This window comes from uncultured Amphritea sp., from assembly GCF_937127095.1.
Taxonomy (GTDB): domain Bacteria; phylum Pseudomonadota; class Gammaproteobacteria; order Pseudomonadales; family Balneatricaceae; genus Amphritea.
Window position 1 is genome coordinate 112,309 of sequence record NZ_CAKZLP010000077.1, and the last position, 57,671, is coordinate 169,979.

The 57,671-nt window shown below is 50.1% G+C and carries 58 protein-coding genes (2 of these 58 only partly in view); 16 read left to right on the forward strand and 42 right to left on the reverse strand.

From position 1 onward, the window contains the following. The 14 genes from Q0499_RS19990 to Q0499_RS20055 form a co-directional block, all read right to left on the reverse strand. On the reverse strand, positions 1 to 648 hold the 5' portion of the coding sequence (locus Q0499_RS19990) for a radical SAM protein (protein ID WP_299203415.1). It extends 261 nt beyond the left edge of the window; 648 of the gene's 909 nt are visible here — the first part of the coding sequence; its start codon is at positions 646 to 648; the stop codon falls past the left edge of the window. A 2-nt stretch (positions 649 to 650) separates the two neighbouring features. Further along, a complete protein-coding gene (locus Q0499_RS19995) occupies positions 651 to 1,433 on the reverse strand; it encodes a TatD family hydrolase (protein WP_299203416.1) in 783 nt (260 codons plus the stop codon). Positions 1,434 to 1,448: 15 nt separating this feature from the next. After that, positions 1,449 to 1,799, reverse strand: a complete 351-nt coding sequence (locus tag Q0499_RS20000; RefSeq protein ID WP_299203419.1) for a PilZ domain-containing protein — start codon at positions 1,797 to 1,799, stop codon at positions 1,449 to 1,451. Positions 1,800 to 1,893: 94 nt separating this feature from the next. Beyond that, a complete protein-coding gene (locus Q0499_RS20005; protein WP_299203422.1) occupies positions 1,894 to 2,913 on the reverse strand; it encodes a DNA polymerase III subunit delta' in 1,020 nt (339 codons plus the stop codon). Further along, positions 2,910 to 3,545: a dTMP kinase gene (gene tmk / locus Q0499_RS20010; protein WP_299203424.1), complete on the reverse strand. Its 636-nt coding sequence runs from the start codon at positions 3,543 to 3,545 to the stop codon at positions 2,910 to 2,912. Before tmk ends, Q0499_RS20005 begins: the two co-directional genes overlap by 4 nt. Positions 3,546 to 3,629: 84 nt before the next feature. Continuing rightward, positions 3,630 to 4,661, reverse strand: coding sequence for an endolytic transglycosylase MltG (gene mltG / locus Q0499_RS20015; RefSeq protein WP_299203427.1), 1,032 nt, complete (start codon positions 4,659 to 4,661; stop codon positions 3,630 to 3,632). Then, positions 4,661 to 5,566 carry an aminodeoxychorismate lyase gene (pabC, locus tag Q0499_RS20020; RefSeq protein ID WP_299203430.1) on the reverse strand — a complete coding sequence of 302 codons (906 nt, stop codon included), beginning with the start codon at positions 5,564 to 5,566 and terminating at the stop codon, positions 4,661 to 4,663. Before pabC ends, mltG begins: the two co-directional genes overlap by 1 nt. A 36-nt stretch (positions 5,567 to 5,602) precedes the next feature. After that, positions 5,603 to 6,841: a beta-ketoacyl-ACP synthase II gene (gene fabF, locus Q0499_RS20025; RefSeq protein ID WP_299203433.1), complete on the reverse strand. Its 1,239-nt coding sequence runs from the start codon at positions 6,839 to 6,841 to the stop codon at positions 5,603 to 5,605. 87 nt (positions 6,842 to 6,928) lie between these two features. Continuing rightward, a complete protein-coding gene (acpP, locus tag Q0499_RS20030) occupies positions 6,929 to 7,162 on the reverse strand; it encodes an acyl carrier protein (protein ID WP_126160046.1) in 234 nt (77 codons plus the stop codon). A gap of 160 nt (positions 7,163 to 7,322) precedes the next feature. After that, positions 7,323 to 8,066 carry a 3-oxoacyl-ACP reductase FabG gene (gene fabG / locus Q0499_RS20035; RefSeq protein WP_299203438.1) on the reverse strand — a complete coding sequence of 248 codons (744 nt, stop codon included), beginning with the start codon at positions 8,064 to 8,066 and terminating at the stop codon, positions 7,323 to 7,325. 24 nt (positions 8,067 to 8,090) lie between these two features. Next, on the reverse strand, positions 8,091 to 9,023 hold the full coding sequence (fabD, locus tag Q0499_RS20040; protein WP_299203441.1) for an ACP S-malonyltransferase: 933 nt from the start codon (positions 9,021 to 9,023) through the stop codon (positions 8,091 to 8,093). A gap of 108 nt (positions 9,024 to 9,131) precedes the next feature. Beyond that, entirely contained in the window at positions 9,132 to 10,163 is a 1,032-nt protein-coding gene (gene plsX, locus Q0499_RS20045; protein ID WP_299203444.1) for a phosphate acyltransferase PlsX, read from the reverse strand. Positions 10,164 to 10,165: 2 nt separating this feature from the next. Beyond that, on the reverse strand, positions 10,166 to 10,348 hold the full coding sequence (gene rpmF / locus Q0499_RS20050) for a 50S ribosomal protein L32 (RefSeq protein ID WP_299203447.1): 183 nt from the start codon (positions 10,346 to 10,348) through the stop codon (positions 10,166 to 10,168). 18 nt (positions 10,349 to 10,366) lie between these two features. Next, a complete protein-coding gene (locus tag Q0499_RS20055) occupies positions 10,367 to 10,882 on the reverse strand; it encodes a YceD family protein (RefSeq protein WP_299203450.1) in 516 nt (171 codons plus the stop codon). Positions 10,883 to 11,003: 121 nt separating this feature from the next. On the opposite strand from Q0499_RS20055, the gene Q0499_RS20060 reads away from it, so the two are divergent. Next, positions 11,004 to 11,582 (forward strand): nucleoside triphosphate pyrophosphatase, encoded by a 579-nt coding sequence (locus Q0499_RS20060; protein ID WP_299203453.1) that lies wholly within the window; start codon positions 11,004 to 11,006, stop codon positions 11,580 to 11,582. A gap of 103 nt (positions 11,583 to 11,685) precedes the next feature. Beyond that, positions 11,686 to 12,285, forward strand: a complete 600-nt coding sequence (locus Q0499_RS20065; RefSeq protein ID WP_299203455.1) for a YiiX/YebB-like N1pC/P60 family cysteine hydrolase — start codon at positions 11,686 to 11,688, stop codon at positions 12,283 to 12,285. Positions 12,286 to 12,300: 15 nt separating this feature from the next. Here the strand turns inward: Q0499_RS20065 and Q0499_RS20070 are convergent, their stop codons facing one another. Beyond that, positions 12,301 to 13,230 carry a cation diffusion facilitator family transporter gene (locus Q0499_RS20070; protein ID WP_299203458.1) on the reverse strand — a complete coding sequence of 310 codons (930 nt, stop codon included), beginning with the start codon at positions 13,228 to 13,230 and terminating at the stop codon, positions 12,301 to 12,303. A gap of 304 nt (positions 13,231 to 13,534) precedes the next feature. On the opposite strand from Q0499_RS20070, the gene Q0499_RS20075 reads away from it, so the two are divergent. Beyond that, positions 13,535 to 15,949 (forward strand): fatty acid cis/trans isomerase, encoded by a 2,415-nt coding sequence (locus Q0499_RS20075; RefSeq protein ID WP_299203461.1) that lies wholly within the window; start codon positions 13,535 to 13,537, stop codon positions 15,947 to 15,949. 189 nt (positions 15,950 to 16,138) lie between these two features. Here the strand turns inward: Q0499_RS20075 and Q0499_RS20080 are convergent, their stop codons facing one another. The 12 genes from Q0499_RS20080 to paaN all read right to left on the reverse strand — a co-directional run bounded on the left by Q0499_RS20080 (position 16,139) and on the right by paaN (position 28,817). Next, positions 16,139 to 16,546, reverse strand: coding sequence for a GFA family protein (locus Q0499_RS20080; RefSeq protein WP_299203463.1), 408 nt, complete (start codon positions 16,544 to 16,546; stop codon positions 16,139 to 16,141). A gap of 41 nt (positions 16,547 to 16,587) precedes the next feature. After that, entirely contained in the window at positions 16,588 to 17,133 is a 546-nt protein-coding gene (locus Q0499_RS20085; protein WP_299203465.1) for a GNAT family N-acetyltransferase, read from the reverse strand. Between the two features lie 66 nt (positions 17,134 to 17,199). Continuing rightward, positions 17,200 to 17,484, reverse strand: a complete 285-nt coding sequence (locus tag Q0499_RS20090) for a hypothetical protein (RefSeq protein WP_299203467.1) — start codon at positions 17,482 to 17,484, stop codon at positions 17,200 to 17,202. 127 nt (positions 17,485 to 17,611) lie between these two features. Continuing rightward, positions 17,612 to 19,534 carry a bifunctional glutathionylspermidine amidase/synthase gene (gene gss / locus Q0499_RS20095; protein ID WP_299203469.1) on the reverse strand — a complete coding sequence of 641 codons (1,923 nt, stop codon included), beginning with the start codon at positions 19,532 to 19,534 and terminating at the stop codon, positions 17,612 to 17,614. A 125-nt stretch (positions 19,535 to 19,659) separates the two neighbouring features. Continuing rightward, positions 19,660 to 20,499, reverse strand: coding sequence for a DUF817 domain-containing protein (locus Q0499_RS20100; RefSeq protein ID WP_299203471.1), 840 nt, complete (start codon positions 20,497 to 20,499; stop codon positions 19,660 to 19,662). Between the two features lie 479 nt (positions 20,500 to 20,978). After that, entirely contained in the window at positions 20,979 to 22,118 is a 1,140-nt protein-coding gene (locus tag Q0499_RS20105; RefSeq protein WP_299203473.1) for an AI-2E family transporter, read from the reverse strand. A 682-nt stretch (positions 22,119 to 22,800) separates the two neighbouring features. Beyond that, positions 22,801 to 23,187 carry a cupin domain-containing protein gene (locus tag Q0499_RS20110; RefSeq protein ID WP_299203476.1) on the reverse strand — a complete coding sequence of 129 codons (387 nt, stop codon included), beginning with the start codon at positions 23,185 to 23,187 and terminating at the stop codon, positions 22,801 to 22,803. Between the two features lie 434 nt (positions 23,188 to 23,621). Next, a complete protein-coding gene (gene sppA, locus Q0499_RS20115; RefSeq protein ID WP_299203479.1) occupies positions 23,622 to 24,629 on the reverse strand; it encodes a signal peptide peptidase SppA in 1,008 nt (335 codons plus the stop codon). Between the two features lie 43 nt (positions 24,630 to 24,672). Next, entirely contained in the window at positions 24,673 to 25,332 is a 660-nt protein-coding gene (locus Q0499_RS20120; protein WP_299203481.1) for an HAD-IIIA family hydrolase, read from the reverse strand. A gap of 116 nt (positions 25,333 to 25,448) precedes the next feature. Beyond that, the gene (locus Q0499_RS20125; protein WP_299203483.1) at positions 25,449 to 26,195 is read right to left on the reverse strand and encodes an SDR family oxidoreductase; all 747 of its coding nucleotides are present in this window, start codon (positions 26,193 to 26,195) and stop codon (positions 25,449 to 25,451) included. Between the two features lie 117 nt (positions 26,196 to 26,312). Then, on the reverse strand, positions 26,313 to 27,098 hold the full coding sequence (locus Q0499_RS20130; protein WP_299203486.1) for an enoyl-CoA hydratase-related protein: 786 nt from the start codon (positions 27,096 to 27,098) through the stop codon (positions 26,313 to 26,315). A 39-nt stretch (positions 27,099 to 27,137) separates the two neighbouring features. After that, a complete protein-coding gene (gene paaN / locus Q0499_RS20135; protein ID WP_299203489.1) occupies positions 27,138 to 28,817 on the reverse strand; it encodes a phenylacetic acid degradation protein PaaN in 1,680 nt (559 codons plus the stop codon). A 472-nt stretch (positions 28,818 to 29,289) separates the two neighbouring features. Between paaN and paaF the strand changes: the two genes are divergently transcribed. The 6 genes from paaF to Q0499_RS20165 all read left to right on the forward strand — a co-directional run bounded on the left by paaF (position 29,290) and on the right by Q0499_RS20165 (position 34,837). Beyond that, complete coding sequence (gene paaF / locus Q0499_RS20140) at positions 29,290 to 30,069, forward strand: 2,3-dehydroadipyl-CoA hydratase PaaF (RefSeq protein ID WP_299203492.1); 780 nt, start codon at positions 29,290 to 29,292, stop codon at positions 30,067 to 30,069. Between the two features lie 4 nt (positions 30,070 to 30,073). Continuing rightward, entirely contained in the window at positions 30,074 to 30,865 is a 792-nt protein-coding gene (paaG, locus tag Q0499_RS20145) for a 2-(1,2-epoxy-1,2-dihydrophenyl)acetyl-CoA isomerase PaaG (protein WP_299203495.1), read from the forward strand. 14 nt (positions 30,866 to 30,879) lie between these two features. After that, positions 30,880 to 32,394 carry a 3-hydroxyacyl-CoA dehydrogenase PaaH gene (gene paaH / locus Q0499_RS20150; protein ID WP_299203498.1) on the forward strand — a complete coding sequence of 505 codons (1,515 nt, stop codon included), beginning with the start codon at positions 30,880 to 30,882 and terminating at the stop codon, positions 32,392 to 32,394. Between the two features lies 1 nt (position 32,395). After that, a complete protein-coding gene (gene paaI, locus Q0499_RS20155) occupies positions 32,396 to 32,839 on the forward strand; it encodes a hydroxyphenylacetyl-CoA thioesterase PaaI (protein ID WP_299203501.1) in 444 nt (147 codons plus the stop codon). 305 nt (positions 32,840 to 33,144) lie between these two features. Further along, positions 33,145 to 33,480 (forward strand): hypothetical protein, encoded by a 336-nt coding sequence (locus Q0499_RS20160; protein ID WP_299203504.1) that lies wholly within the window; start codon positions 33,145 to 33,147, stop codon positions 33,478 to 33,480. A gap of 64 nt (positions 33,481 to 33,544) precedes the next feature. Beyond that, complete coding sequence (locus Q0499_RS20165) at positions 33,545 to 34,837, forward strand: FAD/NAD(P)-binding oxidoreductase (protein WP_299203507.1); 1,293 nt, start codon at positions 33,545 to 33,547, stop codon at positions 34,835 to 34,837. 122 nt (positions 34,838 to 34,959) lie between these two features. On the opposite strand, the gene rraA is transcribed toward Q0499_RS20165, so the two are convergent. Beyond that, complete coding sequence (rraA, locus tag Q0499_RS20170) at positions 34,960 to 35,457, reverse strand: ribonuclease E activity regulator RraA (protein WP_299203510.1); 498 nt, start codon at positions 35,455 to 35,457, stop codon at positions 34,960 to 34,962. Between the two features lie 89 nt (positions 35,458 to 35,546). Continuing rightward, entirely contained in the window at positions 35,547 to 36,131 is a 585-nt protein-coding gene (locus Q0499_RS20175; RefSeq protein WP_299203513.1) for a methyltransferase domain-containing protein, read from the reverse strand. Between the two features lie 89 nt (positions 36,132 to 36,220). Between Q0499_RS20175 and Q0499_RS20180 the strand changes: the two genes are divergently transcribed. After that, positions 36,221 to 36,454: a hypothetical protein gene (locus Q0499_RS20180; RefSeq protein WP_299203515.1), complete on the forward strand. Its 234-nt coding sequence runs from the start codon at positions 36,221 to 36,223 to the stop codon at positions 36,452 to 36,454. Between the two features lie 74 nt (positions 36,455 to 36,528). Here Q0499_RS20180 and Q0499_RS20185 read toward each other — a convergent pair whose 3' ends face one another. Further along, positions 36,529 to 39,588, reverse strand: coding sequence for an FAD-binding and (Fe-S)-binding domain-containing protein (locus Q0499_RS20185; protein WP_299203518.1), 3,060 nt, complete (start codon positions 39,586 to 39,588; stop codon positions 36,529 to 36,531). A gap of 116 nt (positions 39,589 to 39,704) precedes the next feature. Here Q0499_RS20185 and Q0499_RS20190 point away from each other — a divergent pair, with 116 nt between their 5' ends. After that, positions 39,705 to 40,661, forward strand: a complete 957-nt coding sequence (locus Q0499_RS20190) for a LysR family transcriptional regulator (RefSeq protein ID WP_299203521.1) — start codon at positions 39,705 to 39,707, stop codon at positions 40,659 to 40,661. On the opposite strand, the gene Q0499_RS20195 is transcribed toward Q0499_RS20190, so the two are convergent. The 5 genes from Q0499_RS20195 to Q0499_RS20215 all read right to left on the reverse strand — a co-directional run bounded on the left by Q0499_RS20195 (position 40,649) and on the right by Q0499_RS20215 (position 45,528). Further along, a complete protein-coding gene (locus Q0499_RS20195; protein ID WP_299203524.1) occupies positions 40,649 to 41,209 on the reverse strand; it encodes an acyl-CoA thioesterase in 561 nt (186 codons plus the stop codon). The genes Q0499_RS20190 and Q0499_RS20195 overlap by 13 nt on opposite strands. A 68-nt stretch (positions 41,210 to 41,277) precedes the next feature. After that, entirely contained in the window at positions 41,278 to 43,092 is a 1,815-nt protein-coding gene (locus tag Q0499_RS20200) for an SLC13 family permease (protein WP_299203527.1), read from the reverse strand. Positions 43,093 to 43,213: 121 nt separating this feature from the next. Continuing rightward, positions 43,214 to 44,107, reverse strand: a complete 894-nt coding sequence (locus Q0499_RS20205; RefSeq protein ID WP_299203530.1) for an EamA family transporter — start codon at positions 44,105 to 44,107, stop codon at positions 43,214 to 43,216. A gap of 117 nt (positions 44,108 to 44,224) precedes the next feature. Continuing rightward, the gene (locus Q0499_RS20210; protein WP_299203533.1) at positions 44,225 to 44,632 is read right to left on the reverse strand and encodes a GNAT family N-acetyltransferase; all 408 of its coding nucleotides are present in this window, start codon (positions 44,630 to 44,632) and stop codon (positions 44,225 to 44,227) included. Positions 44,633 to 44,658: 26 nt separating this feature from the next. Then, positions 44,659 to 45,528 carry a helix-turn-helix domain-containing protein gene (locus tag Q0499_RS20215; protein ID WP_299203536.1) on the reverse strand — a complete coding sequence of 290 codons (870 nt, stop codon included), beginning with the start codon at positions 45,526 to 45,528 and terminating at the stop codon, positions 44,659 to 44,661. Between the two features lie 186 nt (positions 45,529 to 45,714). Here Q0499_RS20215 and Q0499_RS20220 point away from each other — a divergent pair, with 186 nt between their 5' ends. Continuing rightward, a complete protein-coding gene (locus Q0499_RS20220; RefSeq protein ID WP_299203539.1) occupies positions 45,715 to 46,854 on the forward strand; it encodes a PLP-dependent aminotransferase family protein in 1,140 nt (379 codons plus the stop codon). A 129-nt stretch (positions 46,855 to 46,983) separates the two neighbouring features. On the opposite strand, the gene Q0499_RS20225 is transcribed toward Q0499_RS20220, so the two are convergent. The 5 genes from Q0499_RS20225 to Q0499_RS20245 form a co-directional block, all read right to left on the reverse strand. Then, positions 46,984 to 49,542, reverse strand: a complete 2,559-nt coding sequence (locus Q0499_RS20225) for an MFS transporter (RefSeq protein WP_299203542.1) — start codon at positions 49,540 to 49,542, stop codon at positions 46,984 to 46,986. Positions 49,543 to 49,714: 172 nt separating this feature from the next. Beyond that, on the reverse strand, positions 49,715 to 50,152 hold the full coding sequence (locus Q0499_RS20230) for a hotdog fold thioesterase (protein WP_299203545.1): 438 nt from the start codon (positions 50,150 to 50,152) through the stop codon (positions 49,715 to 49,717). A gap of 112 nt (positions 50,153 to 50,264) precedes the next feature. Continuing rightward, entirely contained in the window at positions 50,265 to 51,047 is a 783-nt protein-coding gene (locus Q0499_RS20235; protein WP_299203548.1) for a TSUP family transporter, read from the reverse strand. A gap of 75 nt (positions 51,048 to 51,122) precedes the next feature. Beyond that, complete coding sequence (locus tag Q0499_RS20240) at positions 51,123 to 51,635, reverse strand: YgjP-like metallopeptidase domain-containing protein (protein WP_299203550.1); 513 nt, start codon at positions 51,633 to 51,635, stop codon at positions 51,123 to 51,125. Next, complete coding sequence (locus Q0499_RS20245) at positions 51,632 to 52,084, reverse strand: DUF1499 domain-containing protein (protein ID WP_299203553.1); 453 nt, start codon at positions 52,082 to 52,084, stop codon at positions 51,632 to 51,634. Before Q0499_RS20245 ends, Q0499_RS20240 begins: the two co-directional genes overlap by 4 nt. A 228-nt stretch (positions 52,085 to 52,312) precedes the next feature. On the opposite strand from Q0499_RS20245, the gene Q0499_RS20250 reads away from it, so the two are divergent. Next, entirely contained in the window at positions 52,313 to 53,200 is an 888-nt protein-coding gene (locus tag Q0499_RS20250; protein WP_299203556.1) for a DMT family transporter, read from the forward strand. Here the strand turns inward: Q0499_RS20250 and Q0499_RS20255 are convergent. Next, positions 53,132 to 53,704: a GNAT family N-acetyltransferase gene (locus Q0499_RS20255; protein WP_299203559.1), complete on the reverse strand. Its 573-nt coding sequence runs from the start codon at positions 53,702 to 53,704 to the stop codon at positions 53,132 to 53,134. The genes Q0499_RS20250 and Q0499_RS20255 overlap by 69 nt on opposite strands. 222 nt (positions 53,705 to 53,926) lie before the next feature. On the opposite strand from Q0499_RS20255, the gene Q0499_RS20260 reads away from it, so the two are divergent. The 3 genes from Q0499_RS20260 to rrtA all read left to right on the forward strand — a co-directional run bounded on the left by Q0499_RS20260 (position 53,927) and on the right by rrtA (position 57,565). Continuing rightward, a complete protein-coding gene (locus tag Q0499_RS20260) occupies positions 53,927 to 54,661 on the forward strand; it encodes an XRE family transcriptional regulator (RefSeq protein ID WP_299203562.1) in 735 nt (244 codons plus the stop codon). A 134-nt stretch (positions 54,662 to 54,795) separates the two neighbouring features. Continuing rightward, on the forward strand, positions 54,796 to 56,919 hold the full coding sequence (locus tag Q0499_RS20265; protein ID WP_299203565.1) for a VIT and VWA domain-containing protein: 2,124 nt from the start codon (positions 54,796 to 54,798) through the stop codon (positions 56,917 to 56,919). A gap of 1 nt (position 56,920) precedes the next feature. Next, entirely contained in the window at positions 56,921 to 57,565 is a 645-nt protein-coding gene (gene rrtA / locus Q0499_RS20270; RefSeq protein ID WP_299203568.1) for a rhombosortase, read from the forward strand. 40 nt (positions 57,566 to 57,605) lie between these two features. Here the strand turns inward: rrtA and Q0499_RS20275 are convergent, their stop codons facing one another. Continuing rightward, positions 57,606 to 57,671, reverse strand: partial view of a glycosyltransferase 87 family protein gene (locus Q0499_RS20275; RefSeq protein ID WP_299203571.1) — the 3' portion only. 1,071 nt of this gene lie beyond the right edge of the window; 66 of the gene's 1,137 nt are visible here — the last part of the coding sequence; its start codon lies off the right edge, out of view; its stop codon occupies positions 57,606 to 57,608.

A 57,671-nucleotide genomic window follows, 5' to 3' on the forward strand; every position in this document is an offset into this window, starting at 1 on the left:
ACGGGAAAACAACACCAGCGTTGCGAGGTAATCCGGCTGGACGGCATTTACCAGTCGCGCAGAGGCCAGCGCATGCTGTTCACTCATACGGGTACCTCCCAAACCATTGATCAGCATCACTGAGGTTTTAATCCCTGCCTGTTTTGCTTTCAGCAAGCCATCACGGGTGGTTTCAAAGGTCTCGCCTTTATCGATACAGCGCAGCACCTCATCATCGCCACTTTCGGCCCCGACATAGATCAGCTTCAGGCCAAGCTCACGTAACGCCCGAAGCTCTTCGACAGTTTTATGCTTAAGATTGGCAGGTAGTGCATAAGTTGACACCCGGGTCACGCCTGGGAGATACGTTTGTATCGCTTCGAGAATGGTTTTCAAACGCCGGAATGACAACACCATCGGATCGCCATCACCCAGAAACACCCGCCTGATACCGGGCATCTGCTGTCCGCAACGCTTAATTTCTTCAAGTAACAGGGCTTCGTCTTTCGGTTTGAATTTTTTCTGCGGATCAATATACATTTCGCAGAAGGTACAGCGGTTCCAGCTGCAACCATTGGTGACCTGGAGAATAAGAGAGTTTGCTTCACTCGGTGGGCGAAATACCGGCTCGATATAACTGACTGGAGGGGCAACCGGAGGCCGACTCATTGTCAGCCGCTAACCGCTTTAGGAAACATGCGGTCAAAATTGGCACTGGTTATCTCGGCAACCTCTTCAATGCGAAGCCCTTTGATATCCGCAACACACTGGGCGACTTCAACAACATATTGAGGTTCATTTGACTTGCCACGATAGGGTATCGGAGCCAGATAGGGTGAGTCGGTTTCAATCAACAGATTTTCAATCGGCACCTGACGAACCACCTCTCTCAGTTCGGCTGCATTTCGGAAGGTTATAATCCCGGAAAAAGAGATCATGTAGTTGAGTTCCAATGCTTCACTGGCCATCTGCCAGTTCTCGGTAAAGCAGTGTAATACCCCGCCCACCACAGGATCGGCATGCTGGCGCAGCAAACTGATAGTATCTTCACGGGCGTCGCGGGTATGCACAATAACCGGTAACCGGGACTGCGCCGATGCTTGCAGATGGCGAATAAAGCTTTCTTGCTGCCGCTCAATGGTATCTTTCTGATAATAGTAATCCAGCCCCGACTCACCCAGCGCGATTATTTTCGGGTCTGCTGCATACTCAAGCAGGGTGGATATTTCAGGGATACCTTCGGTAACATGAAGCGGATGCACGCCCGCCGAGGCATAAACGTTATCGAAGCGGTTAACCGTTGCCAGCATGCCGGGAAGCTTTTCCATGTCGATGGCAACACACAGCATACGGGAAACATTGCGGGCCGCTGCATCATCCATGACAGCCTGTAGGTCATTATTTCGGCCAGAAAGGTCCAGCCTATCGAGATGACAGTGTGAATCTACAAACATGAGGGTAACTCGGAATTACATCGTATTAGTGCGTCTGCCAGAATTTCGCAATGTCGCAATATAGGTTTCAATCTTGGAGATCAGTGTTGCATCATCCTGAGACAGTTGAATACCGATACCGGGGATGCGTCCACCCTGAGCCGCTCTTGGGGTTACCCAGACAACTTTACCTGTGACCGGAATTTTATCATCCTCATCAATCAGGCTCAGCAGCATAAAAACCTCTTCGCCAAGCTGATAGGTTCGGGTAGTCGGAATGAACAACCCGCCATTTTTGATAAATGGCATAAAGGATTTATAGAGATCTTCCTTGGTCTCAATTGCCAGGGATAGAATCCCATGACTCATTCGGGGTACAACTGACATAGGCCGTATAGCCTCCCTAGTGCAAATTTCATCCTGATTCAGACTGTCTATATATTACTATTGCTTTGGGCCGCTGTATATCCTGTTAAGTCAGTTAGTTAGGCCTTGGCAGCGAATACCAGTTGCTTAGCAATGTCTCCATCAGCAACTGCTTATTCGGATTACGGCGAAACATCAGATCCTTGCGTGCGGCCTGCACCTCATCAGCGAACTGATACAGCTTTTGACTGCTGACTTTGCGCGCCAGAGCTAACAGCATATTCTTCGCATCAGTGTGACGTAATAGCTCAGGATCTGCCTGGTTTTCCGATGATCTGGCGATATCAACTGTCCAGCTGTAAATCCAGCCTAGCACTAGTTCAAGATCCTCTTTATACAGCGACTGCGCGACCTCAACTGAACTGCTTCGATTCTTGAGAATATCCGCCAGCCCTTTCAACACTTTAGCCCGCAACCCCAAGAGGTCATCCTGCTTATAGGACAATGCCTGCAACGGTGAGTTATGCGCAATCACGAGCAGCTGCGCGGCTTCAGCGGCATCTACTTGCAGCTGCGTGGCAACCCACTGGGTGGCCAGCGAAAGATCCGCAGGCGGCATATCAACCCGCTGACAACGACTTTTGATGGTCGGCAACATCTGTCCCAGACGGTGAGTCAACAGCATCAGCAAGGTATTTGAGCCGGGCTCCTCCAACATTTTCAGCAAGGCATTGGCCGCATTGATGTTCATACTGTCGGCGGGATCGAGTATTACCACCCGATACCCCCCCTGCTGTGCGGTTGAGTAGATGAAGTTGGTCAGTTCGCGGACCTGATCAATCTTGATCGGCTTGCCCTGCTCTTCAGGTTTTAGCAGATAAAGATCCGGATGGTTTCCACTGCTGGTCAGCTCACAACTGCGACAGTGACCACAGGCGGCTCCAGCCTTAGGCTCACGGCAGAGAACATAGTTCGCCAGCGCCAGCGCAAAGCAGGCCTTACCAATCCCCTCAGGGCCGTTAATCAGCAACGCATGGGGGAAGCGATTCTGGGCTTTGAGTTCAAGAAGATACTCCCAGCGCCCTTTTAGCCAGGGTAATACCACTGCACGGTCCTGCCAGAGAGTGTCACTCACCGATTTTGCTCCTGAAGGTAACGTTCAAGTACTACGGCAATTTGCTGCTGCACCTGTTCCAGTGTGCCTGAAGCATCGATTACTGCAAAGCGTTTCGGGTCGGCGGCTGCACGCTCAAGATAGGCGCTACGTACCTGTTCGAAAAAAGTGATCCGTTCATTTTCAAACCGGTCCAGCGTGCCTCGCTGGCTGGCCCGGGCCAGACCGATCTCGACTGGCAGATCCAGCAGAATTGTCAGGTCCGGCTGCAGACCACGCTGCACCATTGTTTCCAACTGACCAATCAGCTCTTTGCTGAGCCCACGACCGCCACCCTGATAGGCAAAAGTGGCATCGGTAAAGCGATCACACAGCACCCAGCAGCCTTCAGCAAGGGTCGGCCGGATGACCCGCTCAAGATGTTGTGCCCGGGCAGCGAACACCAGCAATAACTCAGCATCGTCAGCAACCACCTCATCGCGATTAGCCAGCAACAATTCACGCACCTGTTCAGCCAGCGGCGTACCACCTGGCTCACGGGTCAACTGATAACGGACCTGATGCTGCTGCAGGACCGATTCTATAAACCGCAGGTTAGTTGATTTACCAACTCCTTCAGTTCCTTCCAGTGTGATAAAACGGCCTGAACTCATGCTTCCCAACTCATATGATCCACGATTTGTCTGTGTTTTTCCGACGCCCTTTTAAGCGCCTCTTACAAATACTGATTACCGGTATTATTGGCCCGGACTGGAGCGATAATCACTGCGCCGGCGTAACTGGTACTCCCTGACCGCTTTATTGTGCTCTGCCAGGGTTGCCGAGAACTGGTGACTGCCATTACCTTTGGCGACAAAATAGAGCCACTTGTTATTTTCAGGGTGTAACGCCGCCTGAATCGCTTCGCGCCCCACCATCGCTATCGGCGTCGGAGGCAGCCCACTGATAGTGTAAGTATTGTACGGACTGGGTCGACGAAGATCAGCACGGGTAATATTACCCTTGTAACGATCTCCCATGCCATAAATGACCGTCGGATCGGTCTGCATTTTCATGCCTTGTTTTAGCCGCTTTACAAAAACACCGGCGATAGCGGGACGCTCCGAGCTCAGCGCTGTCTCTTTCTCAACGATGGACGCCATAATCAAGGCATCATAAGCGGACTGGTATGGCAGATCATCGGCTTTAGTCTGCCAGGCTTTATCGAGCTCAGATTGCAGTAAAGCATTAGCACGTTTAAGCAGATCAAAATCGGTCATGCCCCGGTGGAACTGATAAGTGTCCGCCAGAAACATCCCCTCAGGATGAGTATCTTTAAGTCCGAGCAAAGTCATCAGCTCGATATCTGTTTTGCTGTCCAGCGTCTGCTTTATCTGCTTATTTGCTTTAAGAGACTCTCTTAACTGTTTGAAAGTAGAGCCCTCTATAATTGTAAAGTTATAGGCAATAATCTTGCCTTCAACCAACTGAACCAGTAACGTCCGGGGAGTTGTGCCGGGAACAATCTCATACTCTCCCGCTTTCAGCAGGTGACCGACTTTCTTTAACCGGATGAAGAACGCAAACCAGTCCGGCTTTTCCATCACCCCTTCAGCGGCGAGCTGACTGGCGAGCCGACCAAAACTGCTCCCCTGCTCGACCATAATCGTGTGTGACTGAGACAGATTCAGGGGGGTGTCCAGATAGGACTGTAACGAGCGCCAGCCGCCGTAGGCCGCTGCAATAACAACAACCAGAGTAATGACAAAAGAGACAACAACTTTACGCACTAATAGATTCCTTCAGCGGACAACTGAGACTGCAGCATCCTGGTGATCGGACCAACCAGCCATTCAGGACGTTGATTCTGAGGCAAAACAGTCCCGGTGACTGGCCATATGCCGATGATGCTGTTACAAACAAACACTTCATCAGCAACAAGCAGCACCTCAGGGGTAAACAAGCCCTGATGCAGGGCTATACCATGCTGCGAGGCAATACTGATAATACGTTGCCGAATGATGCCATTCACACCACAGCGGTCTAATTGTGGGGTATACAGAACTCCGCCCTGTGACCAGAACAGGTTACTCATGGTGCCTTCCACCAAAAAGCCCTCAGTGTCCAGCACCAGTCCTTCGCGGATACTGACATCATGCCACTCAGCACGGGCTAAAACCTGCTCAAGACGGTTGAGGTGCTTAATACCGGCCAGCTGGGGTGCTAACGCTAAAGAAGTCCGACATAACCTGACCACAATGCCATTCTCAGCGGGATTATCCGGGTATTGAGGAAAAGCACTGAGTTGAACAACGCGGTTAATCGAAACCGTGTCATCGACCGCATATCCACGTCCACCACAGCCACGGGTAATCGTAATTTTCAGCACCTGACGTTGAACACTGTGGTCTTGCTCAGAACTTATGTCAGAACTTTTATCAGAACTTCTGTCTGAGCTCTGTTGAGCAAGCAGGCAAGACAGATCCTCTTCAAGCAGTTGATCGATATTATCCGGCAATGGAATAGCAATACGGGCAGCGCCTTCTTTGAGGCGCGCGAGATGAGCCTGCCAGGCGACGGGTTGAGAACCATTCAGCGCTATCGTTTCAAACAGGCCGTGACCGTACGCCAGCCCCCGATCGTTCGCCGGAAGAGACTGCTCAGATAGGCCGTTTATAAGGATATTTTGCGTCATAAAGAGAACGGGCGCACGCTAAGTACGCCCGTATACTCAGATCTTACGGAATACTAGGGTACCGTTAGTACCACCGAAGCCGAAAGAGTTGGATACCGCCGCTTCAATTGGCGCTTCCTGAGCTGTATGAGGCACATAGTTCAGGTCACACCCGTCTGACGGGTTATCCAGGTTGATGGTTGGCGGAGCCACCTGATCGCGGATCGCCAATACCGAAAAGATCGCCTCAACCGCACCGGCAGCCCCTAACAGATGGCCGATCATCGATTTAGTCGAGCTCATACGGACATCTCCGGCAGCATTACCCAGCACCAGCTTAGCAGCGTTGGACTCGGCAATATCACCCGCAGGTGTAGATGTGCCGTGCGCGTTAATGTAATTAACCTGATCCGGATTAAGACCCGCATCTTTAATTGCATTGGCCATCGACATCGCAGCACCAGCACCGTCATCCGGAGGTGAGGTCATATGGTACGCGTCATCACTCATGCCGAAACCTACCAGCTCAGCATAGATCTTAGCGCCACGGGCTTTAGCAGCTTCGTACTCTTCAAGCACGATAACACCGGCACCATCACCCAGAACAAAGCCATCACGGTCTCTGTCCCATGGCCGACTGGCTGCCTGTGGGTCATCATTGCGGGTTGATAGCGCCCGCGCAGCAGAAAAGCCGCCCACACCTAAAGGTGTCGTTGCCATCTCAGCACCGCCGGCAACCATAATGTCGGCATCACTGTTCTGAATCATTCGGGCTGCAAAACCAATATTATGAGTACCGGTTGTACAAGCCGTAGTGATCGCAATATTAGGCCCTTTGAAGCCATATTTGATCGCCAGGTTGCCAGCAATCATATTGATGATGCTGCCAGGCACAAAAAACGGTGAAATTCGCCGCGGACCACTCTTGTTAAGAGTATCGTGGGTCGCCTCAATCATGGGCAAACCACCAATACCTGAACCGATGGCTACACCGATACGCGGAGCATTCTCTTCTGTCACCTCAAGCGCGGCATCTTCAACTGCCTGGATCGCAGCGACCATACCGTACTGAATAAACAGATCCATTTTGCGCGCATCCTTAGGGCTCATATAAGCACTAAGGTCAAACTCTTTAACAGGCGCGGAAAAACGGGTACCAAACGGCGTAGCATCAAAGTGAGTGATTTCAGCTGCACCACTTTTACCGTTAAGAATGTTGGTCCATGTCTCCTGGACAGTGTTACCTACCGGGGTCAGCATCCCCATACCAGTAACAACGACTCTTCTGCGAGACATCAAATCCTCCTGGTTTACCGGTCTAACAAAAGAAAAGCCGCACTATATCACTATAGTTGCGGCTTCTCGGCAATCTGGGTGAGTCGATTACTGATGTGCGTTAATGTAATCGATTGCCAGTCTAACAGTCGTGATCTTCTCTGCCTCTTCATCAGGAATTTCAGTTTCGAATTCCTCTTCCAGAGCCATAACCAGCTCTACAGTGTCCAGAGAGTCTGCACCCAGGTCTTCAACAAAAGAAGCGTCAATAGTCACTTCTTCTTCTTTCACACCAAGCTGTTCAGCAATGATTTTCTTTACGCGATCTTCGATGTTGCTCATAACTCTTCCTATTATTTATCGACATCCACACCCGAAGATGTGAACAGGGATTTTATTAGAATCCGCCGCTATGGATCAAGCCTGACGGCGATATTTCTCCAGTGAGCTGCGGCTCATTATCAACACTTTTGCAAAAAAAACAATTCCCTAGGGAAAATCTTTACGACATATACATGCCGCCGTTGACATGGATCGTGTCTCCGGTGACGTATCCGCCTGCATCGCTGGCTAAAAAACCAACAACCGCAGCGATCTCTTCAGGCCGTCCTAAACGTCCCATAGGGATCTGTTTTTGCAGCGTTTCCTTGTGCTCTTCCGGCAACCCGCTGGTCATGTCCGTATCGATAAAACCGGGGGCAACGCAGTTGACAGTGATGTTGCGGGAGGCCACTTCACGAGCCAGTGCCCGGCTGAAGCCTTCCATACCTGATTTCGCGGCGGCATAGTTTGCCTGTCCTGCATTACCCATTGAAGCAACCACGGATGAAACATTGATGATACGACCCCAGCGCGCTTTAGTCATGCCGCGCAAACAGCCTTTTACCACCCGATAGACAGACTTGAGATTGGTATTCAGAACCGAATCCCACTCATCCTCTTTCATCCGCAACATGATATTATCGCGGGTGATACCTGCATTATTGACGATGATCGTCACCACACCAAACTGATCCTGAATCGCTTTGAGCGCTTCATCAACGGATTCATTTGAACCTACATCCAGGCATAATCCTGTACCGCTGACGCCCGCTTGCTGCAGATATTCTGTAATAGACGCTGCACCGTTTTCACTGGTCGCAGTACCCACAACCACAACACCCTGACGACCCAGCTCCAGCGCGATCGCTTTACCGATACCCCGAGTAGCACCGGTAACCAGTGCAACCTTGCCTTCGATACTCATAATCTTTTTCCTTTGTTTCAGAGATTAAGCGCTGAGCGCTTTCTCAAGACCCGCAGGGTCATTAATCGCAGCAACCGCCAGGGTGCGCTGAACCTTTTTATTCAAACCAGAAAGCACCTTACCGGGGCCACACTCAATAGTGCTCTCAATGCCTTGTTCAATCATATTCTGTACAGAGTCTGTCCATAAAACCGGACTGTAAAGCTGCGCCAGCAAATTATCGATCAATTCATCGACGCTGGCAGGTGATTTTGCAGTGAAATTCTGAATCACTGTAATTGAAGGCATCTGGATGTCGATATTTTTTAATTCAGCCGCCATCTGCTCAGCCGCTGGCTTCATCAACACACAGTGTGAAGGCACGCTGACCGGCAAAGGTATAGCCCGTTTAGCACCGGCCTCTTTACACCCTTCGATGGCACGCTCTACAGCCGCCTTATTGCCCGCAATAACAACCTGCCCAGGGCAGTTGAAGTTAACCGGGGACACCACTTCATCTCCGGCAGCCGCATCACAGGCTGCCTGAATTGCATCATCTGCCAGCCCAAGAATAGCGGCCATCGCACCGGTACCTGCCGGAACCGCCTGCTGCATAAACTCACCACGCAAGCGAACCAGATTAACTGCATCTTTAAAGCCAATAGCGCCAGAGCAAACCATTGCAGTATATTCACCCAGACTATGTCCTGCCATCATGGCAGGCTGTGCACCGCCCTGCTGCAGCCACAGACGCCACAAAGCCACACCTGCAGTAAGCAGTGCTGGCTGAGTGCGGTCAGTTTGATTCAGGTCGGTTTCAGGACCGTTCTGGGTCAGTTCCCATAGATCATAGCCCAGCACTTCTGATGCTTCAGCAAAGGTTTCCTGAATAATAGTGTGTTCAGCGGCCAGTTCAGCCAGCATAGCCAGGTGCTGAGAGCCCTGACCAGGAAAAACAAACGCGAGGGGTTGTGGCATTGTTACCTCAATTTACAGATAAACGCATAACAATTTAAAGATCGTAGTTTACAGGATTCGCTATGAATTAAAACGTTTGTCTTATAGATCAAACATTTCCCACAAAACTCAACTAACGTGTAATTCAAGCTGGCGATTAATACTGCCCGGAACATCCATACTTACCTCTGCCACGGCCTGATCAATCGCATAACCAAAGCATTGACGGTTTGCAGAACCATGACTTTTAACCACAATCCCCTGCAACCCGAGAAGACTTGCGCCGTTGCGGCGCGCCGGGTCGATATGCTCACGAATCTCTTCCAGCACCGGGCTCACGAGCATCGCCATGATTTTGCGCAACAGGGAGCGACTAAAACTTGTCCGCAACTGCCGACCGATCAGGCGCGCCACCCCTTCACTGCTTTTCAAAGCAATATTGCCGACAAAACCATCACATACCACGACATCCACCCTGCCGGTAAAAATTTCGTCGCCTTCGATAAAGCCGACATAGTTCAGACCGCCATGCTCACGTATCAGGCGCGATGCCAGCTTCACCTGCTCGTTGCCCTTAATCTCTTCTGCGCCGACATTCAACAACCCTATGCGTGGCTCTGAGATACCTTCAACCGCACGCGTCATCACCGATCCCATGATAGCAAACTGCAACAGATGCTCAGCACTGCAGTCAACATTCGCCCCGAGATCAAGCATATAACTGATCCCGTTAACCGAAGGTATTGCGGTAATAATAGCGGGACGATCAATTCCAGGCAGCATTTTAAGTGTAAAACGCCCCAGCGCCATCAACGCACCAGTATTACCCGCACTGACACAGGCCTGCGCACTACCGTCAGCCACCTGACTAATAGCACGAAACATCGAAGTATCCGCACGCTTACGCAACGCATGAGAGGGCCGTTCATCGTTCGCAATAACATTTTCAGCATTAACAATACTGATACGGGACGCCAGGGATTTATCAGAAACGTTTTTCAGGGATTTAGCGAGCAGAGGAGCAAGAATATCTTGCTGACCAACAACTTGAAGGGTCAGTCGGGGATGGCGCTTTAAAGCGTCAACAGATGCGGGAATAACAACGCGGGGACCAAAGTCCCCGCCCATCGCGTCAACCGCGATGCAAATGCTATCAGACAAGCTTACTCGTCGTCTTGCTGTGCAACAACCTGCTTACCACGGTAGAAACCGTCAGCAGTTACGTGGTGACGACGGTGAGTTTCACCAGTAGTTGCGTCTACGGAAAGAGTTGGGTTGCCCAGTGCATCGTGTGAACGACGCTGTCCGCGACGTGAACGAGTTACTTTGCTCTTTTGTACTGCCATGGGTATATAGCTCCTATTTCACTTATCAGCCTTCAGTGAGGCTAATACACTGAAAGGGTTCGGTTTATCAGTTTCATTGTCAGTCGTAGCCACGTCACCGAAGGAAGTCTGCACACTGCAGTCGTCATGATATGGCACAATCGGAAGCGATAGAATCAACTCCTCTTCCACCATTGGAAACAACTCCAGATCATCTCCCGCTACGATTAAAGCATCGTAGTACTTGGGTAGATTCTTCGCATGCTCCTCAGTCGGAGCAACAGCCAAATTGAACTTCGCTTCGATGTCGATCTCAACTGGCTCAAGGCAGCGCTGACAGGCCATATAAACCTTAGCGTCGGCAGTGCCTTTAATTGTACGGATACGCAGTTCATCAATATCAAACTGCAGATCAACAGAGACTTTGCCCTGCGAATCAGTCAGCATTGTGACCAGATTCGGCAGCAGCGCCAGCTCGGCGTCACCTTCAATCCGTACTCCCCGATCAGCAAGCTTACGCGGGTCAATTTTCTTTGGTAATGGGGCGTTCGACATAAGCGCGCAATTCTAGGGATCAAAAACCAGTCTGTCAAAGGAAATAAGGCTTTTAAAGCGAAAAAAACAGGCTAATATCTGCAACTTATCACAACCTGTACCATTTTGGAGAAAATCAGCTATGACCCGGCTAATTCTGGCATCCAGCTCACCTTTCAGAAAAGCAATTCTGGACAAGCTAAACCTCCCTTATGAAGCCGTCTCTCCTGATATTGATGAATCCCGCCTTGAAGCCGAAACGCCCCGACAATACGTTGCCCGACTGGCAGAACAGAAAGCCAGGGCACTACAGTCAGACTATCCTGATGCTCTGATTATCGGATCTGACCAGACGGCGATCATTAATGGTGCAACCATCGGCAAACCAGGCAGCTATGAAACTGCTTTTCGTCAACTGGCGGATGCCTCAGGCCAAAAGATCACGTTTCTGACCGGCCTGTCTCTACTAAACAGTAATACCGGCGACTGTGAAACCGACGTAATCCCCTTCCACGTTCACTTCAGAACACTGACCCCCACCATGATAGAGAACTACCTTAAGGCTGAGCAGCCCTATAACTGTGCCGGTAGCTTTAAATCGGAGGGACTGGGGATCGCCTTGTTTGAGAAACTCGAAGGTGATGACCCTAATACCCTGATCGGCCTGCCGTTGATCCGCCTGATCAGAATGCTGGAAAACCAGGGAGTCAACGTTATCTAAACCGCTAAGTATCAAAATACGATACTTTTCATCACTCAGTTTATAAAACATCTCTCATCTTACAGAATCAACTCCATCGAAACAGGTAATCACGGAGTTGAACATGAAAAACACTAACCTTAACACACTGGAACAACAGGTCGCTTCTACCCTACAGGAAGGTGACATTCTGTTTATCTCCATCGATGCCTTGCTGTATAAACAAGTCGCTAAAGGCACTGGTAGCTGGTGCTCTCATGTTGGATTCGCGGTAAAAGAAAATAACCAATGGATGGTCATCGAAAGTAAGGTGCCTGTTGTCAGTAAAACCCCTTTAGGTAAATTTCTCAGCCGCACCTGCAACGGTGAAGTGATGGTACGCCGACTGAAACAGCCACTCTCAGTAACGCAGATAGAGCAGCTGAAACAATCGGCCGACAAACTCTCCGCTACACTGCCGACCAGCTTGTACCATCTGGGGTTCGACTTTGAATCAGATCGCCAGTTTTGCTCTAAGTTTGTCCATCTGGTGTATAAAGATGCCTTAGGCGTTGAACTGGGTCAGGCGCAAACACTGGAGCAACTGCTGCAGGAAAACCCCCAGGCTTCAGTGAGATTCTGGCGCTGCTGGTTTATGGGATTTATTCCCTGGAAACGTCAGACACTCACACCCGCCAGCCAGATCAATGATCCGCAATTGAGTACAGTATTTTGTACTGTTTAAGAAGATAACAAAAACTTAGCAGTGTTCATGACTATGACGATTATCCAGCATGCAACGTTGTTCTTCTTTGGCGGATTCAATCTGAATCGTAGAATGGTCTATACCAAAATGGTCATGAAGGTGTTGCTGCTGGTTACGCAGAAAATGGTTATCGGGCTTACTATCACTGACAACCAGATGAACGGTGAGCGCTATCTCTGTTGTACTCAGAGGCCAGACATGCAGATCATGAATACGTTCGACTGAATCCAGACCGTTGAGGTATTGCTTTAATGCAGGAATATCAACGCTGTCAGGCACAGCGTCCAGCGCATAGTTCATCGAGTCTTTCAGCAATCCCCAGGTTCCCACCAGAATAACAGCAACGATGATAAGACTGATTACCGGGTCGATCCACAGCCAGCCGTTAAACAGAATAAACAGGCCAGCGATCACCACCCCGAGGGAGACCACTGCATCGGCTGCCATATGCAGAAAAGCGCCTTTAATGTTCAGATCATCTTTCTGCCCGCTGAAAAACAGCAGTGCCGTCAGCGTGTTGATGACGACACCGATAGCAGCCACCACAATCACTGTCATGCCCTCAACCGGAGTCGGATTGCTAAAGCGACCAAACGCCTCCCAGGCAATACCGCCAAGGGCAATAAGCAATAGAATTGCGCTCCCCAGTGACGCCATGACGGTTGCCTTACGCAAACCGTAGGTGCGTTTTTCGGTAGCCGCTTTGCGGGCCAGATAACTTGCCCCCCATGCCAGTAACAGACTGAACACATCACTCAGGTTATGCCCCGCATCGGCAATCAGTGCCAGGGATTCAGAAAGTGAGCCATAGATCACCTCAATCACAACAAAAATGATATTCAGCGCAATACCGATCGCAAAGGCGCGATTATAATTGGCAACCTGATGGCTGTGCCCATGGGGATGGCTGTGATTGTGACTCATATGACTCCTGAAACGGCTGAGCCCTGAATACTGTCATCGTGAAGGTAGATCCAGAAAATGGATCTATCCATAAGCAGCTCAGTACAACTCATATCTTTTTAACATCAAATACAGATCATACCTATTTTGAAGACCTTATTGGCTTTATTCATCAGCAGATAATCTAATTGTCATGGAAACTAAGCTTCATGAAAGTAAACTTGATGAAAATAAGCTTGGTGAAATTAAACGCCATGATAACCTGTTGAAGTAATACCGGTATTTGTTAACCTGTCTGCTCAATCAGAATGGCATAAAATAACGCATGAAAAAACCAGTACAGGGAAGAATCTACGCCAGCGTTATTATTGCCGCCAGCATTGTCTTCTTATTTCCCGGTTATCAGCATCAGGAGGAGCAGGTTAAACCTCGGCTTATTGCAGAGACCCAAACCTACAGTTTTTCAAACAACGTCAAACCCATCCTGGACACTAAATGCCTTGCATGCCACTCATGTTACGATGCGCCCTGCCAGCTAAAGATGGAATCATGGCACGGTGTTGAACGTGGTGCCTCAAAACTTAAGGTGTATGACGGCGGCAGGCTCAAGGATGCTACACCGACCCGTCTTTATATTGATGCCCAGACAACGCAGGAATGGCGTCAAAAAGAGTTCTATTCAGTACTGTCCGAATACAGTCACAAAGGGGATAAAACCACACGCCCCCTGATGCAACAGATGCTGGATCTGGGACACAACAACCCGCTGCCTGCTAACGTCCGGGTGCCGGATAATATTCAACTCGGCTTTGACCGGGTTAACTCTTGCCCTGCCCCGGGCGAATTTAATGATTATGCCGAAAAGTTCCCCCATGGAGGGATGCCACTGGCCGTCTCCGGTCTTGATCAGAAAGAGTATCAAACACTAGCGACCTGGCTAAAACAGGGTGCCAAAATCGACGTTCCAGCGCCCGTTATCAGTGATGCAGAACAGTTGATGATCGACCGCTGGGAGGCCTGGCTAAACCAGCCTGACAAACGTACCAGACTGTTATCCCGCTACCTTTATGAACACCTGTTTCTCGGGCACCTGTATCTGAGCAGCGCGACTCAGCCTGACAGTGCCGACACCGTCACCCCAGCGTTTTACCAACTGATACGCTCATTTACCCCCCCGGGAGAAAAGCCTGCGATTGTGCCCACGGTGCGGCCTAACGAAAATTCTGAGCAGCCATTTTATTATCGGCTGATAGCGCTGCCCGGCACCATCGTCCACAAAACACATATCACCTACCGTTTTGATGCCGACAGACTTGAGCACTACCAGCAGCTATTTTTCGGCGCGGACTGGGATGTCGAAAAACTGCCGGGTTATGGCTATGAGGAAAGGTCTAATCCGTTTATAACCTTTGCGGCGATTCCCGCAAAACTGCGATACCGCTTTCTGCTGGATGATGCCCGATTTTTTGTCAGAAACTTTATCCGTGGCCCGGTGTGTCGCGGACAGATCGCCACCAACGTTATCCGCGATCAGTTCTGGGTGATGTTTGAAGACCCTGAGTTCGAACTCTACAGCAACAATACCCAATATCAGTCAACAGTGAATGACTACCTCGGCCTGCCGGGGGAAAAAAGTTCGCTGCTGGATTTTGGCAGCCAGTGGTTTAATTATAATAATGACCGCAACACCTATCTGGACTTGCGCCAAAAAGCCTATCAGCAGGCATACCCAACCGGCGCAGCGTTGCAACAGATCTGGGATGGTGATCAATCCAACGACAACGCCTTCTTAACCGTATTCCGCCATCACAACAGCGCATCGGTAACCAGTGGCTGGCAGGGAGAGATACCCCTTACCGCCTGGGTAATGGGCTACCCACTGCTGGAAAGAACCTATTATGAGCTGGTCGTTAACTTCGATGTGTTTGGCAGCGTGTCCCATCAGGCACAGACCCGACTCTATTTTGATCTGATCCGTAACGGGTCTGAGACTAATTTTCTGCGCTTCATGCCCGCTGCCTCACGCCAGGCAATCTATTCAGACTGGTATCAGTCCACTGCAAAAATTAAGGCGAAAATCACCTATCACGATCTGGATAGCCAGACACCCAGTGACATCATCTATACCAGTATCAAGCCTAAAGAGGAGTTTCTGCAGGCGCTGATGCACAAGTACCCGGCGCTGACCGAAGCAGAGGATAGCATCAACCGCTGTAACAGTTGTGATGACCCGCTAACGCTGTCACCGGACGCTCAGGCAAACGTCGCTTTACGCAGGATCGCGGCCAAACCCGCCTCGGAACTGGCGGGCATCAAATGGTTACCTGAGGTCACTTTTGTGCGTATCAACCCTGATCTGGGCGATAGCATCCTGTCGGATGCAAAACCTTTTCTCGCCTACACCCTGCTGCGCAACCGCCGTCACAGCAGTGTTGCTTATCTGCTGGGGGAATCTTTACGGTATCAGGAAGACCTCGATACTCTGACCATTCTGCCAGAGCCGGTGGGCAGTTATCCCAACCTGATTTTGCAGTTTAACCAGTCACAACTGGATGACTTTGTCACAGCATTCAGCAACATTGATTCAGAGCGATCATTTGACCAGTTTGTACAGCGCTGGGGAGTCGGACGGATGAACCCGCAATTCTGGCAGGTATTTCATAGTTTCAGAGACTATATGCAGGCAACCAATCCGCTGGAAGCCGGAGTATATGATATGAACCGCTACGGTCACTGGTAAGTAATTGACAGGAGTAGATACTGACAGAAATAAGTTACGACGTGAGTATCTTTGCAGCCCGACCGGCTATCTGTTCTCTGTTATCAGAGAGATTCAATCTTTCCTAAAAACGTGGAGCCGGGATGATCAGCAGCCCGCTAATGAGCGACAACTCTTTAGCGGGCTGTTTAAGCGGTATTTACCACCGCTTTATGCCTGCTTATCAAAGACTTTCACACCTTCCGGGATAGTAAACCAATCCTGTTTTTCACTCACCCAGACATGGGCGGTAGGCTTGATAATACTGGTATCGTCCAGATTAGCGGGTTTGAGTTTAATCTTATCCGGCTGCTCAGGATTGAAATGATAGATCCGGTTACCGCAGGTCGGGCAGAATTTAGCGCCGTTGGTATTGCCACTGTCCGCTAAGCGACTCCATTCGGCCATCTCACCTTCAAACTCAATATCTGCAGCGTTCACCATCGCTGTGATACTGAAGGCGCTGGTTGAAAGCTTCTGACACGCCTTACAATGACAGGCGATAATCGCCGTTGGCGCGTTTAAAAGACGATATTTTACGCCTCCGCACTGACAAGAACCCTGGATTGGATAGGTCATACTGTTCACCCTGAATTATGTGAATTGATCATTTATACTTTTTACGCACCGCACGCTTTTTGATATGCAGGCTGTGTGAGTTTGTAATACAGCTGCACAAACGGCTTATCTTCAACTGCTTTATTCTCTTTATGAGAGTAGCTTGCCCCAAGCTTTTCAGCGGCTTTGACCGAGCGGATATTCTCCTCCGCAATATGAAACCAGACGGTATCTGCATACTCAAAAATATGATTCAGCATCAGCGCTTTCATCTCGGTGTTGACACCTTTGCCCCAATACGACTGTTCGATAAAGGTAAAACCGATGGCAATTTCGCGCAGTTCCGGGTTCCAGTCATAATAGCGGGATGAGCCGATCATTCGGGCAGAGCTGTTATCAATGATAGCCAGCGCACCGCCACTGCTGATAGCACTGTTAAAAAAACGTTGCTCAAAAATATCACGCTCATAACGGTATGAATCAGGATGCATCTCCCAGATGATCGGGTCGGATGCAGCGTCATACAGGGCATCAAAATCCTCTGCCAATAGCGGGCGCAGAGTTATCATTTTTCCTGTCAGCGTAGGCTGAAGATAGATTCCTGTCATGTTCATACATCCTGTTTGATTTGTTGTGAGGCAGTTCACGTTTGATTATTTGAGGCCTGCCACGGTTTACGATATAAGAGAAACACCTTCTATTTCAGTGACCGTATTTGCCTCAGCCCGTTCAATGATTTTTAGCAGCGTAGTCTGAATGACCTCATCTTTGCGGACATCGGTTTTAGCAACAAACGACTGTTCCTGAGGTTCAGCGCCCTCTTCGGCAATAAACTGAATCGCAACCCGGGTGGCACAGTCGATAGTCTCCCCGGAATACGCGAGTGATATCAGTGGATACCCCTTAAACCCCTTCTTCACATGTTTTTCGATCCGTTTTCGTGCTTTATCCACATTCATAACAAGCCCTTATGTTAAACACAGCCGTAAAAATGATATTTCTGACCGGGTTAGAATCATCTGATTCTGTCATATTTTGCCACTAAAGCCTGATCTCTGAAGCAGTTATTTCGCTGAAGGCTTTAAGTTAAGCCTGGCTGTCCGATAAAAACTGCTTGTCAGAAACAAATTGCAACGGCAGGCAGTCACTGTCTTTGTTGATCACCCTTGATAGATCTACTCGCATACCACTGCCAGAGTACACACCAGCAGACATAAACGTAGAGATCTGAGTGTAAAAGCCCTCGATCCCGGGCAGCGGAAAAAACTGTTGGTAGACTTTATCCTGCTCAGCAAAATTACCTGCGGTCGACTCAAGCAGCTCAGCGTCTTTATCAAACAGTGAGATGTTGGCACCACAGCGGCCGACGATAGGTTTGGTTACGTAGCCACCAGACCTCAGCTCTTCGGTCAGTTCAAACGAAGCATTCAATAGCAGTGGATGGTTAGGAAACAACGACCATAACACAGGCAGAATCGCCTTGTTACTGGGAATCAGAGACCAGAGCGGTTCAAACACCATCACCTTGTTGTGAAACAGCACATCCGATAAACCCAATGGCTTGCCGCGTTTTTGACCGGGCTCATAGACCTCGGGCTGATCATCCGCATCACTGGTTTCAAACTCCTCGCGGATCTGATCGAGCGCGGTTTCCCAGGCCCAGGTTTTCCAGACCCACAGAACCGGTTCGCCATCGGCATCAATGATGTTGTCATCTGCATCCCAGCTCAGCCCCTCAAGCCTGGAGATCACCTTGCTTTTCAGTCCTGCGGCACGAATGGCATCCTGCATAAACAGTGCATGGTAAATCTCTTCCGGATCATCATCCCGTAAGATATGTACCAGCCCTTTTGCATGGCTTTTTTTCCACGCCCGTACCAGGTCAGCGAACAGATCTTTACCGGCATCCTCACCCTCCCGAGCGCCAAAATGATTCAACCATTTGCCCTGCACTTTACCCGCTTCCATATAACATGACGCGGAGTCGCAGTTATACTCGTAAACCTTCAAGCCCTCTTGCGTCAGGGCAAAGTCAAAACGGCTGGTAATCACCTCATTCAGGCGGTTATCCCACGACTGGCGAATTTTCGGCAACACCGCAGCGGGCAGATTGAATTTTGCCAGAAGCTGGTCATCCGAGAGCACATATTCAGTGGCGTGCATAAACAGCCCGTGCAGTTCGTTACTCGCATGTTCAAGGCGCTGCTGTGTACTGCGGGACAGCACCAGATAACGATCCTGTTCAGATGGCTGGCTTGTGAGAAAATGCCCCCCCATCACTTTGACAAAGGCCGCTTCGTCACTGTTGGCTATATTCAGCCACGACTTTTTCTTTGTAGCGGCGCTATCAACCCGACGAGTTTTGATACAGTTTAATTGAGGGTCAGGTTTCAGGGTTGGTTCGGCATAGGCGTCATCCTCACTCTGTATCATCCAGCCGAGTATTTCAGCATCACCGTAGGAACAGGTAATCCAGTATTCGCCATCATCGGTAACGACAGCATTCAGTTCACGGGCATAATAACAGCCCTCCTGCCAGCGTCCATGACCGACATTCTGCTCAGCAATGCGCACATAATTGGCAGTCACATCGGTCACGATTGCCACATGACCGGTATCTTCAAACTCGCCCCCCTCCTTCCAGATCAGCAGGCAGCCCGCAACCGGGTGTCGCTGGCTGCCATTGGTGAAGGCGTTTAAAGGCAACAGCGCGTTTGCCTTGACATCCCGCACCGTGCGCAGTTCGAAAATATCATAGGCCATTGCGACATCATCGAAGATATAGCCCTTATTGATGTACATCCAGCGGCGGGCAAACTCGACACACTGCCACTTATAGCCCATATAAACGCCATCATAATAACTGCGATAGGCGGTGCGCTTCGGGTACTCAATATCTGACGCGGTATCGTAATCTGAAGAATAAGCAGGCACGCCACCGGGGGCATATCCCAGCAGCGTTCCAAAAGGCTCCAGCGTCTTGCCGGCGTTGTCATTCGTATAGCTCATAATACTAACCAGCACCTGCGAAAAGTGATTTTCATTTTAGACCAGTGAAACTAACTCGCTACAGCCAACCCCTGCGAATCTACGCCGAAACAACCGGTGCTGCCACAAAAACCGGCGCTGACCGATTAATCAGGTTTATGCGTCACGGCAGCACCAGAGTCGGCTAAAGATACAACTCGGGCCTCGGGGGTGCGTATTCGCACTGTATTGATGATCGAGACAAGAACGAAACTGAGCAACATCAGCAAAAACCACGAGCTAAGCTTCGCGATGGACACCATCTGCCACGCGTTAACCTGATTGGGATAGATCCAGATATTGGCATAGGTGGCAATATTCTCAGCAAACCAGATAAACAGTGCCACCAGAAACCAACCGAGCAGAATCGGCATCTTCCGGTGGGTTACCCGGACTTTGAAATAGATCTCTGTCTTATAAAACAGCACAACGGTTGCCCCTAGCAACAGCCAGCGCATATCCCAGATATAGTGATGGCTGAAGAAGTTAGCATAGACAAGGATAACCAGGAGTACCGTCATCAATTTTGACGGATAACAGGAGTACTCAAACTCGAAGATTCGCCAGACCCGGGCGATATAACTGCCCACCGCGCTGTACATAAACCCGGTAAACAACGGCACATTACCAATGCCAAACAGATACTCTTCGGGATACACCCAGGACCCGATAGCATCCGATGTCTTAAATAGCTCCATCAGCGTCGCCACCAGGTGAAACACAATGATAACCACCGATTCCCGCAATGTTTCCAGCTTAAAGGCTAACAGAAACAGCTGAAACGCAATGGCGGCCAGAAAGATAAAATCATAGCGGTGCAGGCTTTCTAACGGATACCAGAGACGGGTAACAATCATCACCCCCAACAGGAAACCACCAAAAATTGAGGCATATGCCTGTTTAAGCCCAAACAACCAGAACTCATGGATAAAGTGTTTAACGTTCATATTTTCCGGCTGCTCATATTGCTATCACCACAGATAACACCGAGAGAGATCATGTGTGGCTATCAGGTGTCTACGAGCTGACAACTATCTGTCTTTAAAGGTTTACCAAACCTGAACAAACCGAACTCTTCGGCAGACCGTTTAACGGACGACTGGTTATAATTTCACCACAGAGGACACCGAGGGCACAGAGAGAGATCATATGCTTGCATTTTTGCCCTTCCTCGGTGTTCTCTGTGTCCTCGGTGGTAAAGAAGCTTCTATCTCTAAAACCAGAGCAACTAGAACGTATCAACACACGGCTTAACGTTCAAACTTTCCAACGGCTGATTTTGTTCGCACCACAGAGCACACCAAGGACAGAGAGATCATATTTGGGGAAAAGGGCTTGCCCCTTTAACTGAGACTATGGGTTGTGTCGTAAGAGCAGGATTTTTACACTATGGATAGACCGCATTGATTGATTCGCAACCGATACGTCAGAAGCGAGTTTCCATTACTCTTACCCAGGGGCCTAAGGGGTGAACATGCCTGGCAATCAATTTCGCACTTACCAGAAATGGCACCGCCAGGAGTACGCCAACAGCCCCCCAAAGCCAGGCTAAAAAGATCACCCAGAGTATTATAATCAACGGATTTAAATGAAATCTGTATCCTAAGGCCATCGGCGTTACAAACTGTGATTCTAATAAATTTATGCAGAAATAAATCAGTACTGGAAGCATTGCCATTCCGGTGAAATCATACTGGATCAGTCCTGCTATACAGAGAATAGCCATGCCGGCCAACGGCCCTATATAGGGTGCGAAATTTAATAGCCCAACCATCACCCCCCAAAGCACAGCATCCTCTACACCAATACCCCAGAGTGCAGTTCCAACACAAAAACCTAGCAAAGTATTTATCATCCCCACAGTGAAAATGTAACGGGATAGCTCGCGCTGTGTGTCCGTAATTAACAGCATCGCTGCAGGCTTATCTTTAATCATGGGTAGCTCTGTCACTACCGCTATATATAATGCTGGTCCAAAAATTAACAACATCAAAGTTACAACAATAACGGTCAGAAACTGAACCATCAATTGAGGTGCAACACCTAACAGGGACATGCCCGCTTGCACTCCGCCCATCATCACTGTTTTAGAGAGCGAAGTACTCTGACCACTCTCCGCAGGCACTTCCTGACCTTTAAATAAGCCGAAAAAACCTGAGGGTTCTGCCAGCGCTTTATTGCCCTTTTCTGGCATTAAACTCTGTTCAATAGCGTTCAGTTCTTCGGAGACATAAACCGATATTTCAGGGATTCGCTCAGCCCACTTGGCTACGGGCTCAACCAAACTCATACCAAGCAAGGTGACTGGAACCAATAGCAGTGTAATGAGCACAATGGAAGAGATAGCCCGGGGGATACGAACACGCTGTAGACTGGTAACCAAAGGACTCATAAAAAGAGAGAAAAACAGCGCAACCATCAATGGCATAAACAGGGCTTTCGCCAAATAGAGGGTATATAGAACCACTATAACGACCATGAACCTGACCAGGGCACTAGCCGGTTTGATGCCCGGGTCGGGCTGATTTCCGTTTTTCTCGACAACCTGAGCAGGAAGATTATTCATCAGAAGAGCATAGATCTCATAGGAAAACGGTTAACAAATATCTCTGTTGACCAAAGTGGTCAGTCAACCTAAGTGCTTTCACGGAATGTGATGGGATTATACCTGATAACAAACCACCCTCCGAAACTGATGCTAAGTGGTTTGGATCTCAGGTTGGCCTACCTTTCCCTGTTTGCTGACCGATCTGATTCAAGACTGTGTATGCTATTCATAGCCTGAGCAGTATAGCTCCGTTTGTTTCTATTTGCCGAAGATCCAACGGGGTCAGGTCAGGCCTTTTGCAGCTAATACTCTTTGTCGAATATCAGGCATCGATACTTTCGTTTATCGGCCGCCTAACAGTCTGCTAAGCATCCCGCTGATAGGGAATCTACGTATGCAGCTGAAGATTACGATTCTGTTTCAGCCCGAACAAACCATCGACACATTATTGAATGTTCAAGCTTCCCAACGGCTGGTTTTAATTTCACCACAGAGAACACCGAAGGCACAGAGAGATCTTATATCGGTGTTTTATGGCTTTTCTCTGTGTCCTCTGTGGTAAGTGGATTTATCTTAAGGTTTTGCTACCAGTATCTGCGTAGCGCCCTTCTGAAACACGTATGCGACTCTATGAAGGCGTTATTTAAGTATGCAGAACTTAATCAACAATTGTTAAAACACCTTACAGGAACCTGTGAATTCAGCCACTCACCTTCTCAATCATATGACTGATCACATGGCTGTGCTTATCCTGGGGACTGAACATCACAATCTCTGCATCGGCGGTGACCTTTACATTGTGGCCCGGAGGCCAGTAGAACAGATCATTGGCACTGACGGTCTCTTGCTGTCCATTGCCATCGGTGGTGGTCAGTTCGCCCTGAATCACATAGCCCCAGTGGGGACACTGGCACATATTTCCATCCAGGCCCAAAAATAGAGGTGTGGTATCCACCCCGGCCGATAGACTGAAAAATTCTCCACTGATTTCCCCCAGGCCGGTGGCGTCACCGAACCCGGTTTGCTGACGAATCACAGCACCGGGAATTTCCATTTTTACGTCGATATCATTTTTAGCAATTCTCATGCGGTTTACCCCTTTGTCTGAAACTAAGTATGGGTGTAAATAATTATGAATATGCATGACCACCGGGATCACGAAACAGGTATGGGTCGCCATAAGTAAAACCGGTGTTCTGTTGATGTCAGCGAATATAGCTAAGAAACGTTAGCGCAACGGTATTGCGCCAAGGATTCAATACACTCTTCTGTGATATACGCTGACATCCAGTGCAGACTGTGACAGGCCGGTTCCAGGTCAGTCAGATATCCTGTCCGCCGAACAATTAAGCTGTTCCTGTGATAGGTTTGAAAAGAATAGATGGGCAGTTAACAAATCCAGCTTAGGCCATGATGAACACATTCGCATAATAATAGGGTTATACAGACAACAAAAAGGCCGGCAGATTGCTCTGCCAGCCTTGAGTTTCAGATTCGCGCTTTAGTCGAGCGCTGTACTGTTCAGCGCAATTGCACTGAACCGTTCAGACCCAGCTGAGTGGCGATGGTTTTACCAAAGCTAACCCCCAGCCGGTCGATCAGTTGCTCCAGCGGCGTACCTTTGGGGGTGTAATCAACCAGCGTTTCAACACCGACAATATCCCGGGCCACAGAACTACTGCTGCCTAGGCCGTCAATCAGGCCCAGGTCCAGCGCTTGCTCGCCGGTCCATACCAGACCACTGAACAGCTGATCGTTCTCTTTAAGACGATCACCCCTACCCTTACGCACCTGATCAATAAACTGCTCATGGGTGGTATCCAGCACGGTCTGCCAGAAAGCGCGGTCTTTATCCTTCAACGGTGAGAATGGATCCAGGAAGGTTTTATTCTCGCCGGAGATCAGGTTACGCCGTTCAACCCCGACTTTCTCCATCAGATCGACAAACCCAAAACCGGACGATACCACACCGATAGAGCCCACTAAGCTGGCTTTATCCGCATAGATCTCATCAGCAGAGGCAGCGATGTAGTATGCCCCTGATGCACCGATATCGAGGATAACCGCATAGACTTTCTTCTCCGGGTGCAGTGCCCGCAGACGTTTTACTTCATCGTAAACATAACCCGACTGCACCGGGCTGCCACCAGGACTATTTATCCGCATAATGACCGCTTTGGTGCCTTCATCATCGAAGGCTCTACGCAGCGCACCGATAATATTGTCAGCACTGGCGTCTTCACCGTCGGCAATCACACCTTTCACCTGCACGACCGCCGTATGCTCACCACCTTCGTCCATATCCGGGGTGAAGGTATCTGCAAACAGATAGATGCCGAGGATGACAAACAGATAACCAAAGGTCAGTAGCTTAAAAAAGATGCCCCAGCGACGGGCCGCACGCTGCTCTTTCTGCAGCCCCATCATGGTTTTCTCAATCAGCCGCCACTCTTTTGTTTTGCTCTCGTGCGGTTTTGCTGCTGCTTCCGTTTCCTTGCTGTCTTCAGCTTCCCAGGGATTTGAGCCCACGCAGTTCTCCTTAATAGATTTAGCAATAATGTATGTTGTTTAACTAATGATTCGATGACGTTTTGGCTAACCAGTCTTCCAGGTCTGGGAATTGGTGCATGATCAGCACTGGATTATATTGTGTTAACCGGTCGATATGATGTGCGCCATAACTGACTGCAATCGTATCCATCCCTGCTCTGACACCCATTTCCAGATCAAATTCCGTATCACCGATCATAACGGCATCAGAGGGGTTGAGTCCGGTCTCTTGAAGAATCTCTTCGAGCATATGAGGATGGGGTTTTGAAGTGGTTTCATCAGCACAGCGGGAGGTTTCAAACAGGTATTCAAGACCGGTATCGGCGAACACCCGGTCAAGCCCCCGACGACTTTTACCGGTGGCAACGGCCAGTCGATAACCCTTCTGCTTGAGATTACTGAGGGTCTGTTCAACCCCCTGAAACAACGCAGTCGGGGTGTCGTCAGCGTCCAGATAATAATAACCGTAGCGCTCGCGCATCAACGGGATAATGGCATTATCGACACCGGGAATCAGTGCCTGAATCGCTTCCGGCAACCCCAGGCCGATGATATTGCGGACAGCGGCATCGCTGAGCTCGGGTTGTTGCAGATCACGCGCTGCTTTTTGCATGCTGGAAACGATCCGTGCCGCTGAATCGATAACGGTGCCATCCCAGTCAAAAATAAGAAGCTTATACACAATAATTACCCAACGCTGTTAATCGTAAATCCGGACACTGATCTTACGTTAACAGCACGCTAAAGATAACCTTGTGCTTATAATTAACGGTTAAAAATTGAGTTTAAAACCAAACTCTAATTCTCCTGCACCAGCGGGCGGATCAGCAGTTCACTGACATCCACATGCGCAGGCTGAGTGAGTGCGTATAGAATGGCGTTGGCAATATCCTCCGGTTTGAGATTGGGCATATCCTCGCCATACATATTCTCTTTAACTGCAGCACGGATCTTCTCATGAACAATACTATCCGGCAGTTCGGTATCGACCGCTCCGGGCTGAATATCGGTGACACGAACGCCATAACGGATCGCCTCTTTACGCAGGGTGTCAGAGATCGCCCGCACCGCATGTTTGGTGCCGGCGTAAACACCGGCACTGGGATAGGTCAGCCGCGCAGCAACCGAGCTGATATTGACGATATGACCCTGCTTACGTTCCGCCATGCCGGGATAAACTGCGTTAATGGCATACAGCACGCCCTTGATATTGGTGTCGATCATCTGCTCCCATTCATCCACCCGGCCGTTGATAATCGGACTGATCGGCATGGTCCCGGCATTATTGATGAGGATGTCGACACCGCCCAGTGAGGCGATCAGTTCACCCACCCTCTGCATCCCCTGACGGTCAGATACATCAGCGGTTGCCACGGTAACCGTGCGCCCCAATGTGCGGATCTCATCGGCCAGCTGTTGCAGGCGATCATCTCGCCGGGCACTGATCACCAGATCGGCACCTTCTTCGGCTAACAACCGGGCAGTGGCCTGTCCGATGCCGGAGCTTGCACCGGTAATCCAGGCCGTTTTACCTAATAATTTCATAGTATTAACTCTGACTATTTATCTTAATTATTGAAATAAACCGCGCGTTTCCAGAAACACAAAAGCCGCCAGTGTAATTAACTGGCGGCTTTATAAGAACGGTCTACTTAGGCGTAATCAGCGGTTTTTGAATACCGGTTTACGCTTTTCAGCAAAGGCATTCATCCCTTCAGAACAGTCCTCAAAAGCAAAGGTTGCTTCAAATGCGCGGCGCTCAAAGCGCATGCCATCGTCGAGTGAACAGCTGACGGCCATGTTAACACTCTCTTTGATCAACATAACCGCAGGCTGTGACATCGAAGCGATTTTAGACGCTGTTTTGAGTGCCTGCTCAGCCAGGGTTTCAACCGCAACGATGCGCGCAATCAGCCCGGCTCGTTCGGCTTCTTCAGCATCCATCATTCTGCCGGTCAGACACATCTCCATCGCTTTAGCTTTACCAATGGCCTTCGTCAGACGCTGGGTACCACCGGCACCCGGCATTGTCCCGATGGCGATCTCAGGCTGACCAAACTTAGCGGTATCTGCAGCGATGATGAAATCGCAGGCCATGGTCAACTCGCATCCACCACCCAGCGCAAATCCGGCTACGGCAGCAATCACCGGCTTACGGGCATCTTCAATCGCTCGCCAGCAATCACGCTGAATACGGGGAAAGTCTTTGCGGTGCAGATCAGCAAACGACTGATCTTTCATCTCTTTGATATCAGCACCGGCGGCAAACACCTGGTTGCCCCCGGTGATGATAATGCAGCCAATGGCCTCATCCGCTTCAAACCGGTCGACCGCCTCACCCACCTCACGACACAGCGTCGCGTTAAGTGCGTTCATCACGTCCGGGCGATTGAGGGTTATAATCCCAACCCCCTGATTGACTTCCGTCAGAATGCATTGATAACTCATAACCAACCCTTTTCCGTTAGTCTTCAGTTCAGCCGCTTTTCAGGCGTGCTTTCGGCTCTGGATAATACGGAAGCGATTAGCAACGTAGGCCAGATCGGACAGTGAAGCATTCGCGGCCGGGTTGCAGCCAGTGGCATGGAAATCACTGAATGCCGCACTCTGGTTAACATAAACTCCGGCGGTCAGGTTGACAGACAGCGCAACACCGGCATCCAGTGCCGCTTCTTCAATCTGTTCCAGTACGGCCTGGCTGGTTGAGTAGCAGCCCATGGTAATCGCACCATGATTTTTCACCGCTTTATGGGCCAGTTCAATCGAATGATCAGTGCTGTCGGTGCGAACCAGGAAACTGATCGGGCCGAACAACTCTTCCATATAAGCGTCTTCTTTATCTGCATCCACGGCGATCAGCAGCGGGCTGCGCATCCGGCCCTCTTTAAACCACGGGTTTTCAGGGCGGTCAGACTCACGCACCACGGTACCGATCTTTTCACCCAGTTCGCGGGCGCTGTCGATCCGCTTATCGGTCACTTCGGCCTGAATACAGCCCAGTACCATACCGGCACGTTCAGGATCAGAAAGGAAGCGGGTAATACCGGTACCCAATGCTTCCGCTACCTCATCAAAGCTCTTGTGCCCCTGGTCAGTTTCGATCCCTCCGGCAGGAATAAAGATATCCTGTGGCGTGGTACACATCTGTCCTGAATAGAGGCTCAGGGTAAACGAAAGGTTCTGAATCAGCCCTTTAAAGTTATCGGTAGAGTCGATAATGATGGTATTAACACCAGCTTTCTCTGTATAGACCTGAGCCTGATGACAGTTCTGCTCCAGCCAGTCACCAAATGGCGTGTTACCGGTGAAGTCGATTAGTTTCACTTCATCGCGCTGGGCCAGCGTTTTAGTACAAGGATTAGCAGGATCAGCATCAATCACCATCGAAACAATATGCGGTGGCAACCCCTGATCAGCCAGTACTTCCTGTGCAATCTGAATACTGATCGCTGCCGGCAAAATACCCGCTGGATGAGGCTTAACAATAACCGGATTGCCCGTTACCAGAGATGCAAACATGCCCGGATAGGTATTCCAGGTTGGGAAGGTGGAACAACCAATCACCAGTGCCACACCACGCCCTGCAACCGTAAAGGTTTTATCCATCACCAGCGGGTCATGCTTACCCTGGGGTTTTGTCCAGGTTGCGGATCCGGCCGAGTGAGCCATCGCATCATAGCCATAAGCAACCGCTTCGAGGCCCCGGTCCTGCGCGTGGGTACCACCGGCCTGAAACGCCATCATGAAACCCTGTCCTGAGGTATGCATGACGGCATAACCGATCTCAAAGCTGCGCTGGTTAATCCGTTTCAGAATTTCCAGACAGATACCGGTACGGGCTTCAACACCGATATCGCGCCAGACTTTACGGGCTTCGTTCATAGCCGGCAGCAGCACATCGATATCAACGGTAGGATACTTAACCCCCAGATCAAAGCCATAAGGGGACACTTCACTCCCCGCTTCACCGGTAATGCCAGGCATATCCAGCTTAAATGAGCCATTCAGGTGCGCTTTAAATGCAGCCTGTCCATCCTTATCTGCGGTTTCTCCGTAGACACGCGGGCTTGGGCTTTCCGGATAAGCACTGTAATAATCGCGGGTACGGATTGCGTTCAGCGCGGCATCAAGTTTTGCTTTATGCAGTTCAAACAGGGTATGGCTCATACAGGATTCTCTTTATTTTATCTGGCCCGAAGGACTTATCTTAATCTTAAGTGCAGAACAACAGTGTTGAGACCGGATCTTAAAGTCCAGTGTTTAACAGTGTTGTTATGCCTGCATAGGGTTTTGTGTCAGACAGGTTATAAAAGATAGTACTTTTTTAAGCCGATTTTGCGTCAACCTGACCTAAACTGCCTGACGAATATCTATAAAACTAAAAGATACACTAAACAAAGTGATACGAAAAGATAATTTATTGATAATGTATTTGTATCCCTTTAGCGTTTTACGGTAACCTTCAATCTGTCTGATTGAAGTAAACTGGCTCAACTGAATGGGCGCCAAAACAAAACAAGTATCCTCTGCTTCTAACGCAGCGTCCGGAACACGGGGATACTCATTACAAGAATAAACGGTAGCGCGTCTGTCTGGCGCTGACAGACACTTTTGATACCTATTTATGCTGAGAAAAACCATGTCTGATTATCAAGATATTCTGGTCACAGGGCCGGATTCCGGGGTAATGACTATTACCCTCAATCGCCCTCAAGCCCGCAACGCACTGTGCAATAACCTGCTGCGTGAGATTGCAGAGACCCTGGATGCCACCATCAATGATGAAAACATCCGCGCGGTGGTCATTACCGGGGGGGAAAAAGTATTTGCCGCAGGCGCTGACATCAAAGAGATGGCAGAGCTGGACACCGTCGGAGTGATAAATGATATCCGCCCCACTTACTGGCGACGTATCGCTCAATACCCTAAGCCCATTGTTGCAGCGGTTAACGGCTTTGCCCTGGGTGGAGGCTGCGAACTGATGATGCACTGCGATATCGTCATTGCCGGTAACACTGCCCAATTCGGTCAGCCGGAGATCAACCTGGGTATCATTCCCGGTGCCGGAGGTACACAGCGATTACTCAGGACCGTCGGTAAATCGATGGCGATGCAACTGGTTCTGTCTGGCGAATTTATTAATGCCGAACAAGCCCGGGAGTTTGGGCTGGTCAGCGAAGTCACCATTCCGGAGATGAGCTATCAGAGAGCGCTAAAACTGGCTAAAGCGATCGCTTCTAAACCCCCGATTGCCGTTCGTCTGGCAAAAGAGTCTCTGCTTAAAGCCTACGAAACAACACTGGAAACCGGCCTTAACCTGGAGCGAAAAGCATTTACCCTGCTGGCCGCAACAGAGGATCGTAACGAAGGCATCGCCGCCTTTATGGAAAAACGCCAACCCAATTTTCAAGGAAAATAAAAACATGGCTTATGAACATATCGAATTTGAGATCACTGAAGGCGTTGCCCTGCTGACACTCAACCGCCCGGACAGTCTCAACAGTTTCAACACTCAGATGCACGCTGAAGTACGCGATGCACTGAAACAGGTTAAAACCAGCGATGAGGTTCGCTGCCTGCTGATTACCGGTAATGGCCGGGGCTTCTGTGCCGGACAGGACCTCAGCGACCGGGCCGTCGATCCGGACGCCGCTGCGCCAAATCTGGGCGAATCGATCGAGAAAAACTATAGCCCACTGCTCCGCACCATTACTGCCCTGGAGATGCCGGTCATTTGCGCTGTGAACGGCGTTGCTGCCGGTGCAGGAGCGAATATCGCTCTGGCCTGCGACATTGTATTGGCATCAAAAAGTGCCAGCTTTATTCAGGCGTTCTGTAAGATCGGACTGATTCCGGATTGTGGTGGCACCTGGACCCTGCCCCGCGCTGTGGGCTACCCGAGAGCAATGGCACTCTCCCTGCTAGGTGACAAGCTTTCTGCGGAACAAGCCGAGCAATGGGGTATGATCTGGAAAACCTACCCAGCAGAAGAGCTAAAAGACGCCGCACTGGCCATGGCTAAGCAACTGGCCACTCAGCCGACTAAAGGTCTGGCACTGATCAAACGTGCACTGCAGTCTTCAGCAAATAACAGCTTTGACGAGCAGCTTGATCTGGAACGGGATCTGCAAACACTGGCGGGGCGAACAGACGATTATCGTGAAGGTGTCAGCGCATTTATGGCAAAACGCCCAGCACAATTTACCGGCAAGTAACGGAGCAAACTGATATGAATCGTTTTACAACGGATTCGGTAATCGCCGTCATCGGTGCAGGCACCATGGGGGCGGGTATCGCACAGGTGGCTGCCAGTGCAGGCCATCCTGTACTGCTGTTTGATGCCGCAGAGGGTGCCGCGAAACGGGGTATTGAAAACACCGCTAAAGGTCTGATTAAGCTGGTTGAACGAGGCAGGATGAGCCAGGCAGATGTTGATGCCCTGCTGTCCCGCTTAACCCCAGTTGAAGCGCTGACTAACCTGGCGCCTGCCAGTCTGGTGATCGAAGCGATTGTCGAACGGCTGGATATTAAACAGCAGGTGTTCGGACAACTGGAAGAGATCTGTGCAGACAATACCGTAATCGCCACTAATACCTCGTCAATCTCAGTGACCGCGATCGGCTCAAAACTGCAACGCCCGCAAAACCTGGTCGGCATGCACTTTTTCAATCCGGCGCCGATTATGAAGTTGGTGGAGGTAATCAGTGGTCTGGATACCGACCCTGAGGTTGCGGCGGATATCTATGCACTGTCAGCCAGCTGGGGTAAACAACCGGTCATGGCTAAATCCACCCCTGGATTCATTGTTAACCGTGTCGCGCGCCCTTTCTATGCCGAAGGGTTGCGCATCTATCAGGAAGGCGGAGCCGATATCGCCACCATCGATGCCCTGATGCGTGATTGCGGCGGCTTCCGCATGGGGCCATTCGAACTGATGGACCTGATCGGCCATGATGTTAACTACGCGGTCACCTGCTCAGTGTTTGATGCCTTCTATCATGATCAGCGCTTTTTGCCCTCGCTGATTCAGAAAGAGCTGGTCGATGCCGGTCACCTGGGACGCAAAACTGGCCGGGGCTTTTATAACTACGGCGCTGCAGCAGTTAAACCCGAAGCTAAAACAGCAGCGGCTTGCGCGGCCCCCAGATCGATCACCGTTGAGGGTGAACTGGGCGTTGCTGAACCGTTGATTGCCCTGTTTGAGCAAGCGGGCATCCGTGTTGATCTGATCGAGAATGATGAAGTTGAAGGGATGATCACCGTGGGCGATGCCACCCTGATGCTGACTAACGGCCAGTTCACCACAATGCGCGCGGGCGAAACGCTGCGCCCCGATCTGATCAACTTCGACCTTGCGCTGGATTACACCAGCGCGACCCGTATCGCGCTCGCCCCGGCTGATCAGGCATCACCGGCAGCACTTGAAGCCGCTATTGGGCTATTTCAGGCTATCGGAAAGACGGTCACCGTTATCGATGATATCCCCGGCATGGTGGTGATGCGCACCGTTTGTATGCTCGCCAATGAAGGTTTCGATGCGGTCAATCAACAGGTCTGCGATGAGCAGGCGGTCGATATCGCCATGAAAGGCGGCGTCAACTACCCTTGCGGTCCGATTGAATGGGTGAAAAACCTGGAACTCAGCTACGTGCTCGATGTACTGGACAATCTGATGGATGCCTACGGTGAAGACCGTTACCGGGCATCACCGCTGTTACTGAGAAAAGTGGCGGGAGGCGCCTGATATGAAAACCAGCGAAATGACACCGCAACAGCTTGCTGAAGCCTGTAGCGTTGCACTCAACCGTAATGACCATACAGCCCAGGCGATGGGCATAACCATCGATGAAGTTGCACCCGGATACGCTAAACTATCGATGGTGCTGCGCAAGGATATGCTTAACGGTCATGCGATTGGTCATGGGGGTATGATGTTTACCCTCTGTGATACCGCCTTTGCGCATTCCTGCAACACCTATAACCGCTCAACCGTTGCCAGCGGATGCAATATTGACTTTATTGCGCCAGCCTTTGAAGGTGATACCCTCACAGCGATTGCAGAGGAACGCTCCCGCAGTGGCCGAACCGGTGTTTATGACATCACCCTGTATAACCAAAAAGATGAAAAGCTGGGGTTTTTCCGGGGCAAGGCCTATCAGATAAAAGGAACGTTGATTCCTGAGGATTAACTACCTTGTTGATATTCGCTTACATTATTAAAAGGCCGCAATAGCGGCCTTTTCTCTGCACTTTTGACCTTTTCAACTATCGTTTTAACCATACTCTTAAAGCCAGAACCCTTTACTCACGCATCGCACTCTTTTCAAGCCAATTTCAAATCACTATCCATTGTCACTAAACCCTAATGGATATAATCAAAAATGAGGTCTATATATACATACGTGCTACATGATGTAGCTAGCTTATGGGGGGGTAAGTAGCGCACAGGTCTTTAGTCCTGTGTGAACTTAACTTTATAAGCAAGGTGAAAACCATGAGAGTTATCTCAATTAAAATATCCGGCACGCTCCTTATAGCATCAGCTATCCTGATGCTACCTCTCAGCACAGCTGTTGCTGAAGACCAGACAGTCAATAGAATGATTGCCTCTCAATGCGCTCAATGCCACGGCACGAACGGATACGCACGGGGCTCCTACCCAGATCTGGGAGGCGATGAAGCTAAAGATCTCGCAGATCACCTATATGATATGAAAGGCGAAGATCGCCCCAGTGACATTATGGACCATCAAGCCCTCGGCTATACCGATGATCAGATAAGACGAATCGCTCAGTATTATTCCACCCTTCCTGAAAATGGTGGCGACTGAGCTGATTTTTTACATTCCGATCACATTGATATAGCTTGCTATTAGCACGCTGGAGGGTTTCAAAATGCCATTAACCAGACGTAGTTTTATCCAGATGGTGCCTGCTTCAGCAGCGGCACTGGCGTTAACCAGCGGAGCAAAAGCCGCTGAACCGATTCATCATGTCACCGTACTCGGTGGCGGTTTTGCTGGCTGCACCGTTGCAAAATATCTGCGCATGTGGAGCAATGGTGAGATAGCAGTCACGCTGATAGAACCAAATTCAAATCATGTTTCCTGTATCATGAGTAACCTGATATTGAATAAACGTCTTAAGACGACTGATCTCACCTTTGAATATAATGATCTGCAGGTAAAGTATGGGGTTGAGGTCGTTCATGACAGAGCACTGAGAATCAGAGGACCACAGAAACAATTAAGACTAAAAAACGCCGGTTGGGTCAATTATGACAGTTTGGTCGTAGCCACAGGTATACAGTTTGACAAGATACCAGGACTGGTGCCCTCAAAAGTGCCTCATGCCTGGATTGCCGGCGGTCAAACTAACAATCTGCGTAATAAAATAATCAGGATGCCGGATACCGGCACCTTTGTAATGACCATCCCTAAAGCACCCTACCGCTGCCCTCCTGGCCCCTATGAACGCGCCTGTATCGTCGCGGATATTCTGGGACGTCGCAGTGGTTATCTTGATGGCACAGGCAACGTTGCTCCGCGCGTCATTGTGCTGGATGCGAACCCGGGCATCATGGCGGAAAAAGGCACCTTCACCAGTGCATTCAATGATCTCTATGGCGATATTATCGAGTATATTCCAGATGCACAGGTTGAGTCTGTCGACTCAGATAATCTGATTGTTAATACCTCTCAGGGAAGCTTTGCCGGGGATGTCCTTAACGTTATCCCCAACCATGGGGCACAAAACATATTGAAAGTTAGCGGCCTGACCGGAGACTCACGCTGGGCAGATGTTGACCCTGTCACCTATGCCTCAACCAACACCCTGTTCCAGGATGTCTATGTTATTGGTGATACTCAGGGTACAAGTCAACCGAAATCAGGCCATATGGCCAATGCTCAGGCAAAGATCTGTGCTGATAGCATTATCCGAACAGCCCATGGCCTTTCCAGCTATACGGAGGAGCGTTTACAGAATATTACGACCAACTCAGCCTGTTTCAGCCCGATCACATATGATGAGGCTTCCTGGCTGACGGCAGTCTATAGCTATAATCCTGACACCGGCAGCATGGGGCTGGTGCCCGGCTCTCTGGGTGAAGCGCATAACTGGAGCAGTCGTAACTTTAACGATATGTTTACCTGGTCGGACAACCTGTTCGCCGATACCTTTAAGTAACAAAGCAGTAAAAATATAAAACCTCTACAGTTATGGCTTATTCAATAGGCCGCTGCAGAGGTTTTTTTATATATGTTGCCTTATATGTGTTGCTTTAGAACTCAGTTCTGAGCACTATCGGGTTAGATATCACTGTCAGCCAGTTCCAGTTTCTCCGGGGAGACCAGGATGCCATTATTATCTGCATAGACATACTGGCCGGGTTTGAATGTCACACCACCGAAGGTCAGATCAACATTCAGCTCCCCGATCCCTTTCTTATCAGTTTTCATCGGGTTGGTACCGAGTGCCTGAACGCCCAGGTCTAATTCACCGATCGCATTCACATCACGGATACAGCCATAGATGATAATGCCGGACCAGCCATTCAACACCGCTTTTTCTGCCAGCATATCGCCCAGCATCGCCCGACGCATAGAGCCGCCACTATCGACAACCAGAACCCGGCCTTCACCGGGAAGAGCCACCTGCTCACGCACCAGAGAGTTATCTTCAAACGCTTTCAGGGTGACGATTTCGCCGCCAAAACGTTCACGACCACCAAAGTTACCAAACATAGGTTCCACAACCTGTACCAGGTCGGGAAACTGGTCACACAGTTCAGGTAATAAATCGTCCACGAGCATGCTCCTTAAATTAAACCGTTAACAGGTGCTTATCATCGCTTATTCCAGCCTTTATTGCACTTGCACTATAGACGGAAAAGTTATCATTTAAAGAGATAAAGGTAGCTATCATAGAGTGCCCCCTGTGACAGACCATTCTCATATTTGACCAGTGTTAACGCGGGCAGACTGTCTTTCAGAGCCTCAGGCTGTAAGCAAAACCGCTCAGGAAAGCCGGTTTGCCGGTGATAGTCAGAATTTAAGGTTTTGATCAGCAGATAGGCTCCCGGCGTCATCAGCTCAGGTAAACGCTGTAACAGACTGGTCTCCGGCAGATAACGCAGTAGCACAATATTATCAAAGCGCCCTAACCCACTCAGTGCATCCGGCAGGCTCAGATCAATTTCCCGCGTCTCAATCTCAGGTTTTCGTTTGCCTAGCTCTTCACTGGCTACTGAGTCCGTCACAAATCGTTGTAAGCGCTTTAATCCTTCGATGGCAAAATCAACCGCCAGAACCCGATGTCCCCGGCCTGCAAGATAGAGACTGGCGGCACCATCACCACAGGCCAGATCCAGGGTGTGACCTGGCGGCAGCAGCGCCAGTGACTGCTGTAACTCAACAGGTAGTTCAGGTGCAACACTAGTTTTATCCCGGTAACGACGGTTCCAGAGATCAGCTCTGCTCATTCGTGTACAATCCTTAAAATACTTAGCTCAAAATATATAGCGTCACTATAGGCCAGCAGGCCTGGCTGAATCGAGAGCCCGACAGAAAAATGGAACAATATAAACTTCTCATTGTGGTCCTGTTTATCGCCCTGGTGTTTACACCAATCACCTGGCAGGCGATCCAGAGGCGAAAACTCAATCCGCCGCCGATGGCCAGTAATGACCGCAAACTCTATCGTCTGTGGCGCTCTGATCCGCTCTCTTACGAACGTCAGTATGGTGAAATGGATCGTCATTATATCCAGGCCCAGAACGAAAAAGGCCGGAATACTGAACAGTAATCCGGCACTTAGATGTTAAACAAGGCTTAGATATTAAACAAAGCGTAGATGTTAACTTAGCTGTTAAGCGACCCTTAAGCGGTTTTTAACAGTTGCAGCAAAACCTGTAGCGGATGCTGCAGTTGTTTCTCGTCCAAACGTTTTACCTGGCTGCGGCAGGAATAGCCGGTGGCGACCAGTCGTCCATCATTTGCCGGATCATTCACCACCTCTGACCAGCTGAGATCGTAAATCTTTCTCGATATTTCGACGTTTTCGGTTTCATGACCATAGGTTCCCGCCATACCACAGCAGCCCGTTGCCTGTAGTTCCAGTGTTTGGCCCAGCGCCTGAAAGATCTTTTTCCAGTCCGCCATTGAAGCGGCCGCCGAAGTCTTCTCAGAGCAGTGCGCCATCAGCTTATAATCATTTTTTGGCAGCCCCTCTGCTGTCTGGTTCAGCAGATCACAATGTCTCGCCAGCCACTCCTGAATCAGCTCAACCTTAACCGGCAAGCGCATACCATCATCAACATACTCCTGACGGTAGGTCAGTGTCATAGAAGGGTCAATACCCACCATCGCGATACCGCTGCTGGCTAATGACTGCAGCATCTGAGTATTCGCATCAGCTGCCTTATTAAAGGCCGCCTTAAATCCATGTACATGAAGCGGCTTACCGTTAGGTTTAAACGGAGCGACCAGTACATTGAAGCCGGTTTCACGCAGCAGATCGATAATATCCAGAACCAGCTGAGTTTCAAAAAAACTGGTAAAGGCATCCTGGACGAGAATCACCGAGTGCTGCTTATGTTCCGGCATGATGGCCGCAATATTTTGCGCGGTGGCAAACTGGACGCCCCGCTCATCCATCCCTTTTACCAGCGTATTGGTACAGATTGCCGGACTATCCACCATACCCACCCAACGGCCGAACACTGACTGAATTGTGCGATTCGCCATCATCCAGTTGTAGGGTGCCGGGAAGCGCGACAGATAGGGAATCATATATTCAAGACCACCGATCATATAATCCTTCAATGGGCGCAGGTAACGGCTGTAATAGGCTTCCAGAAAGCGGGAACGGAAATCAGGCACGTTAACCTTAATCGGGCACTGCGCCACACAGGATTTACAGGCCAGACAGCCCATCATCGCTTCGTGCACCTCATTGTTAAAATCGTACTCGCCCTGCTTTTTCTTCCAGCTATTTTTGACTCGCGCTGGCAGGCTGGCCATAAAGGATCCATGACGGGCTTTACTGCCTTCGGCAACGATATCAACGCCCTGCAGCGCCATCAGACGCAACCATTCACGAATCAGCGATGACCGCCCTTTAGGCGAATGTTTACGCTCACGAGTGGCTTTCCATGAGGGGCACATCGCATCCTTTGGATCGTAGTTGTAACAAGCCCCATTGCCGTTACAGAACATCGCCTGGTTATATTCTTCCCGCGCGGCCGCAGGAATCTGCCGGTCATACTGACCCCGGGTGGAGACCTCATCGATTTTAAGCAGCTCAGCCCCCTCGATCAGGGGGGTACAGATCTTGCCGGGATTGAGCTGATTGGCGGGGTCAAATGCGCCTTTGATGATCTGTAGCTGAGGATAAAGCTCACCAAAGAACGCGGGCGCGTATTCAGAGCGCACCCCCTTACCATGTTCACCCCAGATCAGACCATGATATTTCTGCGTCAGCGCCACCACGCCATCAGAGATCACACGGATCAGCCCCTCTTCGTCTTCGCTTTTCATATCGATGGCGGGCCTTACATGCAGTACACCGGCATCCACATGACCAAACATACCGTAGGCCAGATTATGACTATCTAACAGTGCACGGAACTCTTTGATGTAAGCGGCGAGATTTTCCGGGGGCACAGCGGTGTCTTCAACAAACGGGATGGGACGGCGTTCACCCACTCCATTCCCCAACAGGCCCACCGATTTCTTGCGCATCCCCCAGATCTTATTCACCTCAGCCGCACCAAAGGTAACCGTATAGCCGAAAGCTTTTCCAGGTTGACCGGAAACACTGTCGAGATAATCCGTGAGCTTCGCAATTTTAGCTCGCAACTCAGCTTCATCATCGCCGGTATACTCAACAAGATTGATCCCCAGGATAGTCGGTTCGCCCTCGTTTTGCGGAAAGTAGTCTTTAACTGAATCCCAGACAATATCGTTCATCGCCAGATTCAGGACTTTGGAATCAACCGTTTCAATGGAGGTTGGCCCCCACGCCATCAGTTCGGCCGCATCTTCGAGGGAATCCTGAAAGCCTGCGTACTTAAGATTCACCAGCGCGGAGTATTTCGGAATCGGCAGTACATTCAGTTTTGCCTCAGCAATAAATGCCAGCGAGCCTTCAGCACCACAGAGTACCGAGTTCAGGTTAAAGCGACCTGATTCATCACGGATATGGGCCAGATCGTAGCCGGTCAGGCAACGGTTCAGTTTCGGGAATTTGGCATCGATCAGTTCATGGTGCTCAGTGAACACCTGATCAACCACTCGGTGCACTTCACCAACCCGGTCATCCCGCTGTTTAATCAGTTCCAGTTCGTCATCATCCAGCGCAGCGGAGCTCCACAGGGTGCCATCCAGAAACACTGATTTCAGTTCCAGTACATGGTCACGGGTTTTACCGTACATGCATGAGCCCTGGCCACTGGCATCGGTATTGATCATGCCGCCGATGGTGGCCCGGTTACTGGTTGACAGTTCCGGCGCAAAGAACAGGCCGTAGGGTTTCAACGCTGCATTAAGCTGATCTTTTACCACCCCACCCTGAACCCGCACCCAGCGCTCTTCAGCGTTGATCTCGAGGATCTGATTCATATGCCGGGAGATATCGACGATCAGCCCGTCAGTAAGCGACTGGCCGTTCGTTCCGGTACCACCGCCGCGCGCACTGAGCACCACATCTTTAAAGCGGGGCTCCACTGCGAGGCCTGCCAGTAGCACCAGATCTTCAACCGACCGAGGAAAAACCACCCCCTGCGGCAATACCTGATAAATACTGTTATCCGTAGACAACACGATCCTACTGGAATAGTCAGGATTAACTTCACCACCGAAGTGACTGTTTTTTAAAGCCTCTATAAAATCAAGATAGAGTTTCTGCGTCGTGTTAATTTCGGCAATACGTGGGATCATCGCTCAACCTGTGGCATTTTGGCGGATTATTTCGGATAAACAGTTGGTCATAATGCAGAATAATCATTTATCATTCAAACGATAAAATATGATCAATTAATTACATATACCGATAAATGAATACAAACCTCTCTATTCGACATCTTCGGGCATTCACTGAAGTCGCCTGCTGCGGCAGTTTCACCCAGGCCGCCAGCCGACTTCATCTGACCCAGTCAAGCCTGACCGCGACCATAAAACAGCTTGAACAGTCGGTGGGTTTAACCCTGTTTGACCGAACCACACGGCGGGTATTACTCACACTGCAGGGGGAGCAGTTCCGCCCGGTTGCGGAGAAACTGATCTCTGATTTCGATACCGCCATTGGCGATCTGCAAGCGATCGCGGGCCAGCAACAGGGCCAGGTTGCTATCGCGGCATCTCCCTCAACCATCAGCCGCCTTTTGCCCCCGGTTATCGATGATTACCGTCAGCAGTTTCCTGAAATCGCCATCTCACTGCGGGATGACAGTGCCGGACAGATAGAGCAGCGGGTGTTGGACAACGATGTAGATTTCGGTATCGGCGCCAATCACTCGGCTCATCCGGAACTCAACTACCAGCCGGTGCTGTCCGACCGTTACGGTGTGGTGGTCCCTGCAAATCACCGCTTCAAAGGAAGTGAATCGATTCAGTGGCAGCAATTGATTGAAGAAGAGTTGCTATTTCTCTCGGCTGATACCGGCATCCGCGCGCAATTGAATCAGTTTCGTCAGGCAGGCCAGTTGCAGCTCTCTGATCAGAAAGCGATTCTGGAAGTGTCCAATCCGGCCGGCCTGGCAGCACTCATACGACAGGGGATCGGCATCTCGGTATTACCAGCACTGGCGGCCAGTACCGAGTCATTCAAAGAGCTCTGTTTTATCCCACTGATCGCACCACCGATGCGCCGGGAGATCTGTTTGGTGAGCCGCAAGGGACGTTCACTGAGCCCCGCCGCCTCGACCCTGCTGAGTTTTGCCCGACAGCATTTCCTGACTATGGTGTTGCCGCCCTATCTTGAAAGCACCGGGAAGCCCACTCAGGACTTATAAAGGCGGCAGTTTTCACCGTCCAGGGCGTTGATCTCTTTAATCAGATCGAGATTACTGCGGATTTTCTTCATCTCGGCACGGTGTTCCGATTTAAGCTGTTTACGGATCTTGCCCTCAATAAAGCGTTTAATCTCCCGCTCATCTTCGAGAATCAACCCCGGTACAGGAACCGGCTTGCGGCTATCCTCATCCATCGCAACCATGGTGAAATAGGAGGTATTCGTATGTTTCACTATACCCAGACGAAAATCTTCAGAGATAACCTTGATGCCGATCTCCAGCGACGAGTTGCCGACATAGTTAACCGAGGCTGACAGCGTCAGTAGCTCACCTACTTCCACCGGATTAAGGAAGTTCACAGAATCAACCGACGCGGTAACACAGTAACCTTTTACATGAGATGCCGCACAGGTATAGGCGATCTTATCCATCAGCGAGAGAATCACCCCACCATGAACCTTTCCGCCGAAATTAGCATAGGAGGGTACCATCAGTTCTTTCAACACTGTTTGCGATGCCTTCACCGTGCGGTATTCACGATCACTCATTATGTAAACCTATCAATTTATTATGTTTTAATTTTCAGATAATACATTTTTAAGGCACTGATGCCGACTTAAAATGGAAAAACCAGCGGTGTAACAACCAATGTAATTACCATCGACATAACCTGTAACGGCAGCCCGACTTTCACAAAATCGATAAAGCGATAGTTACCGGGCACCAGTACCAGGGTATTAACAGGTGAGGCGATCGGCGTCGAAAACGCAGTAGAGGCGGCAATAGCAACCGTCATCATAAAGGGCTCCGGATTCATACCCAGCCCCTGCGCAATCGCAATTGAGATCGGCGCAATAAGAACGGTTGTGGCCGTATTCGAAATAAACTGACTCAGCACCGAGGTCAGTACAAACAGTCCGGCGCAGATCAGAATCGGTGTACTTGACCCCAGCAGTGACAACAAGCCAGTGACAATCAGATCCAGCGCCCCGCTCTTCTGCATCGCCAGTGCCAGTGGCAACATCCCGGCAATCAACACCAGACTGCTGGCATTCAATGAGCGATATGCTTCATTCATATTAATACAGCCACTAAGAATCATCGCCACCGCAGCCAGTAGTATCGAACTGAGACTGGACATCGCACCACTGATCATCAGTGCCAACATAGCCACCATAATCATCAGAGCAATGGGTGCATGCCCCCAGCGTGCAGATGTTTCAGTCATCTCTGCCGGCGTTTCCAGCATGACGAAGTTTTGTCGATCATCCAGTGCTTCGATATAGCGCCAGCCCCCTGCCAGCAGAAGCGTGTCACCAAACTGCAGCGGCTCTCCGCCAAACTTTGTCGCCAGCGGTTTGCCATCCCGCATAACACCGATCACACTGAGGTGGTAACGTTCACGAAAGCGCCCCTCCTGAATCGTTTTACCGATAATAGGTGAGCGATTATGCAACATCACCTCAGCGACCCCGAACTCTTTATCCATACGCGTGCGTTCATCATCGGGAAAGCCAAAAAACATACACCCGGTTTCGATACACAACTGCTCTATGCCATCCGCTTCGCCATAGGCTAACAGCACATCACCACTTTCTATCTGTGTTTCACTGAGCACCGGCATAAACGATGACACCAGTTTTCCATCCCGACGAATGGCAAATACCGTCACCTCAAAACGGGTTCTCAGGCGCATATCTGAGACCGTTTTCCCAACCAGTTCCGAATCTTTTCTCACCCGTAAACGATACAGGTTGTCCTCGATTGCATAGCGTTGGGCAAACTCTTTCAGATGGGGATGAGACGCCTCGCGAACGCCGGTTTCGGGTAGCAATTTAGGCGCAATAAACACCAGATAGAGAGTTCCGAATATCAGAATAACACCCCCGATCGGGGTGAAATCAAAGAAACCAAAGGGTTCCAGACCCGCCGCACGCAGTTGCGTACTGGCAACCATATTGGGAGGTGTACCGATCAGCGTCATCATCCCGCCAATCAGTGACGCAAAGGAGAGTGGCATCAGCATTTTTGAGGGCTGCAGCTTGGCTGAACGACAGATACTCAGGACCACAGGAATAAACAGCGCTACCGCACCGGTCGAACTCATCACCGCAGACATCCCCGCGACCACCGGTATCAGCACAAGCAGCAATTTTCGTTCACTCTGCCCGCCCATACGCATGATCCAGTCGCCCACCGCCGCGGCCACGCCGGTTCGGAACAGCCCCTCACCGACAATAAACAGACCGGCGATCATCACCACCAGTGACTGACCAAAACCTGAAACTGTCTCAGCCGGAGTAATAACACCCGACACTGCCAGAGCCACAACCACCATCATCGCCACCATATCCATGCGAATACGGTCCCAGATAAACAGGCCGATAGTGATCAACAGCAGCGTAAAAACAAACAGAATCTCAATATTCACATTTTATCCAGTCAGTGGGCGGGCAGTGTTAAGACTATAGATTCCGATAGTTAACATTTGACGCTTTTTACAGCGACACAGCACATAATTTTACAACAGCGAATAGATAACATTATCAGTGCTATTTTAACTCTGCGGCTTTTGCTGCGGGTCTTAACACCAGATAGACCCCGAAAACGGTAACGGCAATAGCACCCACCTGAATCCAGCTGAGGGCTTCCCCAAACAGTATCCAGGCTTCAAGTGAAGTCACAGGCGGTACCAGATAGAAATAACTGGCTACCCGGGCAGATTCGCCTTCACGGATCATAAACATCAATAACAGAATAGCCGATATCGACAGACCAAACACCAGCCAGCCAAGGGACAGTAGCAGCGTCATGTTCCATTCAACGTGACGCTCTTCAAACAGAAATGCCAGCAACCCCATCGCCACCGCAGTTGAAAGATATTGCCAGATGGATCCGGTTAACAGGTCCACCTTGCCACCAAACCGCTTCTGATACAGGGTGCCAAAGGAGATAGCAAACAGTGCAACAACTAATGCAGCAACCGCTTCAGGCCGGAGCACAGTCACTTCACTGTGCTGACCATTGAGCAGGATGACCACCACTCCAGCCAGCCCCATCAGTAATCCGGACCATTGCAGCGTTCGTAGCCTCTCACCCAGCCATTGCCAGCCAATCAGGGAGGTCAGTAACGGCTGCAAGCCGACAACAATCGCAGCGATACCCGCCGGCATCTGCCACTTAATTGCAGCAAAGACTCCGCCAAGATAACAGGCGTGTACGAGAAACCCGGTGACCGCCTGCTGCCCCCCTTCACGCAGAGAGGGCCAGCGGGAACGATAGACCAGCGCAAGCACAGTAAAGACGACCAGCGTCAGCAGCATACGGATAAACAGAAGATAAAACGGTTCGATATAGGGCAAAGCGTACTTTGCACCAATAAAACCGGTGCTCCAGAGCAGCACAAACAGTGCCGGAACCAGACGGATAAAATGGGAATGACTCACGGGATCACCGATCGTTGAAAACGCTACTGTAGTTGTTGTCAGGCGAGAATTCTAATCCTAAAGCGCTAAACGCCCTAGCTAATAATCCTGCCTAATGATCATTGCTAATCATCCAGTCTAATGATCATTGCCTGCATAGATCCACATCGGCTCGGTTTTTCCTGCACGGCTAAAGCCTAAGGATTCATAAAAACCGATCGCCTCGCCATCGGCGGTTAGCATCTGCTGATGGAACCCCTGATAACGTTGCTGCATCGCCTGCATCAGTTGTTTGCCCACGCCCTGCCCCTGATACTCCGGCGCGACCAGCATATGCGGGTAGTAGACGACAAGATGCCCATCCGAAAGTGCATTACCCAGACCAATCAGCTCCCCGTTAACTCGTGCCGTCACCAGCGAGTGCGAACCAGCCAAAGCAGCCATCAGTTGTTCGGGCTTATCAGCGGCAGACCACTCATTAGCACGGTAAAGCCTGATTACCTCCGATTGTTCCGGTAAGTCGGTCAGACTAATCTCTATATCCATTCATTATGCTCCTGTAAAAATACCGGTTAATACAGTGTAACCGGCTGATAATATTGCAACTCAAACTTACCCTCAGGGTCGATAAACTGGTTGCGCTGATACTTCGCGAAGGCTGGTGTTGCGCCGGTTTTAAGGCCCGAGCCTGCCAGCCATTCATCCTGCAGCCGGGTGATCCAGGGCAACAGATCGCCATACTGTCCGCTGAAGTGAAACCGGGCGTGCAGTCCTCCGGGAATCACCATCCCATTCACGACACCACGCCGGGGAACCGGACTATCCACTCCGAGGCAGGCAACATAGCGGCAACGCTCCTGCGGAGTCCAGGCAGGATTGGAGTGATGCAGCCCTATCTGTGCAGCAAAGGGGCGTTGCTCTGCGGCAGCCCAGGCCTGCAGGATCTGCCAGGCAGAACGGATCGAACGGTTATAGCCCTGATGGCGGACATAGGCAACCGGCTGATCCGTAAGTTCAATCAGATCGGGCTGCGGCAACGGCAGCGATGCAACTCTTTGCGCCCCGGCAGCCACTTCAGGATCACTCATATAGGAGATATGCTGCGAGCGCTCCTGATGACGCCAGCGCCCCGGACTGATCTCAAACTGTTCACTAAACACCCGGGTAAAGGATGCCAGAGAGTTATAACCACATTTTAATGCGATATCGCGCACCGGAGTCGAGGCTTCAAACATCAGCAGATTTGCCGCGTGTTCAAGACGCACCCGGCGGATATAACGATGCAAAGACTCCCCTGTCACTTGCTGAAACAACCGATGAAAGTGCTGCTCCGAGTATGCGGCAACGCGGGCCAGACCTGCGCCCGTCAACGGGGCAGCAAGATCCCGGTGAATGCGGTGCAGAACATCATTAATACGGGCTTTTTGCGTAACACTGGTCATTGTTTGTTTACTTTAGCAGGATCGACTAACCCCTACAAATAAGCATAAACAGACAATTAGTAAAGCATAAATGGATAAATAATCAGAGAGCCTCAGGCATACACTCTGGCGATTACCAATTCGAATCATTGATAGCCGTTGTTAACGACCTTCTTCGGCGCCGTTTTACCACCAGGACACAGGGTTATGAAATTTTCCAGACATGCACAATCACTGCAAGCATCGTATATCAGAGAGATTCTCAGCGCCGCAAGCCAGCCGGAGATGATCTCCATGGCTGGCGGATTGCCTGCGGCCTCCCTGCTGCCGGTTGAACTCATCCGCGAGGCCTGTGAGTCTATGACAGACAACCCCCAGCTGTTCCAGTATGGAAGTAGCCGGGGTTATCAGCCTCTGCTTGAAACGCTCGCGAGATGGAGCCCGGAGTCAACACAGCCCTGGCTGATCTGCAACGGCAGCCAGCAAGGGCTGGACCTTATTGCCCGGGCGCTGCTGGAACCAGGCGATCAGGTTGTTGCCGAAGTTCCGGCGTACCTTGGCGCGTTGCAGGCATTTCAATTAACCGGCGCTTCGCTATTACCGCTGCTCAGCGGTGCGGCCGGTCCGGATCTGGATCAGCTTGAGCACTATTTCAAAGTGACTGATGTAAAGCTGTTTTATGCGGTGCCTGACTTTCACAACCCTACCGGACGGGTATGGTCAGCCGAAACCCGGATTGCTGTTGCCACGCTGTGTCGTCATTATGGCGTTACGCTGATTGAAGACTCACCCTATCGACAGTTAAGGTTCAGCGGTGCACAACTCTGCTCCGTGAGTGAATTATATCCGGAACAAACAATCCGTCTGATATCTTTTTCAAAAACCGGCTTTCCCGGACTCAGAGTGGGAGCGATGAGTGGCCCGGCAGAATTTATCACCGTGGCCGAACGGATTAAACAGGCAACCGATCTGCACACCGGGATTCCGCAGCAGGTGATCATTCACCGGTTGCTTAACCACCCCGAATACCCGGAACACCTGATTCGACTGCAGCAAGGATACCGCAGTCGTTATCAATATCTAAGTGCCGAACTACATCAACAGTTGGGACAGCTCATTGAGTTTGACCCGGTCGAAGGTGGGATGTTTATCTGGCTGTCGTTGAAAGGAAAAAGTGGTGCGCAGGTTGCGTCAAGAGCGCTTACGCATAAACTGGCAGTAGTGCCGGGAGCGGCGTTCTATGACAAAGGGACCGCCACAAAGGATTGTCATATCCGCCTTAATTTCAGTAACACGGACACCGCGTTAGTCCAGGAAGCAGTAGCACGACTGGCAAAAGCACTTTAAGTTGATTAACGAATGGGAGATGCAATCTGAATGAGTACATGTAAATTAGTACAGATAAATAAGCCGAACCACTCTCATATTTCGAGGTTCATAGCTCGGCCTATTATCTTCGGGGCGTTACCGCCCCGCTTAACCCGGCTTATCTTCGCTGTTATCAGCGGGCTGATCTTTGCGGTTATCAACCTGCTTTTCACTGTCCCTGTCGATTGAATCGACCCACTCGCCTTCACGGGACTCAGCACCCACACTGATCGCATCTACAACATCAGATGCCGCTTCAGGAATACTTTCAAGCACCGCAACTGCAACCTCTTCAGCGCTATCCGGAGAGACCTCTCTGAGTCGGTTAACCAGTTCAACGGCATCCCGGATTTCGCTGGCAGGCTCAGCGTTCAGACCAGTATTGTCCGCCTGATAGCTTTCATGCAACAAGCGCGCAACTTCAGCAGCCACGTACTGTGCGCTTTCCGGTACCGCTTCAACAATTTTAACCGCCAGGTTCAGTGACATTTCCGGCGATAGCTGGGACATACGGGTCAGCCACTCAATCGCTTTCTGATGCTCATCCACAACCTCGTCAGCCTCTTCGGTATCAGCAGCCTCACGCTGACTGCCATCAACCGCTTCCTCATCAGCCTGTTCTTCTTCAGCCACAGACAGATACTCTTGCGTCACTTCAAACATGGACTCAGGAACAGCTTCAACGACGGTTGCAGCAACATCCATCGCCTGCTCAGGCGCCGCTTCGGATATCCTCGATACCCATTCAACCGCATCCTGATAATCACCCTCTCCAGTCTCAGCGGTTGAATCATTATCGGTTAGAGGGGCTTCATTCGCAGAACCAGACTCATAGTGAGACATATACTCTTCAGTCATCGCCACCGCCGTTTCCGGAACAGACCCGGCAAGGGTAACCGCGATCTCAAGCGCCTGTTGAGGGTTCGCATCCCAGAGCTCTGTTGCCATATTCAGCGCATCAGCCTCACTGGTATCGTCTTCCCGGTCTGCCGGACGGATTGACTCACGCTCCTCGGCAATCAACCGCGCATAGTATTCTGCCACCTGAGTGGCAGACTCAGGTGCTGATGCAACGGCTATACGGGCCATCTCGATGCGCATTTCCGGGAAAACCCGGCCGACTTCAATGGCGACTGGTACAACCTGTTGGGGATACCATTCAGCCAGACGCGATACCAGATCACCAGCAAGCTCAGGTTTAGCTTTAACAATGGCCTGGGTGATTTCCAGAATCTGATAAGGCGCCGCTTCTTTCATTACCTCATACAGACGCATAACATCGATGCCCGGCACTTTCGCTACCGCGGCAGCCACTTCTGTACCCTTTTCCGGGTTTCTGATGGTGAGTGCACGAGCCAGTTTGACCGCAGCAGCGGGATCAGATTCTGCAATACTGATGGCTGTTTTCGCAGCAGAGCTGAGCTTAGCTTCAGGCTCTGTATATTCGGTACGTGGATCGAGGTGTACCGATGCAGAAAGTGCTTCACCCTGCATAACAAACCCTTCCTGATCCGCCACCGGTAGCGCTTTACTCACTGTCATCTGATAGATAGTAAACAGTGCCAGGAATGCCTGAGTAATCGCCAGAAAATAGAACAGGCTTGAGCTGCCGAAGGCCGTCATAACCAAAGACGCCGTATAAGGACCTATCGCGCCGCCAAGGCCAAACGCCAGCAGCATACTGCCCATCGCCGAAACCATTTCAGACTTTTTCAGCTTATCAAAAGCTTCGGCCACACTCAGCGGGTAATAACAGGCAACCATGCCTGAGGTCAGTCCACAAAGCACAAAGATAGCGCTCATCATCTCCATTTCAGCCAGTGGGACGATGGCGATACCCAGCACTGACGATAACAGCAACAGAGCTAACAGTACTGTCCGTCGGTCGAAACGGTCAGAAAGCAACCCCACCGGAAACTGCATAGTAAATGCACCTAAAATGGCGCACCCCATAAACAGCGATAACTGAAAGCCGCTGATATGATATTCCGTAGCAAAAACCGGTAACAGGTTAAACAGTGCTGAATACACAGCACCGGAGGTTAAACAGGTCACGACACCCAGAGGTGAAATTCTGAAGAGAGACAAAATCGACATCGGCGCAACCGTTTCAATCACCGGGCCTTTTGAACGGCTGAAAAGTACCGGCAGCGTAGCCAGACAAAAGAGGATGCCGACAATAACAAAGAGCATGTCATCGGACGGCTCAGCAATCCCCATGAGGAACTGTCCGCCAAACAATCCCCCCATAATGCAGGCGTTATAGACTGCAAGAATTTTACCCCGGGTCTCTTCGGTTGCGCTGTCACTGAGCCAGCTTTCCATAGCCGTCAGCAGACAGGCGTGGCTAAAACCCAGTAAAACCCGCAAAACACCCCATAACAGCGCATTCGCATCCAGAGTAAAGATCAATATACAGATCGCTTCTATGGCCAGACTGCCGGCAAACACCCGCACATGACCGACCCGTTTCACCAGCTGCTTACTATAAATTGCACCGGTCAGCATCCCCACAAAATACATCGACAACACCATACCGATAGTGTCGGTAGAGATACCTTCTAAGCCCATCCGTGATGGCACCAGAATATTCATCAGGCCGATACCCAGATAAAGGATGATGCAACTGCTGAGCAGAGCAACCAATGACAACAAAGCGTTACGCACGAAGCTTTCTCTCTTCAGAAAATTGAATTAAACAGCACTAACAGCGGGCGTTAACCCGTCTGGAAAAATAAAAAAAGCCGGGCTTAATAGGCCGGCTTGTTAAGTTATCAGTCTAACACCCTAAATCGGTCATATACACCCCTAAAGTCCCGATTCAGGTCATAATCAAAGGTCATTTTCCTAAATCTGGCGACTTTCCTAATACGGCTACCGTTAAGCGGGAAATACAGATCGCTTTTCCCTTTTCATCGACGATGCGGATATCCCACACCTGGGTTGAACGACCGATATGCACAGGTGATGCTGTACCGTAAACAGTCCCTGTACTAATCCCCGACAGATGATTGGCATTGATCTCCAACCCGACACAACTATGACCAGGCTCTGCAGCCAGTTGCGCTGCAACACTGCCCAGCGTTTCAGCCAGAACAACGGAAGCACCGCCATGCAAAAGTCCCATCGGTTGGTGTGTTCGACAATCAACCGGCATTGACGCACTGATATAATCAGAACCGATCTCGGTGATCTTAATCCCCAGATGATCGATCAGCGTATTTGTGGCAAACAGCTGTAACTCATCAATACTCTTTTCAGTTTTCCAGATTGACATAAACGCCTCCTATACAAAGTCACTAAGCTATCACCTTAGCCACTGGCGACAAATAACATTTCCCATCATTTTTATAGCCGAATCGATCAACATCAGAATACCAGGGACGATGTCAGATAAGGGTCCGGATAAGCCCCAGAGTACTGACAATAATAAGCACACTGCCCAATACCCGGAAGAACACTTTGCTTTCGGCGCCGACCAGTTTGTTGTGCAGTCGATCGCCAAACAGATGTCCAATATAGGCACAGGGTAACAACCACAGGTGGTGAATCAGTTGCAGGTCGACACCAGCGATGACGAAAGATACTAACTTGATTGACACCAGAATGAACCACAGTGCAAACAAAGTACCCCGGAGTTTCTCCTTACTGACATGTGACGCAATGACCGCTGCAATGAGGGGCGCACCAATCAGCGAGGTGCCGCTAACATAGCCTCCCAATATTAAAAACAGTATGTCGAGACCACGGCTATTACTCTTAAACGGACGGTTGAGCACATAGCTGATAGCATAACCGATGACGATGCAGTAGATGATACTACTCATCAGGGAGCCAGGCAGAGTTAACAGCCCAAGAATACCGATCAGTTTCGGCACGATCATAACTGACATAGCAAAGCGCAGATACTTCCAGTCAATGGTAGAGGCACTTTCGCCTTTGCCCGGATCGGCCCGTTTGATCCTTTGACCGTTTTGCCAGGTTATCAGAAACGAAAAGAACAGCAGATGCACGCCGATAATTGGCATAAAAATAAGCGGATCATCAACCACCAGAAGCAGAAATGGCAGCGTCAGCACCGCTCCGCCAAACCCGAGTCCTGAGCGTACAAAACCACTCCAGATGAACAGCAATGCGATTAATATATATTGGTAAAGTTGCAAATCAGACATGGAAATATCTTAGAAGTAAGGGTTAAAAGTGGCAGAACCTGTACTGCCCGTTTTACTGATCAGCTAATCTACTAATCAGTAGAGCGGGCCAAAGCGGTGAAGACAGGTGAGATAGAGCCGCAGATCCAGTTCAAGTTGGTGGTAATCCGGCTCCATATACTGACAGAGTTTATAAAATGCCCGGTTATGTTCCTTTTCCCGGATATGCGCCAGCTCATGTACAACAATCATTTTCAAAAAAGGCTCTGGAGTTAGCTTAAACAGCGAAGCGATACGGATCTCTTTTTTGGCCCGCAGTTTATTTCCCTGAACGCGGGATATATGCGTATGCAGCCCCAAAGCGTTATGGATAACATCGATACGGTCATCATACTCAACCTTGCTCAGAGGTGCTGATTGTTTTAGAAAGCTGTTCTTCAGTTCAAGTGTGTACTGGTACAACGCTTTCGAATTCGAGACTGCGTGCCCGTCCTGATAACGATTTCGCAAATAGTCCGGCAGTTTACCCGACTCAATCAGTGCTGTGGCCTGCTGTTGCAACTCCGGGGAATAACCCGACAAAAAATTATTGCCCCGCTTCTGGCTCATTGTTCGCTCTCCAGACGTTTACGCAGCGCTTCAGCCCGTTTGCGATTTACCCCCATGTCGGAATAACCCACCCGGGAAGCCGAACGCATATGGATAACCCCCGCCACAGGATCACGCAGTAGCTCCAGATCATCGACAAAGCCAAACAAAGATGAGCTGAACTCTGCCGCCAGATAATCCTCTTCAAGCACAACAACCCGACCGCCTAAGCTCTCAACATCAGCGACCACGGATGACATATTGGTAACACATAACCCTATAGGCTTTATAAAATGATCCTGATCTGTACCTTTCTGACTGCACACGGAGTTCGGTTTAACATCGCAGGGAGATAATCGGCCATCGATCAGTCCCGGCGCTTTCTGATTGCGGGAGACAACCCCCTGATAGGCAAAATAACCCGCGACTATCAGAGCCAGCACGATAGCGATAAAAATAAGTTGTTTCATAAACTCCTTAGCACAGATCCCTTAAACAGAGCCCTAAATAGTGAATCGATAAAACGTTATGCAGAGAGACTGATTCCAGATTGGCTGAAAGCCCGGAAACATAATAATCATCGACAACATTATCAAAGACGTTATCACCGGTTAGCACTTAAAACCAGTTACAGTATTAAAACCAAGAGTAGTATAAACTCTGCGGCTTTCTCAATATTTAACAAGTAGATCTGAATCGTGCTGACTCCTCAACTCATCAACTGGCTGCTGCTTGGCTTTCTGGTCATCACCTGGGGCACATCATTTATGGTGACCTCTGTCGCCATCGAAGGTGGCTTAACCGCACTGACGATAACCTTGTTACGCATATCACTCGGCGCAACGGTGGTAACGTTATTCGCCTATTCAAGAGGTTTACGCCTCCCCCTCAATGCTAAAAGCTGGGGGAGTTTTATGCTGCTGGGGTTATTTGGCAGCGCCTTGCCATTTATACTGATCTCATGGGGCCAGCAGTCGGTAACATCCGCCAGTACCGGAGTGCTGATGGCGGTGATGCCCTTCGTCACCATGCTGATTGCCCATTACTTCGTCGAAGGCGAAACTCTCAATCGCTATAAAATTAGCGGCTTGATTATCGCTTTCTCGGGGGTAACTTTTCTCCTTAACCCATTCGCTGCCGGCAGTGTCGACCTGTTTGGCGCACTGGCGATTCTCGCCGCAGCCAGCAGCTATGCCCTGAACACCGTGATGATAAGGCTGCTGCCTAAATTCAATCCACTCGTGGCAGGCTCGGGCATGCTGCTCTGCGGTGCTTTACTGATATTGCCGTTTGTACTATCAGACGTGGAAAATATTATTCAGGAGTTAACCTATATCGCTAAACCCAATTCCATTATGGCGGTTATCTGGCTTGGATTAATGCCGTCCGGGGTCGCTTCAATCATCTATTTCGTAGTCGTCAATCGAGCAGGCCCGAGTTTTCTGTCCAACTGTAACTTCCTGATCCCGGTGGTCGCCTATTTTGCCGGAACACTCATTCTCAACGATGCAGTTTCTTCAAACAGCCTGATCGCACTGATCGGTATACTCGCAGGCGTCGCCCTGACCCGTGTCAAACGGCGCTAGGTGGCGGTAGATCAGTGCTTCTTTATCGCGGAACAAAAACCGTGTTTCAAGGGTTGCACCCAACACCTCAGCCAGCTTTCTCGATGGCAGGTTCTGCTCGAAAATAAGGCTGATCAGATGCAGTTCAGGCAAGTATTCAGCGGCCATTTGTCGAACTGCCAACGCCGCCTCCTGCGCATATCCCTGCCCGGAAAAACCTGGAATTAACGACCACATAATCTCCGGTTCAGGCCAGTCCCCCGGATACCAGAGCCCGACAACACCGACAACTGTTCCACTGTCTTTCAGTTTAAGTGTATAGGGGCCATAACCATGAATTTCCCAATGACCAATTAGCGCGGCAACGATTCGCCAACTCTCACCTTCGCTGAGGGGACGACCGGTTGTATAGCGGGTTGCTTCAACATCTTTATAAAAATTATGTAATGACGGCCAGTCTTCAATGGTTACTTTCACCAGTTCCAACCGGCTGGTACTTATCCATTCTGGTACTTTGTAGGGCATACCCTTTCCTTACGCATTGTTATTCAAAGATCACTCTCTTCAGCTGTACTTTACTATATAGTGCGCTCTAGCTCGATCATTTATTAAAAATATTAATTAAGCTATTGAGTAAAATAAGATAACGGTATAAATGTCATTATCTGCTACTCAGTCGATCAATAAGACAGATTTTGCGGCGATACTATGCTAAAAACACTACTTTAATGGATTAGAGAAAACGTTATGGCTCAGACAGCAGCACTGGTGCAAACCCTGAAAAAGCAACTCAAGGCACAGGGAAAAACCTACATTGATGTGGCTCAGGCACTAGAGCTGAGTGAGGCGTCCGTCAAACGTCTTTTTTCAGAGCAGAACTTCACCCTGCAGCGGCTGGAGATCATCGCTGAGCTGGCAGGTCTGGAGCTAACCGGGCTGTTTCGCCTGATGGCTCAGGAACAGCAACGACTGACCCAACTAACCCGCGAGCAGGAACAGGAGATCGCATCGGATCTTGAACTGCTACTGGTCGCCGTCAGCGTCATTAACGGTTTTGGTTTGAACGACATCATCAGCCATTACCAGATCAACGAGCATCAGTGCATTCGCAAGCTGGCACAGTTAGACCGGATACGGATTATTGAGCTTCAACCGAATAACCGCATCAAACTGTTAATCGATCCCAACTTCACCTGGCTGCCCAACGGGCCGATCCAACAGTTTTTTCAGCAAAAAGTTGAACAGGATTTCTTCCAGTCCCGGTTTGATAAAAAACATGAGAAACTGATAGTACTGAATGGCGTACTCACCCCGGAAGCAAACCTTGCGATGCAGAAAAAGATGGAGCGGATCGCAGAGGAATTTAACAGTCTGATCCGTGATGACTCTCCCCTGCCGATGGATCAGAAACATGGCAACACCATGGTACTGGCCATTCGTCAGTGGCAGTACAGCCTGTTTAAAAACTATCGAAAAAACTGATTTAAACTCTCTGCTGTTCAGCATTTTTAAACTAAGCGTATCACTATCTGATACTTCGCCTGTTTCACTACGCTCAGATATGCCCGGCCCCCATGATCCCTCTGACTTCAACAACAGAGTTGCAGAGGAATCATATGAAGATCAACACATTCTCCGGTGCATTGGCACTAAGCAAGGTTCTGGCACTGAGCGCAGTACTGACAATGGGCGCGGCGGTTTCATCCGCGGATGCTGCCGGGTTGTTAAAACCGGTCAACTCCAGCCTGCCTGAACTAAGTATCCGCGAGCACCATGTCGATGTAGTGCTGGAGCACAGCTATGCCGTTACCACGGTTGAACAGATATTTCACAACCCATCCAGTCAGCCATTGGAAGCAATATACAGCTTTCCTGTACCTGACCACGCCGCAGTAGGTGAGTTTACCTACTGGATTGACGGTAAACCTGTCACCGGCGAAGTCGTTAAGAAACAGCAGGCCAGAGAGATATATGAACAGGAGAAACAAGCCGGACATGAAACCGCACTGGTTGAGAAAGACAGCTATAAAACTTTTGATATCAGTGTCACACCGGTGCAGCCCAACAGTGATGTCCGCATAAAACTGGTCTATATTCAGCCAGCACACCTGGATTCCGGTGTCGGACGTTATGTCTATCCGCTCGAAGACGGCGGTGTTGATGAACAAAAGAGTGCATTCTGGAGCCGTAACGACGTCGTCGATGAAAGGTTCAGTTTCAACATGAGACTCGGGTCAGGTTATCCCATCGATTCTATCCGCCTGCCACAGCATTCACAGGCAGCGATTCAACAGGTCTCGCCGAACCAGTGGCAGGTCAGCATGACTAGTCAGACAGGGGCACCACAACTGGCAGAAGCCGTTCCAACTGAAGGACAGCCTGTCATTCAAAACCAAAGCCCCGGCATAGTACCGGCAGCCAGTCTTGATAAAGATATCCTTGTGTACTGGAGGCATAGCCAGAACCTTCCAGGCACCCTCGACCTGATCAGTTACAAAACAGCGGACAGCGCTCAGGGAACCTTTATGATGACCCTGACACCGGGCGATGATCTTGGCACGTTACAGGGTGGGCGTGACTGGATATTCGTACTCGATGTATCCGGTTCAATGCAGGGAAAGTACACCACGCTGGTCGAGGGTGTACGACAGGGGCTGAGCAAACTACGACCGGAAGACCGCTTTAAAATAGTGCTGTTTAACAGTTCCGCTACCGATTTTTCTCAGGGTTTCCAGCCCGCTAAACCTGAAGTAATTTCGCCACTGTTAAATCAACTTGAACAATATAAGCCCGGCAGTGGCACCGATCTTTATTCCGGCTTGTCTCTGGGGCTGAAAGGTCTTGATGCCGATCGTAGTACTGCGATGATTCTGGTAACCGATGGCGTTGCTAATTTAGGTGTCACTGAGAAAAAGCGTTTTCTTGATCTGATGGAAAAAGCCGATATCCGACTATTTACCTTTGTCATGGGTAACAGCGCAAACCGACCGCTGCTGAATGGAATGACCGAGGTGTCTAACGGTTTTGCCATCAGTGTTTCAAATGCTGACGATATCGTCGGGCAACTGATGCTGGCAACCAGCAAGATGACTCACCAGGCGCTGAGAGATGTTGAGTTGAAGATTGATGGCGGTAGAGTGACTGATTTGACCCCCGAACAGATCAACTCACTCTACCGTGGTGAACAACTGACAGTCCTCGGTCATTACCGTAAAGCGGGACCGGTACAGATATCGCTGACCGGCAAAGTCGGCGATCAGCTGCGCAGCTATTCTACCGAGATCAACCTGCCCGAACAAAGTGTACTGCATCCTGAACTGGAGCGGATCTGGGCCTTTGCCACTATCGAAAGTATGCAGGCGAAGATGGATTATATGGGCGAAGAGGAAAGCAGCAACGTTGATACTAAACAAGCGATCACCGACCTCGCCGTTCAATATGACCTGGTGACCGATTATACCTCGATGCTGATCGTCAGGGATGAGGTATTCAAACAGCTGAATATCGAGCGTAATAACCAGCAGCGCATTGCAACAGAGAACAACGCCCGTCAACAGCGACTGCAGCAACCGGTCACCAGTCAGCGAGCAGATAGCCAGAAACCGATGTTCAGTCCATCACAACACAGAGCCTCTCTGGGGGGCGGTGGATCAGGGGCAATTGGTCACTGGATTCTGCTGCTAATCGGCTCTCTGCTACTGGTGAAATACAGCAATATGCGTAGTCGCAGGAAGGCGTGAGATGTTGATCAACCTGACCCAACTAAGCAGCATATTTCGACCTCCTCCCGCATCCGCGGGAGGTACTTTTCAACTTCCGCTGGTTACCTTAGCGATACTGTTGCTCAGTGTACCGTTAAGCGTATCCGCGGATCTGTTTCAACTCGGCTATTTCGACAGGTCACTGATAGAACAAGGGCAGTTGTGGCGACTGATTACCGGCCACCTTTGCCATACGTCACCCAGCCATCTGAAATGGGATCTGCTGGCATTTGCCGTGGCGGCCGGGTATCTGGAATTGAACTCTCGCAGAGTATTACTGGCATCACTGCTCACCGGAGTAATCAGCGTTGACGCCCTGCTTCTATCTTCCTGGGCAGGGATAAGCAGTTATGCCGGGCTATCCGGCCTGCTGTTTGCACCACTGCTGATCAGTCTGGTGATATTTGCCCGTAAACAACCTTATCTGACGGGTTGGTTACCGCTGCTGATATGTATGGCAAAACTGATCTGGGAGCAGTTCAGCCTGCAGGCTCTGTTGAGTCAAAGCCCCTGGCCACCCTATCCCGCTGCGCACCTGGCTGGCAGTTTTGGGGGATTACTTTGCCTGGTTACCACAACGGTACGAACTGAAATATGCCGCTATCGAGCGGTGATCTTTCAGTAGGTACCTGATAAGCATTGACAGAAAGCTGCTTAATCAAAGTCTACGGCTGACCATGATTCAATGGTGCAGGAAACACCAACTGCTTAAACACGACACATAGGAAAAT

Coding starts and splice junctions, on each gene's coding strand:
- Q0499_RS20130 (WP_299203486.1), bottom strand. CDS start 27,098: ATGAGTTATCAATGCATTCTGACGGAAGTCAATCAGGGGGTTGGGATT.
- Q0499_RS20100 (WP_299203471.1), bottom strand. CDS start 20,499: ATGAACGTTAAACACTTTATCCATGAGTTCTGGTTGTTTGGGCTTAAA.
- acpP (WP_126160046.1), bottom strand. CDS start 7,162: ATGAGCAACATCGAAGATCGCGTAAAGAAAATCATTGCTGAACAGCTT.
- Q0499_RS20055 (WP_299203450.1), bottom strand. CDS start 10,882: ATGTCGAACGCCCCATTACCAAAGAAAATTGACCCGCGTAAGCTTGCT.
- paaH (WP_299203498.1), top strand. CDS start 30,880: ATGAATCGTTTTACAACGGATTCGGTAATCGCCGTCATCGGTGCAGGC.
- rpmF (WP_299203447.1), bottom strand. CDS start 10,348: ATGGCAGTACAAAAGAGCAAAGTAACTCGTTCACGTCGCGGACAGCGT.
- Q0499_RS20220 (WP_299203539.1), top strand. CDS start 45,715: ATGAAATTTTCCAGACATGCACAATCACTGCAAGCATCGTATATCAGA.
- Q0499_RS20075 (WP_299203461.1), top strand. CDS start 13,535: ATGAAAAAACCAGTACAGGGAAGAATCTACGCCAGCGTTATTATTGCC.
- Q0499_RS20230 (WP_299203545.1), bottom strand. CDS start 50,152: ATGTCAATCTGGAAAACTGAAAAGAGTATTGATGAGTTACAGCTGTTT.
- paaI (WP_299203501.1), top strand. CDS start 32,396: ATGAAAACCAGCGAAATGACACCGCAACAGCTTGCTGAAGCCTGTAGC.
- gss (WP_299203469.1), bottom strand. CDS start 19,534: ATGAGCTATACGAATGACAACGCCGGCAAGACGCTGGAGCCTTTTGGA.
- Q0499_RS20105 (WP_299203473.1), bottom strand. CDS start 22,118: ATGAATAATCTTCCTGCTCAGGTTGTCGAGAAAAACGGAAATCAGCCC.
- paaF (WP_299203492.1), top strand. CDS start 29,290: ATGTCTGATTATCAAGATATTCTGGTCACAGGGCCGGATTCCGGGGTA.
- Q0499_RS20190 (WP_299203521.1), top strand. CDS start 39,705: ATGAATACAAACCTCTCTATTCGACATCTTCGGGCATTCACTGAAGTC.
- fabD (WP_299203441.1), bottom strand. CDS start 9,023: ATGCCACAACCCCTCGCGTTTGTTTTTCCTGGTCAGGGCTCTCAGCAC.
- Q0499_RS20180 (WP_299203515.1), top strand. CDS start 36,221: ATGGAACAATATAAACTTCTCATTGTGGTCCTGTTTATCGCCCTGGTG.
- Q0499_RS20065 (WP_299203455.1), top strand. CDS start 11,686: ATGAAAAACACTAACCTTAACACACTGGAACAACAGGTCGCTTCTACC.
- Q0499_RS20240 (WP_299203550.1), bottom strand. CDS start 51,635: ATGAGCCAGAAGCGGGGCAATAATTTTTTGTCGGGTTATTCCCCGGAG.
- Q0499_RS20160 (WP_299203504.1), top strand. CDS start 33,145: ATGAGAGTTATCTCAATTAAAATATCCGGCACGCTCCTTATAGCATCA.
- Q0499_RS20080 (WP_299203463.1), bottom strand. CDS start 16,546: ATGACCTATCCAATCCAGGGTTCTTGTCAGTGCGGAGGCGTAAAATAT.
- Q0499_RS19995 (WP_299203416.1), bottom strand. CDS start 1,433: ATGTTTGTAGATTCACACTGTCATCTCGATAGGCTGGACCTTTCTGGC.
- Q0499_RS20235 (WP_299203548.1), bottom strand. CDS start 51,047: ATGTCTGATTTGCAACTTTACCAATATATATTAATCGCATTGCTGTTC.
- Q0499_RS20215 (WP_299203536.1), bottom strand. CDS start 45,528: ATGACCAGTGTTACGCAAAAAGCCCGTATTAATGATGTTCTGCACCGC.
- Q0499_RS20085 (WP_299203465.1), bottom strand. CDS start 17,133: ATGACAGGAATCTATCTTCAGCCTACGCTGACAGGAAAAATGATAACT.
- fabF (WP_299203433.1), bottom strand. CDS start 6,841: ATGTCTCGCAGAAGAGTCGTTGTTACTGGTATGGGGATGCTGACCCCG.
- tmk (WP_299203424.1), bottom strand. CDS start 3,545: ATGAGTTCAGGCCGTTTTATCACACTGGAAGGAACTGAAGGAGTTGGT.
- fabG (WP_299203438.1), bottom strand. CDS start 8,066: ATGAGTATCGAAGGCAAGGTTGCACTGGTTACCGGTGCTACTCGGGGT.
- Q0499_RS20265 (WP_299203565.1), top strand. CDS start 54,796: ATGAAGATCAACACATTCTCCGGTGCATTGGCACTAAGCAAGGTTCTG.
- Q0499_RS20125 (WP_299203483.1), bottom strand. CDS start 26,195: ATGAAATTATTAGGTAAAACGGCCTGGATTACCGGTGCAAGCTCCGGC.
- paaN (WP_299203489.1), bottom strand. CDS start 28,817: ATGAGCCATACCCTGTTTGAACTGCATAAAGCAAAACTTGATGCCGCG.
- paaG (WP_299203495.1), top strand. CDS start 30,074: ATGGCTTATGAACATATCGAATTTGAGATCACTGAAGGCGTTGCCCTG.
- Q0499_RS20195 (WP_299203524.1), bottom strand. CDS start 41,209: ATGAGTGATCGTGAATACCGCACGGTGAAGGCATCGCAAACAGTGTTG.
- Q0499_RS20255 (WP_299203559.1), bottom strand. CDS start 53,704: ATGCCCTACAAAGTACCAGAATGGATAAGTACCAGCCGGTTGGAACTG.
- Q0499_RS20175 (WP_299203513.1), bottom strand. CDS start 36,131: ATGAGCAGAGCTGATCTCTGGAACCGTCGTTACCGGGATAAAACTAGT.
- Q0499_RS20060 (WP_299203453.1), top strand. CDS start 11,004: ATGACCCGGCTAATTCTGGCATCCAGCTCACCTTTCAGAAAAGCAATT.
- Q0499_RS20210 (WP_299203533.1), bottom strand. CDS start 44,632: ATGGATATAGAGATTAGTCTGACCGACTTACCGGAACAATCGGAGGTA.
- Q0499_RS20110 (WP_299203476.1), bottom strand. CDS start 23,187: ATGAGAATTGCTAAAAATGATATCGACGTAAAAATGGAAATTCCCGGT.
- rrtA (WP_299203568.1), top strand. CDS start 56,921: ATGTTGATCAACCTGACCCAACTAAGCAGCATATTTCGACCTCCTCCC.
- Q0499_RS20260 (WP_299203562.1), top strand. CDS start 53,927: ATGGCTCAGACAGCAGCACTGGTGCAAACCCTGAAAAAGCAACTCAAG.
- Q0499_RS20000 (WP_299203419.1), bottom strand. CDS start 1,799: ATGTCAGTTGTACCCCGAATGAGTCATGGGATTCTATCCCTGGCAATT.
- Q0499_RS20070 (WP_299203458.1), bottom strand. CDS start 13,230: ATGAGTCACAATCACAGCCATCCCCATGGGCACAGCCATCAGGTTGCC.
- Q0499_RS20245 (WP_299203553.1), bottom strand. CDS start 52,084: ATGAAACAACTTATTTTTATCGCTATCGTGCTGGCTCTGATAGTCGCG.
- Q0499_RS20090 (WP_299203467.1), bottom strand. CDS start 17,484: ATGAATGTGGATAAAGCACGAAAACGGATCGAAAAACATGTGAAGAAG.
- Q0499_RS20185 (WP_299203518.1), bottom strand. CDS start 39,588: ATGATCCCACGTATTGCCGAAATTAACACGACGCAGAAACTCTATCTT.
- pabC (WP_299203430.1), bottom strand. CDS start 5,566: ATGACGCAAAATATCCTTATAAACGGCCTATCTGAGCAGTCTCTTCCG.
- Q0499_RS20165 (WP_299203507.1), top strand. CDS start 33,545: ATGCCATTAACCAGACGTAGTTTTATCCAGATGGTGCCTGCTTCAGCA.